Raw genomic sequence first — 56,170 nt, 5'->3', positions numbered from 1 at the left:
CCAGCCCAGTGCTTCGCGGGCCGCCACGAAGGTCTTCTGCGCCAGCTTGATGCCTTCGATCAGCAGCATGCGGGTGTCGGTGACCATGCGGTCCAGGTTGCCGCGGCACAGCTGGTTCCACTCGGTGGCCGAACGGGTCACACCACCGCGGTAACGCGGCGCGTCGGGCACCAGTTCGGTGCGCGCCATGACCATGGCGGCAGCGCCACAGCCCAGGGTCAGGGCGGCCATCTCGTTGCGGAAGTCGTCGGCGGTCACACCCGGCAGGGCCATGCGCTCGAGGGTCTTCTCGTAGACGAGGTTGGCGGTTTCGCCATCGACGATCAGCGCATAGTCGATCTCGCCGCGTTCAAGCATGCGGGCAGCGATATCCATGCCGTTGATGAAGGCCAGGCAGGCATTGGCGACGTCGAAGGTCATGCACTGGTCGCTGACGCCCAGGTTGCCCGAGACGATGCTGGCCGTGGACGGCTCCAGGTAGTCGCGGCTGACCGAGGTGTTGACCAGCAGGCCGATCTTGTCAGCGCCGATGCCGGCGTCGTCCAGCGCCTTGCGGGCAGCCAGGGTCGCGGCGTCGGAGGCGAGCATGTCCGCGTCCCACAGGCGGCGGGCGTGGATGCCGGCGATATCGCCCAGCACGTCGGTACGGATGCCCAGGCGATCCAGCGTCGGCTGCAGACGTTCGTTGATTTCCTTGGACGTCAGCGTGTGCGGCGCGTCGATGTGCGCCAGGCCGGCGATCGATACATTCTTGAAGAGCATCAGTTAGCGCCAAGGCTCAGGCAAAGGGGGCGCTATTGTAAGCCCCCTGCGCCTTCACCGCACCTTTACCAATTCACGTTCGGGCGTATGGTTCCGGCCCGGACCTGACGGGTTCAGCGTGGCGGGCACTGGAAGGCGGCAAAGCGCTGGCTGCCATCCGCCGGCAGGCCCGACGCCTGGACCGCATTTGCGCCGGCGCTGGGCGCCTCGTTGCGGGCCAGGGTTTCCAGTTCTTCCTGCACCCGCAGCGGGTTGCGGTTGTAGAAGCCGACCTTGTCCTTCACGGTGACCACCACCTCGCCCTTGGTGACGCAGCCGGTGGGAACCGGCCCGTTCGGCAGCACCCGCACGGCCTTGCCCACCGGTTCGATCGGCACCCAGGTGCAGGCGGTGGCGCTGAGGGTAAGAAGGGAGAGCAGCAGAATGCGCATGGCGGAGGGCTCGTGAAGATGAGAAAGGCAGTGTGCCTGAACGGGCTGAATCGCGGGTAGATGGACCCCGAGGGCCGGCCAACGGCCGGCGCTACCGGGAACTGCCGTTGGTTGATTGATCCAGATCCCAACCGCCACGTAGCAATTCGTAGGTCCGGCCGTTGGCCGGACACCGCGCGCAGCGCGGCCAAAGCGTCCGACGCGGGAAAAACGCCGGTCGAATCAACCCGACCGGCGTTTACACCCACCGAAGCCACCCGGTCGCCCGTTACGGAACCGGCTTGCCATCGGCATCGATGATGGTCACCTCGCCCAGGTTCAGCGCACGCACCGGGGCTTCGGTCTGCTTCAGGTCGCCCACCACCACCCAGGTCAGGGTCTTGGGATCCAGCGTGGCGGCGGCCTGCTGCACCTGGGCCGGGGTCATCGCTTCGATCTCGGCCTTGCGCTTGAACACGTAGTCGTCCGGGCGCTGGTAGCGGACGATGCCGCTGATGGTGCCCAGCACCGCGCTGGCGGTCTCATAGGCGCCCGGCAGGCTCAGGTTCTGGATGTTGCGGATGCGGGTGACCTCGGCCGGCGTGATGGTTTCGGCACCGGAGGCGAAGTCGGCGATTTCCTTCTGCATCTCCTTCATTGCCTCGGCGGTCTTGTCGATCTGGACCGGGGCCACGGCCATCCACGGGCGCTGGCCCAGGGTGCTGCTGGCCATGGTGCGGGCGCCGTAGGACCAGTGCTTCTCCTCGCGCAGGTTCATGTTCAGGCGCGAGGTGAAGTCGCCGCCGAGCACGCCGTTGGCGATGTCAAAGCGCGTGGCACCGGCGTCCATGGTGGAGGGCACCACCTGGCCGGCGAACAGGTTGGCCTGCACCGCGCCGGGCTGGTCGATCAGGTACACGCGGGCCTTGGCCGGGCGCGCGACATCCACCGGCGCCTTGGCCTGCGGCGCCGGGGTGCTGCTCTTCCAGTCGCCAAGCTGGCGCTCCAGCAGCGGCACGATTTCCTTCAGGGTGGTGTCACCAACCACGATCAGGGTGCCCTGCTCCGGGCGCAGCCAATCGCGGTGGAAGTCGACCAGGTCGGCGCGGGTCAGCGACTGGATGTCGGCTTCGTTGCCGCTGCCGGTGAACGGAATGGCGTACGGATGGCCAGCCCCATACAGCAGGGTGGGCAGCACCCGCATGGCCGAGGCGTTCGGGTTGACCTTCTCCTGCTGGATGCCGGCGATCCAGGTGGCCTTGACCCGGTCGATCTCGGCCTGGTCAAAGCGCGGCTGGCGCAGCATGTCCGCGTACAGGGCCAGCGACGGGGCCAGGTTTTCCTTCAGCGCCGACAGGTACACGGCGGCGCTGTCCAGGGTGGCCGATGCACCCAGGCTGGCGCCCAGTGCGTCGGCCGCATCGGCGAACGGCAGTGCGCCCAGCTTGCCGGCGCCCTCGCCCATCAGGTCCATGGTGAAGTTGGCGGTGCCGGACTTGCGGCCCTGGTCGGCAGTGAAACCGCCGGGGAATTCATAGCTGAACTGCACCACCGGAATGTCATGGCGCTCGGCCAGGATCACCTGGGTGCCGTTCTTCAGCGTGGCGCGGTGCAGCTGCGGGAACTTCAGTTCCGGGAAGGTCTTGGTCTGCGGCACGCCGGTGCTGCGGTCCACCACGGTCGGGCTGGTGCTGAACCTGGGGTCCACGCCCGGCACGGTGAACGGCTTGGGGGTGGCCGACGGCAGTTCCGGCAGCGCCACGCGCGCGCCCGGTTCCACCACCAGGGTGTGGTCGCCCACGCCCAGCCACTTGGCGCCGGCCGCGCGCACGTCGGCGGCGCTGGCGGCGTCGATGTTGGCCAGCGAACGGCGGAAGCAGCCCGGGTCGCCTTCGAACACGGCGCACTCGGCCAGTGCGTCGGCCTTGCCGCCGAACCCGCCGATGCGTTCGATGCCACGGATGAAGCCGGCGCGGAACGCGGTCTTGCCGCGGCTCAGCTCATCGGCGGTGGGGCCGTCCTTGACCAGGCGGCGCACTTCCTCATCGATGATCGCTTCGACCTTGGCCGGGTCCACGCCCTGCTTGACGGTGGCCATGATCACGAAGTTGGACCCCAGCTGCGAGGTGTAGGCACCGGCGCTGATGTTGTCCACCAGCTTGTCCTGGTGCAGCAGGCGCTGGTCCAGGCGCGAGGACTTGGCCCCGCCCAGTACCTGCGCGAACAGCTGCAGCTGGTCGATGTCGGTGGTGCCGGTCTGGGCGACGTTCCAGACACGGTAGATGCGTGCCTGCGGCACCTTGTCGGTCATGGTTTCGCGCGTGGACTTCTCGCGCTTGGCCACGTTGACCGCCGGCTGGGCCATGCTCGGGCCGGCCGGGATGTCGCCGAAGTACCGGGCAACCTTTTCCTTGGCGGTGGCCACGTCGATATCACCGGCCAGCACCAGCACCGCGTTGTTGGGGCCGTACCAGGTGCGGAACCAGTTCTTGACGTCGTCCAGCGAGGCCGCGTTGAGGTCGTTCATCGACCCGATCACGCCGTGGTGGTACGGGTGGCCTTCGGGGTACATGGAGCGGGTGAGCTTGTCCCACACCTGCCCGTAAGGCTGGTTCTCGCCCTGGCGCTTTTCGTTCTGCACCACGCCGCGTTGTTCGTCGAGCGCAGCCTGGTCGATCGCGCCGAGCAGGTGGCCCATGCGGTCCGATTCCATCCACAGCGCCATGTCCAGTGCGGTGGTGGGAACGTTCTCGAAGTAGTTGGTGCGGTCGGTGTTGGTGGTGCCGTTCTGGCCGGTGACGCCGACCTGCTTGAAGGGCTCGAAGTATTCGCCGTTGTGGTTTTCGCTGCCTTGGAACATGAGGTGTTCGAACAGGTGCGCGAAGCCGGTGCGGCCGGCCGGTTCGTCCTTGCTGCCCACGTGGTACCAGATGTTCACCGCCACGATCGGCGCCTTGCGGTCGGTATGCACCACCACGCGCAGGCCGTTGGGCAGGGTGAACTCTTCAAACGGAATGTCGACCTTGGCGACCTGCGCCGGCCTTGCCATCACCGGGGCCGGGGCGAAGCTGCCCAGGGCGGCGGAAAGCGCTACAGCCAGCAGCGCGGCACGCGGTCGAAGTCGGGAGGTCATTCCGTTTCCTTGGTCATGAAAGTGAAGGGGGATGCTAGCCCGGGAGTACGGGTAAAGGCATCGGCCAACAGTCACTCCCTTTGTCAGGGAACTTTCCGGGCGCGCCGCTGACCGCCACGGCGCCTTCTGCCGCCACCTGAACCCCTGTCCGGACAGTCGCGCAGCCCTGGATCGGACAGGTGTCCGGACAGCGGACACTCTGCGCATCCGACAAAACCCTTTCAAATCAACAACTAAAAGTTGGCACGGGGCCTGCTTATATCCAAGCGCGGAAAGGACGCGATCAAACCAAAGCTGACTGCTCGCTGAACACAACACGGAATCTGAAAATTTCTCTTGCACTCCCAGATTCGGTGTACTACCTTACTACCACACCACTGCTCACCAACACTAAACAGGCCCCGTCATGAACACCAAGACCATCGCAATTGCCATCGCCCTCGCTGCCGGCTCCGCGTTTGTTTCGAACGTGCATGCCGCTTCCGCCATCACCACCCTGCCGACCGTGCAGGTCCGCCCCGCCGCCGACCAGCTGGCCCAGGCCGAAGTCGAACGCACCAGCAGCATCCCGACCCTGGCGCTGGTGGAAGTCCGTCCGACCGCCGGCCAGATCGCCGAATACCGTGCCGAACTGGCCAGCAGCCAGCGCGTCACCACCCTGGCCGCCGTTGAGGTCCGCCCGACCGCCGAACAGCGCGAAGCCCTGGCTGCCGAGCAGGACACCCGCAGCACCGATTACATGGGTGCCCTGGCCTCGGCCGCCGGCACGATCGCCCGCGATGTGATCATCAACCTGCCGACCCTGCAGGTGCGCCCGTCGCCGAACGACCTGCAGGCCTTCGCGGTTGAAACCGCATCGGTCCTGGTTCGTCCGTAACCGCAGGTATCGACCGACGGTCGATACCTGCCAGGGGGTCGCGGCGTAAAATGCACGAATGACCGCCAACCCTACGTTCCATGTTGTGTTGTTCCAGCCGGAAATTCCACCGAATACCGGCAATGTGATCCGGCTCTGCGCCAACACCGGCGCGCGACTGCACCTGATCGAGCCGCTCGGTTTCGACCTGAGCGACAAGCAGCTCAAGCGCGCCGGCCTGGATTACCACGAATACGCTCGACTGCAGGTGCATCCGGACCTGGATACCGCCCTGCAGGCCATCGCGCCCAAGCGCCTGTTCGCCCTGAGTACCCGCGGCAGCGTGCGCTATGACACCCAGCAGTTCGAAGACGGCGATGCGTTCCTGTTCGGCCCGGAAACCCGTGGCCTGCCGCAGGACGTGCTGGATGCGTTGCCGCACGGCCGCCGCCTGCGTTTGCCGATGCAGCCGGACAACCGCAGCCTCAACCTGTCCAACACGGTCGCCGTGGTGATGTACGAAGCGTGGCGCCAGAGCGGATTCGCCGGCGGCGCTTAAAACGCGTTGATCCCCGTCAACTCGCGCCCGATCACCAGCTGGTGCACGGTTTCGGTGCCCTCGTAGGTGATCACCGATTCCAGGTTCAGCGCATGCCGGATCGCCACGTGTTCGGTGGTGATGCCAGCGCCGCCGAGCAGGTCGCGGCACTCCCGGGCGATGTCGATCGCCATGCGGCAGTTGTTCCACTTGGCCAGGCTGACCTGCTGCGGCTGCAGCTGGCCGGCATCCTTCAACCGCCCCAGCTGCAGTGACAGCAGCTGCGCGGTGGTGATGCGCCGGGCCATGTCGGCCAGCTTGATCTGCGCGCTCTGGGTGGCCGCCACGGGGCGCCCGAACAGCACGCGTTCCTTGGTGTAGTTCAACGCCTCGTCCAGGCAGGCCACGGCCGCGCCGATCGGGCCCCAGCTGATGCCGTAGCGGGCCTGGTTGAGGCAGCCCAGCGGGCCTTTCAGGCCCTGCACGTTGGGCAGCCGGTTGCGCTCGGGCACGCGCACGTTGTCGAAGAACAGCGCGCCGGTGAGCGAGGCGCGCAGGCTCATCTTGTGCTTGATTTCCTGGGTGGTGAACCCGGCCATGCCCTTTTCCAGCACGAACCCCTGGATGCCGTCTTCGGTATGCGCCCAGACGATGGCGATATCGGCCACCGGGCCGCTGGTGATCCACATCTTGCTGCCGTTGATCACCCAGTCGCCGCCGTCGCGCACCGCGCGGGTCTTCATCGCGGCCGGGTCGGAACCGCCGTGGGCTTCGGTCAGGCCGAAACAGCCGATCACCCGGCCGGCCGCCATGTCCGGCAACCAGCGCAGCCGCTGTTCTTCGCTGCCGTAGGCGAAGATCGGGTACATGCACAGCGAGCTCTGCACCGAAACGAAACTGCGCAGGCCCGAGTCACCGCGTTCCAGTTCCTGGCAGATCAGGCCGTAGCTGACCGCGTTGAGGCCGCCCCCGCCGTATTGTTCCGGCAGGCTGGAGCCCAGCAGGCCAAGGGAGGCGATTTCGGGAATGAGTTCATCCGGGAAGCGGCCCTCGTCAAACGCGTCGCCGATGATCGGCAGCACGCGTTCGTCGGTGAAACGCGCCACCGTGGCCTGCACTGCGCGCTCCTCTTCGGTGAGCAGCGAGCGGACATCGAACAGATCGTACGGATTGAGGGCCATGGGCGGCGACATCGGGGGCAGCAGCAGGACCTCCATTGTGATGCCTGGCCATCAGGGCGGCCAAGGCCGGGCGCAGCACGCTGCCGCCAAGCCACGCAGGGCGTGGCTCTACCGTCTTTGGTGCGGCGCAGCATGAAGTAGCCAACGTCGGCGAACTAGGCGGAAACGGCGTCTACCGGTACCCTGATGCACTGATCCAGCCGTTGCGCAGTGACACGTCGCGCGCGATTCCCAGGCAACCGCCGCCGGCTCCGGCCGGGACGGCACTACCCACGAGTTACGCACCCCCATGAGCGAAGAGACCACTGCCCTGCCCCCGCGTGAAGCCATGGAATTCGACGTGGTGATCGTCGGCGCCGGCCCTGCCGGCCTGGCCACCGCGATCCGCCTGCGCCAGCGCGCCATCGAGGCCGGCCGCGAGCTGTCGGTGTGCGTGCTGGAAAAGGGCTCCGAACCCGGCGCGCACATCCTGTCCGGCGCGATCATGGATACCCGCGCGCTGACCGAACTGTTCCCGGACTGGGCCGAACGCGGCGCGCCGCTGAAGCAGAAGGTCACCCGCGACGAATTCCTGTTCCTCAGCCCGGAAGGCGCGCGCAGCACGCCGCACGCGCTGCTGCCGGAATGCTTCCACAACGAAGGCAACTACATCATCAGCCTGGGCGAGGTCACCCGCTGGCTGGCACAGCAGGCCGAAGCGCTGGAAGTGGCGATCTTCCCCGGCTTTGCCGCCGCCGAAGTGCTGTACGACGAGAACGGCGCGGTGATGGGCGTGGCCACCGGCGACATGGGCATCCGCAAGGATGGCTCGCACGGGCCCAACTTCGAACGCGGCATGGAACTGCATGCCAAGTACACGATCTTCGCCGAAGGCTCGCGCGGCCACCTGGGCCGCCAGCTGATCGCCCGCTTCCAGCTCGACGCCGGCAAGGACCCGCAGGCGTATGGGATCGGCATCAAGGAGTTGTGGCAGATCGACCCGGCCAAGCATGAGCCGGGCCTGGTGGTGCACACCGCCGGCTGGCCGCTGGACAGCGATACCTACGGTGGTTCGTTCCTGTATCACGCCGACGGCGGCAAGGTCGCGGTGGGCTTCGTGGTCGGGCTGGATTACCGCAACCCGTGGATGAGCCCGTTCGAGGAATTCCAGCGCTTCAAGACCCACCCGTCGATCCGCAAGCACCTGGAAGGCGGCAAGCGCATCGCCTACGGCGCGCGCGCGATCACCGCCGGCGGCCTGTTGTCGCTGCCCAAGACCGTGTTCCCCGGCGGCGCGCTGGTCGGCTGCGAAGCCGGCTACCTCAATGCCAGCCGGATCAAGGGCAGCCACGCGGCGATCAAGACCGGCATGCTGGCCGCCGATGCCGCCTTCGACGCGCTGGCGGCCGATCGCCAGCGCGACGAGCTCAGCGCCTACCCGGCCGCGTTCGAAAGCAGCTGGCTGCACGATGAGCTGAAGCAGTCCAAGAACTTCAAGCAGTGGTTCAAGAAGGGCCGCAGCGTGGCCACGCTGATGACCGGTATCGAGCAGTGGCTGCTGCCCAAGCTGGGCATCCGCAACCCGCCGTGGACGCTGCGCCACAGCAAGGCTGACCACGAGTGCCTGGAACCGGCATCGCAGCACACCAGGATCGTGTACCCCAAGCCGGACAACGTGCTCACCTTCGACCGGCTCAGCTCGGTGTTCCTGAGCAGCACCAACCACGAAGAAGACCAGCCTTCGCACCTGACCCTCAAGGACGCGAGCGTGCCGGTGCGGGTCAACCTGGCCGAGTACGCCGGGCCGGAAGCGCGCTACTGCCCGGCCGGGGTGTACGAATTCGTCGGCAGCGAAGGCCACGAGCAGCTGCAGATCAACGCGCAGAACTGCGTGCACTGCAAGACCTGCGACATCAAGGACCCCACCCAGAACATCGTGTGGGTCACTCCGCAAGGTGGCGGCGGGCCGAACTACCCGGCGATGTGATGCGGTTACCGCGCCGGTTGCTGGTGCTGCTGTGCTGCCTGCTGCTGGGCGCGTGCGCACGTACGCCGCAGACGCCCGAGCAGGCGCGGCAGCAGGAACGCCAGCGTGCGTTCGCGATCTGCGGCGGCTGCCACACGGTCACCGCCGGCGGTGTGCACCGCTTCGGTCCCAACCTGCACGGCGTGCTGGGGCGCCGCGCGGGCAGCGTGGCCGGCTATCCCTACTCCCCTGCGATGCAGCGCGCCGACCTGGTCTGGACCGAGCAGACCCTGGATGCGTTCCTTCGCTCTCCGGCCACCGTGGTGCCGGGCTCCAGGATGGTCAATGCAACGGCGGATCCGGAGCGCCGGCGGCTGGTCATCGAATACCTGAAGGAACAGCCGTAGCGACACCCCATGGGTGTCTGCGCTTTGATCAGGTATCGCGCGGACACCCATGGGGTGTCTCTACGATTCGTCCAGGCTGGCCAGGTATACCTGCAAGGCGTCCTCGAACGCGCGGATGTCGTCGGCGCTGGCCGCCAGGCCGTGTTCTGGAATCCGCTGCATCAGGTCGCGCGCCTGGGTGGCCAGTGCTTCGGCGCCCAGCGTGCCCAGCCCACCGACAATACGATGCAGCACCTCCACCGCGGTGTTGCTGTCGCCCATGTCGCGCGCTTCCCAGCCGCGCTGCAGGTCGTCGGCGGTGGCCTGGCGCATGCTGTCGATCAGCACCGTGGCCACGTGTTCGGAACCGAAGCGGCGCACGATCGCCGCGCGCGTGGGCGCCGCCGCAGGCGCGGCTTCCACCGGCGGCGTGGCGTCACGCACAGCGTCGTCCGCATCGTCCGAGGGCAGCCAGCGGCGCAGCGCCTGGCGCAGCGTGGCCAGCGCCACCGGCTTGGCCAGCAGGTCATCCATGCCGGCTTCGCGGCAGCGCTGCACGTCTTCGGCCAGCGCGCTGGCGGTGAGCGCCAGCACCGGCATGCGCTGGCCCCTGCCACGTTCGCGCTCGCGGATGCGCCGGGTCAGGGTGTAGCCGTCCATCACCGGCATGCGGCAATCGGTGATGACCAGGTCGAAATGCGAGGATGCCAGCAACGCCAGCGCGGCTTCGCCATCCACCGCCAGCTCATGCTGCAGCCCCAGCTGCTGCAGCCGCCAGCGCATCAGGGCCTGGTTGGTGGGATGGTCTTCCACCACCAGCACACGGCGCCGTGCCTGGCCCGGTGGCAGCGGGTCGACGTCGCCGCCGGGGCGCTGCTCGTCACGCACGGTTTCCTCGCCGGGCACCAGCGGCAGGCTCAACAGCACCTCCACGCGCGTGCCCTCGCCCGGCACGCTGTGCATCTCCAGTCGCCCGCGCATCAACCCCACCAGGCGCTGGCAGATGCTCAGGCCCAACCCGGTCCCCCCGTAGTGGCGGGTGATCGCCACATCGGCCTGAGCAAACGGCTTGAACAGCCGCTCGCGCTGCTCGGGTGAAATGCCGATACCGGTGTCGGCCACCGTCAGCCGCAAGGCCTGCGCCATCTCATCATCGCGCTCCACGCTCAATGCGATGGTCACCGCGCCTTCGTTGGTGAATTTGATGGCGTTGCTGAGCAGGTTGAACACGATCTGGCGCAGCCGCATGCCATCGACCAGGTGCTGGTGGGCGACGGCGGGATCGACCTCCAGGCTGAGCGAAAGGTTCTTGCTGGAGGCCTGTGGCGACAGCAGCTGCTGCACGTTGTCGAGCAGGCTGCGCAGCATGACCGGCTGCGGCTCCAGCGGCAACGCGCCGGCTTCGATGCGCGAGTAGTCGAGGATGTCATCCAGGATCTGCCGCAGCATCTGCGCCGAATCCTCGATGACCGCGATGATGCGCCGCTGCTCGCCATCCAGGTCGGTGTGCGACAGCGCTTCGACCATGCCCAGCACGCCACTCATCGGCGTGCGGATTTCGTGGCTCATGGTGGCCAGGAAGTTGGATTTGGCCGCGGTGGCCCGTTCGGCGTCGGACTTGGCGGCGGCCAAGGCATCGGCCTGTGCGCGCGCTTCGGTCACGTCCACCCAGTAACCGCTCCACAGCACCACGCCGTGTTCGGCGGCATACGGCAATGCGCGGGTACGCACCCAGCGCACCGCGCCGTGCGGGCTGGTGCGGAACTCCATGTCCAGCGCGGAGAAATCGCGCGCGGCGTCGTGCAGCGCGCGGTTGACCGCCTCGCGGTCGCGCGGGTCGATCTGGTCGACCAGGCGGGTTTCATCAGCGACCACTTCGGCGGTGCTGACCCCGAACATCGACTGCAGGTCGCCGGTGATGTACGGGAACGTCACCCGGCCATCGCTGTCACGGCGCGCCTGGTAGACGATCGCCGGCAGGTTGTCGGTCACTTCCACCAGCCGCTGTTCCAGCCGGCGCCGCATGCCGACCTCGCGGCGCAGCCGCCAGTAGCCCCATCCATGCACGATGATGCCGGTGAGCAGCACCAGCGACAGCGGCACCGCCCAGCGCGCGACCGAGCGCCAGTCCAGCCCGGTGCGGTATTCGGCCAGCAGCCAGTCGCCCCGGATGGCGGCGTGCTCGCGTGGGGTGAGGTTGGCCAGTACCCGGTCGAAGGTGGTGGCCAGCGGTGCGTACTGGCGTTTGACGGCCAGCGACAGCTGGTCGCTGAAGCCCGCCGGCGCGGCCACGTGCAGCTTGGCCGGATACACCTCGCGAACCACGCGGTCGACCATCGCCAGGTTGCCCACGTAGGCATCGGCGTCGCCATTGGCCAGTCGCGACAGTGCCTGCTCCACGCCGCGCGCCGGCACGATGCGCGCCTTGGGCGCGTACTGGAGGATGTAGCCGCGCAGGCGCTCGGGGTCGGAGAGCAGGATGCTGCGCCCGTCCAGGTCGCCCAGCCCCAGTACCGAACGGCTGTTGTTCGGGGTGACGATCACGTTGGGCACGCTGATGAAGGGCTGGCTGAAGACCCAGTCATCGCCCAGGTAATGCGCATCGTTCGGCATGCCCATCACCACATCGACATCGCCGCGGCGCATCTGCTCGCGCACCTCGAACCAGTCGTGCGCGGGCACGCGGTTCAACTGTGCCCCAACCATGCGCAGCTGGCGCAGGTAATCGCCGGCCACCCCGCTGGGTTCGCCGGCCGCATCGATGAACGACAGCGGCGCCCCGTTCGGCGCATAGCCCATGCGCAACGGGGTGGCCAGGATGCGGCGTTCGGCCTCGCCCAGGATCAGCCGCGACTGCGCCGACCACTGCAGTGGCGGCAGCCAGCGCTTGTACAGCGCCTCGCGCTGCGCGGCGGTCACGGTGGACAGCGCGCTGTCGAGCGCTTCGGCCAGCGGCTGGCGGGCGTTGGGCACGCCGAAGTGGAGGCGCTCGGGCGGCAGGTCGCTGGGCCGCAGCAGGGCGATACCGTCAATGTCCTGCTCGCGGATCAGGGTGCTGGCGACGTGCGCATTGCCGATGTACACATCGGCCTTGCCCTGGGCCACCATCGCCAGCGCGGCCCGGGTATTGGGCGCAGTCACCTGGCGGGCGGCGGGGAAGCGTGAACGCACCTGGTTGCTGGTGAGGAATTCCTGCTCGGTGACCACGCGCAGCCCGGCCAGGTCCGGGTCGCTTGAGGTCCGGGTATCGCCCACCCGGCCCACCAGGGCCAACGGCGCGTCGGCGTAGGAGCCGGTATAGACCATGCAGCGGGTGCGGTCCGGGGTGAGGGTGATGTTCATCACCACGTCGACCTCGCCCCGGCATGCCGCATCCAGCACGTCTGCCCAATCGCGATACACCCGCACCTTCACCCGCACGCCGAGCTGCCGGGTCAACAACATCAGGTAGTCGTAGCCGAGTCCGTCGGGGCGGCCGTTGTGCATGAATTCGAATGGTGGCCAGCCGCTGTCGTACAGCCCCAGTAAGATGGTAGGGTTCCGGTCGATCCATTCAGCCTGGCGCGGTGACAGCGACGGTGCAGGCGCCGGAGCCGCGATGGCGCCCAGCGCGATCACCAGGCCCAGCACGACCAGCCAGCGGACAACCGAGGTACGCATGCTGTCAGTTCTCCCAGGAGTGATCCGCCCACCGCGACGTGCCCCGAGGGGCCGCTGCCTTAACGGCCATACTATTCCATGAGCTTGCGCATAATCATCGCCGACGACCACCCGGTGGTCCGCATCGGCACCAAATCCGTGATCGAATCCAGTGGCGTGGGCCACGTGGTGGCCGAAGCCAGCAGCGTGGATGAGCTCTTGGCCGTGCTCAAGGTCAAGGAGTGCGACGTGCTGGTCACCGATTACTCCATGCCCGGCGGCGGCCAGCCTGACGGTTTTGCCATGATCGGCCAGGTCCGCCGTCACTATCCGGACCTGCCGGTGCTGATGCTGAGCGTCTCCAACAACCTGGCGATCCTGCGCATGGTGGTTGGAACCGGCGTGCTCGGGCTGGTCGACAAGACCTCGTCGATGGAAGAACTGCCGGTGGCGATCCAGACCGTGCACCGCGGCCAGCCGTATGTCAGCCGCACCCTGAAAAAACGCATCGACAAGATCGGCACGGAGGGCATGGGCGACGATCGCGCACGCGCGCTGTCGCCCCGTGAGGTGGAAGTCCTGCGCCTGCTGGGCAGCGGCCTGATCGTCAAGGAAATCGCCGCGAAACTGCACAAGAGCGTGAGCACCATCAGCCGGCAGAAAGGCGATGCCATGCTCAAGCTTGGCCTGGACAATGACGCCGATCTGTTCGATTACATCAAGATCCACCGCTTCTGAAAGTGTGTCACCGATCCATGCCCTGTTTGCCGACACTACCGTTTCAATGACGAACCCCGATCACCGCGTGCAGGGCCTGGACAACGATGACGTCGCCGCAGATTGGCCTGCAATCGACGACGCCGAACTTGCCTGGCTGCGCGGGCAGCATCCGGCGCTTGAGGGCGACTGCCACGTGGTGTGGCACAGCCCGCGACCGTTTTCAGCGGCCGCGCTGGTGGAGTGCGGATCACGGCGCTGCTTCATCAAACGCCACCATCGCCGCGTGCGCACGGCCGACGTGCTGGCCGAAGAGCACCGTTTCATCGCGCACCTGGCCGCTGCCGGACTCCCGGTCGTGCAGGTGCTGCAGGCCTGCGATGGCGCCACCGCGATCGCCCATGGCGACTGGACCTACGAACTGCACGCGCAGGGTGACGGCCATGACCTGTACCGCGACAGCCCCTCCTGGACACCGCTCGGCGATGCCGCGCAGGCGCGCACAGCCGGTGCGATGCTGGCCCGCCTGCACCTTGCATCGGCCAGCTACGCCGCGCCCCAGCGCAGCACGCACCTGCTGGTGGCGCGCGATGACCTGATCCGCGCCCCTGATCCGCTTTCACTGCTGAAGCGTGAGCTGCTCGACCGACCGGGGCTGGCCAGTTACCTGTCGCGCCAGCAGTGGGAACACGACCTGCAGCGCGCGGTGCTGCCCTGGCACGCGGCCCTGGGCGAGCGCCTGGCCGCCGAGCCGGTGCTGTGGGGGCACAACGACTGGCACGTCTCCAACCTGCTCTGGCACGGCCACGGCGCCACGGCGTCGATCGCCACCGTGTTCGATTTCGGCTTGGCCTCGCCGACCAGTGCCCTGTTCGACCTGGCCACCGCGATCGAGCGCAATGCCATCGCCTGGCTGGATGCAGACGGCGATGGCCCGGTGGCGCATGCCGATATCGCGCTGGCGCTGCTGACCGGCTACCGCCAGGTACGGCCGCTGGGGGCCGCCCAGGTGCACCTGCTGGCCGACCTGCTGCCGGTGGTGCACCTGGACTTCGCCCTTTCGGAAGTGGAGTACTTCCAAGGGGTTACCGGCTCCCCGGCCAACGCCGACGTGGCGTACCGCACGTTCCTGCTGGGCCATGCCGACTGGTTCGCCAGCCGCCCGGGCCGGGCCCTGCTGGATGCCCTGCACGCCGCTGCCTGAGCCACCGGGGTCGCAACGGCGGCCGATTGGTGTGAAACTAGCCACTGAAGCGGGGGTGCCTGGCGTTGCCAGGCTGAGAGAGTCCCTTGGAACCTGATCCGGTTTGCACCGGCGTAGGGAGCTTGAGCAGCGAGCGCATCCCCCATTGCGGGCCGGTGCGCCTGCGCGCCGTCGCTTCGTCTCCTCTGGCTGATGACGAATCGAATGAACCGCTGCTACCGCCTCACGCTGTTGACCGCCGCCCTCTGCGCCGCCCTGCCGCTGTACGCCAGTGACGCCGACAGCGCCGCAGGCGAGCGCTCGCCCACCGACCTGGCCGGCATCCGCGTGCAGGCGCGCAAGCCCGCCGCGCCGCTGGCACCGTCGAGCAGCTTCGGCAGCGCGGACTGGAAGAACACCCCGGCCTCGGTCAACGTGCTCGACAGCGCCTTGCTGGACCGCCTGCAGGTACGCACGCTGTCCGAGCTGGCCCGGCACGACGCGTCGCTGGGCGACAGCTACGCACCGGTGGGCTATTACCAGAACATCGCCATCCGCGGTTTCGCGCTGGACCCGGCCACCGGCTACCGCTTCAACGGGCTGTCCATCGCCGGCGAACAGCGGCTGGCGCTGGAAAACGTGCAGCAGGTGGAAATCCTCAAGGGTGAGGCCGGGCTGGCCGCGGGCGTGATGGCCCCGGGCGGGATCATCAACTACGTCGGCAAGCGCCCCGCCGATGTGCGCACCGTCACCCTGGCCACCGATTCGGAGGGCTCGCGCTACGCGGCGGTGGACCTGGGCGGCTGGCTTACCCCGCGCTTCGGGCTGCGCTTCAACGCGGCCTGGGATGACACCTCGTCCTATATCGAGCATGCCGACGGCCGCCGCAACTTCTATTCGCTGGCCGCCGACTGGCTGATCGGCGAACGCGGCAAGCTGGAAGTGGATGCCAACTACCAGACCAGCGCGCAGCGTTCGGCGTCCGGTTACCAGCTGCTGGGCGGCAGCGAACTGCCGCGCGGCGTGGACCGCAGCCGCATGCTGGGCCACCAGCCGTGGCAGCAGCCGGTGGGCATCGACAGCACCAACCTCACCGCGCTGCATACCTACGATTTCAGCCCGGCCTGGCAGTCGCGCGTGTCGGTGGGCCACAGCCGCTCGGTGATCCAGGACAACGTCGCCTTTGCGTACGGCTGCTACTACGCTGCTGGCTGCGCCGATGGCAGCGTACCGGGCAACTACTTCGCGCCCAACGGCGACTACGACATCTACGATTACCGCAGCCCCGACGACGTGCGCCGCAATGACGAGGCACGCGGCGAACTGCGCGGCCGCTTCAGCACCGGCGCGGTGGAACACGAACTGTCGGTGGGGCTGAGCGCGTTCCACCGCACCGTGGACAAGCGCCAGAACGTCAACGAGTACGTGGGCACGGCCAACATCGGCGATGCGCAGGTACCCGTGTTCGATCCCTCGCCGCTGCAGCCGGGCCCGTCCGCGCGGCGCCTGGACAGCTGGCAGCGCGCGGTGTTCGCGCTGGACCGCATGCACGTCGGCGATGACTGGCAGTGGCTGGCTGGCGGCCGCTACGTGCGCCTGGATGAGCGCGCCTACGACAAGCGCGGCACCCCGGAACGGCACAGCCGGCTGTCGCAGTTCCTGCCGCAGACCGCACTGGTGTGGCAGGCCACCGAACAGCTGAACGTGTACGCCAGCTACGTGGAAGGCCTGTCGCTGGGCCAGGAAGCGCCGTTCTGGACCTCCAACGGCAGCACCTTCCTGCCGGCCATGCAGTCGCGCCAGCGCGAGCTGGGGGTCAAGTACGCCGCCACCGACGGCCTGATGCTGGGCGCGGCGGTGTTCCGCACCACCCAGCCGTTCCAGTACGCCAAGCCGGACGCCAGCGATGCCGGCTTCACCTTCGTGCAGGAAGGTACCCAGGCCCACACCGGGCTGGAGCTGACCGCCAATGGCCAGGTCACCGAGCGGCTGGCGCTGAACGCCAGCGCCAGCGTGCTGCAGGCGCGCGCGCGCGATGCCGGTACCGCGTTCTACGACGGCCAGCAGCTGGTCAACGTGCCCAAGGTGCGTGCGGCCGTGCACGTGGACTATGCCCTGCCGTTCGTGGCCGGCCTGGCGGTAAGTGGCGGCTGGCGCTATGCCTCGTCCAATGCGGCCACGGTGGATGGCAGCGTCAAGGCACCCTCGTATTCGGTGTTCGATGCCGGTGTGCGCTTCCAGCACGCGCTGCGCGAGCATCCGGTGACCTGGACGCTGTCGGTGGACAACGTATTCGACCGCTTCTACTGGCGTGACACCGGCAGCAGCTATGGCGATTACTACCTGTTCGCCGGTGCGCCGCGCCAGGCGCGCCTGTCGGTCACCTTCGGCCTGTGAGCGCGCTCCTGCTCGAATGGAGCGCCGTCGCCGCCAGCCTGCTGGGGGTGTGGCTGATGGCCAAGCGCCGCGTGCTGGCGTGGCCGGTGGGACTGCTGGCGGTGGGCCTGTATGCGGTGGTGTTCATCGAAGCACGGCTGTATTCGGACACCCTGCTGCAGGTCGCTTTCGGCGGTTTCCTGCTGTACGGCTGGCTCAGCTGGCACCGGCATGCCGAGCAGGATGGCGCGATCGTGATCGTGCCGCTGCCGCGACGGCGATTGCTGCGCGACCTCGGCGTGGGCATCGCCTTCGGCATCGCGTTGGGCGCGGCCATGCACACCTGGACCGATGCCGCGCTGCCGTGGCTGGACGCGATGCTGGCCGCCCTCAGCCTGGTGGCGCAGTGGTGGCAGGCACGCCGGCACGTGGCTACTTGGTGGCTGTGGATCGTGGTGGACGTGGTCTACGTGGGCATGTACCTGGCCAAATCGCTGGACATCACCGCCGGGCTGTACCTGGTGTTCGTCGGCCTGGCCGTGATGGGCCTGCGCGCGTGGTCGGCCGCGGGCCATGCCGGGGCGGCACTGAAAGCGCGCTAGGCGCGTAATGCCTCAGTCGAGCAGAAAACGCATCGCCCCGGTGCCCAGCGCCGGGTCGGTGCTGCCCGGCCGGCCATCTTCGATGCGCCCGGCCAGGCGCTGCATCACGCCGGGCTGCTGGATCTCCAGGTCGTACCAGCCTGCCGTGGGAGCGGCGTTCCAGCGGATCTCCATGGCCTGCCCCGGCGCCAGCTGCAGCTCACGTTCCGGCATGCGGCCGGCGTGGACGGCGGCGCGTACGCTGACGGCCTGCGCGGTGGCCGTGGTGTTGTGCAGCTGAAGCGTCAACTGCCCGCCCTCCCCGCGCAGTGACGCCTGCACCGGTACAGCGGCGCTGGCAGCGCCACGGAACTGCCGGTGGAAGCCGTTCGGGCCCAGCAGCCACAGGTCGTAGCCTTCCCCTGCGTGCAGCGGCCAGTGGTCCTGCAGCGGCGCACCGGGCGCTACGGTGTAGCGGCGCGGAATCGCCTCCAGCCGCAGCCGGTCGTAGACATGCAGCACCGCGGCGGCGCCTTCGCACCCCAGGGTCAGCTGCACCTTGGTGTTGCCCGCATCCAGCGCGATCTCCGCCTGCGGGCGGTACGGCAACGCGCGCGCCGGGCGCACACCCGGTTCCTGCCTTGCCGGTTCAAGGCCTGCCGGCAGCGCCGGCACCGTGCGCCCGGGCAGGGCCGCCGCCCGCGCGGCGATGGCAGCGGTCGCCGGCAGCGACGCCACGAAGGGCCGCGTATCGGCTGCGGTGAAATCGAAGGCACCGGTGAGGTCGCCGCACACCGCGCGGCGCCACGGCGACAGTTCGGGTGCAGCCACCCCGAAGCGGCGCTCGATCAGGCGGATCACCGAGGTGTGGTCGTACACCTGCGAATCGACCCAACCACCGCGGCTCCACGGCGAAACCACGTACAGCGGCACGCGTGGGCCCAGCCCGTAGGGCCGGCCACGCAGGTCGAGCGGGTCGGCCTTCTCGTTGCCCGGCGACGGATGCAGGTGATACTCGCCGTCGGTGGACACTGCGGAAGCACCTGCCCAACCCCCTGTGGCGGTGGGATCTCGCGACGGCGGTGCAGGCGGCGGCATGTGGTCGAAGAAGCCATCGTTCTCGTCGAACATCAGCAGCAGCGCGGTGCGGCTCCAGACGTCCGGGTCCGCTGTCAGCGCATCCAGCACGCGCGCGGTATAGGCCGCGCCCTGGGCAGGGCTGGACGGACCGGGATGTTCGCTGCCGGCGGCATCGGCAATGATGAAACTTACCTGCGGCAGCTGCCCTTTCAGCACGTCCTCGCGCAGCTGCGCCAGGCCACGGGTGCTGACCCCGCGCTCGCGCAGCGCTGCGTCATGCCCGGGCGCGCCGCGCCACGCCTGGCGGAACGGCTCGAAGCCGGCCAGCGGGTTGTCGGTGAAGTTGTCGGCCATGTCCTGGTAGATCCGCCAGTCGATGCCCGACCGTTGCAGGCGCTCGACGTAGGTGGTCCAAGTGTAGGAATCGGGGTTGCCGCCCAGTTCCGGGAAGTTGTCGTGCGAGTTGGCCACGGCCGGCCCGCCGCCGCGTGCGTGCGGATCGTTGTGGCCGGTCCACAGGAACAGCCTGTTCGGATTGGTGCCGGCCTGCATTGCGCAGTGGTAGGCATCGCACACGGTGAAGGCCTCGGCCAGCGCGAACTGGAACGGCATGTCATCGCGGCGGTAGTAGCCCATCGCATGGTCCTGCTTGGCCGCCGGCCAATGCGCCATGCGCCCGTGGTCCCACGCACGCTGCGCATCGGGCCAGGTGTGCGGGGTGCCTTCCACGCGCATGTAGCCGAAGTGCGCGGCGGTATCCAGCGGGAACGGGGCGATGCCGTGGGTGCCGGCCGCGTTCGGCTGCAACCAGATGTTGCGGCGTGGCTGCCCGGCGGCCAGCGGGGCGGCCGGCACCACGAACCGGTCGCCGAAGCCGCGCACGCCGGGCAGCGTGCCGAAGTAGTGGTCGAAGGAGCGGTTCTCCTGCATGAACACCACGATGTGCTGCACATCCTCAAGGCTGCGGCTGCGCGCATGCGGCGCGATCGCCGCCGCGCGCGTGATGCTGGGCATCAGCGCGCCGATGCCGGCGGCCAGCCCGGCCTGCAGCAGCCGTCGCCGGCCGCCATCAGGCAAGGACGGGCGCGCAGGGCTCACAGGTCGACCCGGACCGAGAAGCCCACGGTGCGCGGCGCACCGATGAAGGCCGAATCGCTGCCGTCCACGCCGGCCAGGTAGCGGCGGTCGGTGAGGTTGCTGACCACCAGGTTGGCGCCCACGCCCTTCAGCTTCGGCGACAGGCCCTGCAGGTCGAAGCCGATGTTGGCGTTGAACACCGTGGCCGACGGCAGGCGGTTGTCGTTGGCCGCATCCAGGTAACGCTCACCGAGGTAGCGCCCGGACAGGCCGACGTTCCAGCTGTCGCCCTGCCAGTCGGCCGAGACCACCAGCACGTGCTTGGGCTGGCCGATCACCTGTGCACCGTCGACGATGCCCAGTTCGGTGTCGCGCGCCACGTTGCCGCTGCCCAGGTACTTGGAACGGTTGTAGGTGTAGGCACCATTGATGCGCCAGCCGTTGTCCCAGCCATAGCCGAGCGCGGCTTCCAGGCCGGTGCTTTCCACGCCACCAAAGTTCTCGTAGACGCCATCGGTCTCGTCCAGGTAATCGATGCCGTCGGCCAGCCGCGCGGGCAGGTAGACGATGCGGTTGTCGAACTTGATGTTGTACAGGGTCAGCGAGCCGGTCAAGGGCCAACGGCTCACGCGCAGGCCGAGCTCGATGTTGTCGGCGGTCTCCGGCTCCACCCGCGAGAAGCGCTGCGCGTCGGTTTCGCCAAGCACGCCGGAGGGAATGGCGGCGAAGTTCTGCGAGAAGCCACCGAACAGTTCCAGCCCTTCCACCGGCAGGGTCCAGGTGCCGCCGACGGAAATCAGCGGGTCGGACTTCGAATCCGAACGCACGTTCTCGGCGCTGCCTATCACGCGGTTGCGCTTCTGGTCGACGAAGAACTGCTTGACGCCCACGCGTGCGCTGAACGGACCGAAGCGCGCCACGTCCTCCACGTAATACATCTGCTCATCGGTCTTGTAGCGGTCTTCGAACTGCACCCAGTACGGCTGGTGGTCGAAGCTGATGTCGGTGCCGACGTTGAGCAGGCGGTGCCAGTCGCGGCGCACGCTGCGATCAAACTGCTCCAGCCACACACCAGCGCGCACGGTGTTGTCGACCGTGCCCAGGGTCTGCTTCCATTCCACGTCGGCGGTGAAGCCGGCGCGGTCGTTGTCGTAGTGCGAATGGCGGTAGGACTGCACGCCCTGCACGCCCGGTGCGTAGCAGTTGGGGTCGTACTCGGCGCTGAAACCAGCGCGCGGCACGCAGCCGGCGCGCATCTGCGCGGCGCTGCCATCGGGATTGACGAAGTAGAACTGGCCCAGCGCGCTGCCGCCGTACACGGTGCTGCCGCCGAGGTATTCCGATTCCGGCGCGCCCGCGCCATCGTTGCGCGCCTGCACCAGGTAGGGCGGCAGCCAGTCGCCACGGCCTTCCATTTTGTGCGCGTAGCCGGTGAGCGAGAGCTTGAAGCCATTGCCGCTGTCGAACGCACCGCGCAGGTAGCCGAAGGTGTTCTCGCGCAGCGCGCGCGAGCCGGAACGGAAGTTCTGGTCCAGGTAGGGAATGCCGGTGAGCGTGCCGGTGAGCCCGTCGCGATCCGGGTTGGTCGCGAACGCTTCCGGGGTGACACTGGTGTATTCGGGCTCGTCGGCATCGTTGTACGAGGCGTAGCCGCTCAGCGTCCAACGGCCGAGCTCGGAGATGAACTTGGCAGCCAGGTGATCGTTGCTGACGTGGCCGCTGCCGTCGATCCAGTCGTTGACGCGGGCCGAGGAGGCGCTGACCCACGCGCGGGTGTTGCCACCGAGCACGCCGGTGTCATAGCGCACGTAGTACTTGCGCGCGTCGTTGTCGCCGCCACCGACGACCATGCGCAGGCGCGCGTCCTGCAGCGGGTCGCTGGTAAGGAAGTTCAGCGTGCCGCCGAGCGCTTCGTTGGAGCGCGAGGAGATGTCCGCCGTGCCCTGGCTGACTTCAATGGTCTCCAGGTCCAGCGTGTCAATGTAGCGGTTGGCCAGCGAACCGCCGCCGTAGCCGGAGCCACCATTGGGCAGGCCATCGATGGTGGTGCCTATCTGCTGCGTGTCGCGGTTGGTCACGAAGCCGCGCATGCTGATCTGGGTACCCCAGACCGAGGAGCCGGTAACGTCGGCTTCGCTCACCACCACGCCGGGCAGTTCATTGAGCGCGTTGTTGACGCTGCCCAGGATCTGCTGGCGCTGCAGGGTTTCCTGGCTCACGGTGGTCTTGGCGAAGCTGGTGGCCTGCCCGATGACCTGTACCTGGTCGAGCGTGCGCGCGTCATCGGCGGGTGCCGGTTCGGCGGCGATGGCCTGGACGGAAGCAGAAAGCAACAGGGCGAGCAGCGAGACACGGGGATAACGGCCAGCAGTGGGCATCGGTCATGGGCGCGGCAGTGGGGTCGGCCGGCAGTATTGGCAGCTGGAGTTACGTGCCCATGACATGCGCGCGACGGGCGTTCCGTCGCGCGCACGTGTCATTCCCTCAATGCGCGCCGTGCGTGGAGCGATGGCGGAACCTGCGCGACATCCATTCGCCGAGGTCATCCATCACGGTGAATGCCGCCGGGATCACGATCAGGCTGAGCAGCGTGGAAGTGATCAGGCCGCCGATCACGGCAATCGCCATCGGTGCGCGGAAGCTGGAATCACCCGCGAAACCCAGCGCGATCGGCATCATGCCGGCGCCCATCGCCAGGGTGGTCATGATGATCGGCTGCGCACGCTTGCGGCACGCATCGATGAGCGCGTCATGCTGGCTCATGCCCTGTTCGTCTTCGGCCATCACCGCGTAATCCACCAGCAGGATGGAGTTCTTGGTGGCGATACCGATCAACATCAGCAACCCGATCAGCGCCGGCAGCGAGAGCATGTTCTGGGTGATCAGCAGCGCACCGAACGCACCGCCGGCACACAGCGGCACCGCCGCCAGGATGGTCACCGGCATCAGCGCGTGGTTGAACAGCAGCAACAGCACCATGTAGATGCAGATCAGGCCGGCGGCCATCGCCAGCATGAAGCCGATGAACAGCTCCACGAACACTTCGGCATCGCCGGTGTTGAGGAAGGTCACGCCCGGCGGCAGCTGCTTGACGCTGGGCAAGGCCTGCACTTCGGTCATCACATCGCCCAGCGGGCGGCCGTTGAGTTCGGCGGTGAGGGTCACGTTGCGCTGGCGCTGGTAGCGCGAAATCTGCGACGGGCCACTTCCCTGGCGGATCTCGGCAACGGCGGCCAGCGGCACCGGGCCATCCCGACCGGGCACGCGCAGCTGACCGATCAGCGCCGGATTGGCCAGCGTGGCCTCGGCGAAGCCGACCCGGATCGGCACCTGGCGATCAGGCAGGTTGAGCTTGGCCAAGCGCTGCTCGTAGTCGCCGGCGGTGGCAATGCGCGCGGCTTCGGCGATGTCCTGCGTGGCTACGCCCAGGTCGGCCGCACGTGCGGCGTTGGGCACGATCTGCAGCTCCGGGCGCAGCAGCGATGCGGTGGAGGTCACGCTGCCCAGCCCCTGGATGCCGCGCAGGTCGCGTTCCAGGGCGGTGCTGGCGTCCTGCAGGCGCTGCGGGTCGTCACCGGACAACACCAGCTGCAGCAGGTTGCCGGGCTCGGAGCTGACATAGCTCACGCGGACGCCGGGCAGGTTGGCCAGGCGTGCGCGCGCGTCGCGTTCCAGCGCACGCTGGTCGCGGTCGCGGTCATCGGCCACGCCCCAATCCAGGATCAGCGTGGCCTTGCGCGGTTCGCCCACGCCGGTGGCGCTGGGGTCACCCAGGTCGAGCACGGCGCCCACGGCGGTGTAGACCTGCTTCAGCTCGGGCATGTCCTTGAGCAGCGCACGCGCACGTTCGGCCACGGCCACGGTTTCCTGCAGGCGGGTGCCGGGTGGCAGCTCCAGATTGAGGTTGCTGCGGCCCAGGTCGGACTGCGGAATGAAGGTGGCCGGGATCAACGGGACCAGCGCCAGCGAGCCTACGAACATGGCGAACGCCAGCCACAGGGTCCAGCCGCGGTGGCGCAGTGCCTTGTCCACCCAGCCCAGGTACCAGCCCATCAATTTCGATTCGGGCTTCTCCTCACCGTGAGGCTTGAGCAGGTAGGCGGCCATCATCGGGGTGAGCAGGCGCGCCACCAGCAGCGAGAACAACACGGCGGTTGCGGCGGTCCAGCCGAATTCGCGGAAGAACTTGCCGGCGATGCCGGGCATGAATGCCACCGGCACGAATACGGCGGCCAGGGTCAGCGAGGTCGCGATCACCGCATTGCCGATTTCGCCGGCGGCTTCGCGCGCGGCCTCAAGCGGGGGCTTGCCCATGCGCAGGTGGCGCACGATGTTCTCGATTTCCACGATCGCATCGTCCACCAGGATGCCGACCACCACCGACAGGGCCAGCAGGGTGATGATGTTGAGCGTGAAGCCGAAGAAGTACATCACCGCGAAGGTGGGAATGATCGACAGCGGCAGCGCAAGCGCCGACACCCAGGTCGCGCGCCAGTCGCGCAGGAACAGCCACACCACCAGCAGGGCCAGCAGCGCGCCCTCCCACAGCATGGTCATCGACGAATCGTAGGAGCGGTGGGTTTCGTCGATGGCGGTGGTGACCAGGCGGAAGTCGATGCCCGGGTGCTCGGCCTTTATCTTGTCCAGCGCGTCATGCACGCCGGCTTCCACCTTCACTTCGCTGGAACCGCGGGTGCGCGACATCGAGAACGCCACGACCTTCTCGCCGTCCAGCAACGCCGCTTCCGTGGGGTCGGCCGCAGCGTCGGTCACCGTGGCCAGGGTGGACAGCCGGACCGCGCGGCCGTCCGGCAGCGCGATGGAGTAGTCGCGCAGCGCCTGCGCGTCACCGACCGTACCCAAGGTGCGGATGGTCTGTTGCGCGCCTTCGATCTCCGCCTTGCCGCCGGCGCGCTCGACCTGGATGCGCGCCAGTTGCTGCGAGACATCACCGGCGGTGATGCCCATGGCGATCAGGGCGTTGGGGTCCAAGTCCACGCGCACCTGGCGCTGCACGCCGCCCACGCGGGTGACCCGGGCCACGCCCGGCACGCCGTACATCGCGCGCGAGATGTCGCGGTCCACGAACCAGCTGGCCTCGTCCGGGGTCATGTGCGGGGCGACCAGCGCGTAGGTCATCAGCGAACCGCCGATATCGACCTTGGAAATCACCGGTTCCTGGATGTCCTGCGGCAGGTCGGTGCGGATGCGGGTGACCGCATCGCGGGTATCGTCGAGCGCGGTGGCCAGGTCGGCCTCGAGCTGGAATTCGATGGTGGTGGTGCTGACGCCTTCGCTGACCGAGGAGATCACGCGCTTGACGTTGTTGACCGTGGCCACCGAGTCCTCGACCTTGCGGGTAACCTCCGCCTCCAGCTGGCTGGGCGAGGCGCCCGGCTGGGTCACGGTGACCGTGGTCATCGGGAAGGCGATGTCGGGGAAGCGGGCGACCGGAAGCTGGTAGAAGCCCCACAGGCCGGCCACGCACAGCACGAAGAAGATCAGCAGCGCGGGTAACGGGCGCTTGATTGCCCAGGCGGAGACATTCATTTCGCGGCCGCCTTGGCATCGGCCACCACGCGCACGCGATCGCCTTCGCCCAGGAAGCCGGCACCGTCCACCACCACGCGGTCCCCGGCCTTGACGCCCTCGAGGATGGCGGTGCGGCCCTGCACCGCCTGGCCGGTGCGCACGCGCAGGCGCGCGGCCTGCTGCTTGTCGTTCACCGTGAACACATAGCTGTGGCCATCGCGCTGCACGATCGCGGCGGTCGGCAGGGTCAGCACCGGGCCCTCGCCGGTGACGATGCGGCCTTCGACGTACACCCCCGGCTTGAGCGTGCCCGGCTCGGGCAGGTCGGCATACAGCGTTCCGGTGCGGGTCTGCGCGTCCACGCCCGGGGTCACCGCACGGATGCGCCCGGTGACCACGGCGCCGGCATACGGCAGCTCCACCGTGTTGCCCACGGCCACACCGGTAAGCTGGTCTTCGGGCAACTCGGCGCGCCATTCCAGGCGGCCGTCGCGGATCAGGCGCAGCAACTCGGTGCCGCCCGACACGACCTGGCCGGGCTGCACAAGACGCTTGGAGATCAGACCATCGGCGGGCGCGCGCAGGTCGGCGAAGTCGCGGCGCAGCTTGGCCGCGTCACGTGCCGCACGGGCGGTGGCGGTCTGCGCTTCGGCATTGATGCGGTTGGCGCGCAGTTCGTCCAGGCTGCTTTCGCTGATCAGCTGCTGCGCGGCCAGCTTGGCGCTGCGCTCGTAATTCATCCGCGCCAGGTCCTGCGCCGCCTGCGCCTGCTTCAGCGAGGCGTCGGCCTGGGCCAGTTCGCTGTCCAGCGTGCGGTGGTCCAGCTGCAGCAGCACCTGGCCCTGCTTGACCCACTGGCCGACGTCCACCGGCAGCGCGGTCACGCGCTGGCCGCTGATTTCGACGCCCAGCTGCATTTCCTCGTAAGCGGAGACCGGGCCGGAGACCAGCACCGTGCGCGCCATGGTCTGCTGCTGCACGGTGGCCAGCGAAACCGGCAGCGCGGAGCTGGCGGCCGCTGCCTCCGCTTCGGCTTTTTCGTCCTTGCCGCCGCATGCGGTGACCAGGGCGAGGGTGAGCAGGAGCAGTGAACTGCGGAAAAGAGGTGCACGCATGGAGGAGCTTCCGTGTCGAAACCGCGGGAACAGGGGAAAGGGAAAACGAATCAGGGTGTTCGGGCCAGGCGCAGCTCGATGCCGTCGAGCATCAGGCCGAGGCCTTGTTCGAAGCGCGTGTCGAAATCGACCTCGCTCCAGACCTCACGGGCGTCCCAGCAGTGCGGGAAACGCGCTTCGGCCAGGGCCATGAAGGCCTCGCCCAGCGCTTCCATGCTGCCGTCGCCGGGCCAGGACTGTTCTTCGATGACAAAGCCCATCGCGTAATACACCAGGTCCATCGAGGCAGTCGCGGCGAACCGCACCGACGCACCGGCGCCGACCAGCGCGGCGATGCTGGCCTCGCCCACCCGCAGCACGTTCTCGGTGGCGAGGAAGGTGCCGGCATACACCCGGGCACCATCGCGGCGGGCCTTGAACGCAACCCGGAACTCGCGGGCGATCTGCAGCAGGGTCTGCCGCCAGGGCTGGCCCTCGGGGATGTCGCGGGCCACGTCGACAATCATGGCGTCGGCCATGGCATCGACCAGCGCCTGCTTGCTCTTGAAGTGCCAGTACAGCGACGGCGCGCGGATGCCCAATGTGCAGGCCACCTTGCGCAGGGTCACGCCCTCCATGCCGGCCTCGTCGAGGATCTTGAAGGCAGCCTCGACGATGTTGTCCCGGGCGATGGGTTGACGCACTGGGGGCTTCTACCTAACGTTGTTAGGGGGCGAATCTAACAGTGTTAGGTTTGGCGATCAAGCGGTGGAGATCCGCGCCCGCCAGACGCGTTTCGCGTTGCCGGGCACGTGGCATACTCCGCCAGCGCCGCATCCTGCTCTGGCTGCCAAGGCGCGCCCCCTTGCCCACACTGGCCTGCCACCGATGCATTGGCTTCCGGTTCGTCCTGCTCCTGTGCACGTCACGAACCGGCACGCTGGCGCTAGGTGCTGGCGGCTGTTGTTCTGTCTGGTGCTTGCGGTACTCGGGCTGCCTTCGGCCCATGCGTTGTCGCCCGACCGCGCGCTTTCGCAGCTTCGGCATGACCGCTGGACAGCCGACGACGGCGCGCCGGCGCAGATCTTCTCCATTGCGCAGACGCCTGACGGCCTGCTCTGGCTCGGCTCGCGACAAGGCCTCTACCGCTTCGATGGCGTGCGCTTCGAGCGCATTACCACGGCCGGTGGGAAGCCGCTGATCGACGACGATGTGCTGAGCCTGAAGGCCGAGCCCGACGGCTCGCTGTGGGTCGGCTACTTCAATGGCGGCATGAGCCGGGTCGGCGGTCCTGCACCGGGCCAGTACGACTACCAGCGCGATGACGTGCCGCTCGGGTCGGTGATGGGCTTTGCGCGTGACGCACGCAAGCGGTTATGGGCGATCACCCCGGTGGCCGTGGTCTGGCTTGATCCTGCCACCGATACCTGGACATCCGCACAGGACATGGGCATCGACCCCGGCTGGCGGCCAGAGCGCCTGTACGCCGACCGCCAGGGCGGCATCTGGGTGGCGTATTCGGAGAACCAGGCCTTCGGCATCGTGCACCTGGCACCGGGCGCGACGCGCTTCCAGCCCTATCCCAAGCCGGTGCAGATCCCCTACTTCGATGAGGCCGCCGACGGCACGCTGTGGGCGGCCGACTACTGGGGCGTGCGCCCGCTGGCGCGCGCCGATGCCGATCCGCGCCATGCCCGTGCCACGGTGAGCTGGCTGGAGCCGGCGTTCAAGGGTGCCGGCCTGCGCTTCGACCGTGATGGCGGCATGTGGCTGAGCACCTCCGGCGGCATTGCACGGGTGCGCGACGCGTCCACGCTGCGGGCGCCGGGCCGCGGGGTGGTGCTGCCGTCACCGGAGTACTTCGGGCCGGCCCAAGGGCTCACCTCGGAAGTGGTCTGGACGATCTTCGAAGACCGGGAAGGCAACATCTGGACCGCTACCGCTAACGGGCTGGACCGCTTCCGCGACAACGCGATGGCGCCGATCGCGCTGCCCCGGCGCGACCAGTCCTTTGCCATGGCGGTGGCCACCGATGGCCGCCTGCTGGTCGGCAATGCGGATCGGGGCCCGATGTGGGTCAGCCCCGATCCCAGCCAGGCCAGCGGCTCCCGCATCGACGAGCTGGGCGGACCGGACATGGAAGGGGTGACCGCGCTGTATCGCGATGGCAACGGCACGCTGTGGGTGGGCGGTGCGCGCGGCACGCTGTCGCGGCTGGGCGCCACCGGACTGGAAAAGGTAGCGCTGCCGCCGGAACTGGAAGGCGACGGCATGATCGGCATGATCAGCAGCGACCGCGCCGGTGGGCTGTGGGTGAGCCGCCTCAACGGCGGCCTGCTGCGCCTGTACAACGGCCAGTGGGAAATGCAGAACGCGAAGTACGGCATGCAGGCAGGCGTGACCCCGCGTGCGTTGGCCGAAGACGCGCAGGGGCGGATCTGGACCGATGCCGGGCAGACCATTGGGGTGTTCGAGAACGGGCGGCGCCGCGACATCAAGCAGGATGGCCCGGACATCGGCCGCATCGGCGTGCTGCGCGCCCATGGCGACGAACTGTGGGCCGGTGCGGCGCGCGGCGTGTCGATGCGCGCGAACGAGCGCTTCCAGCGGCTGCTGGGCCGCGGCGGTGAACGCTTTGAGCACACCACCGGGATCCTGCTGCGGCCCAACGGCGAGCTGTGGCTGGGCGGGCGTGGCGGCCTCACCCGGGTGCCGGCCGCCGAGCTGGCGCGCTGGCGCGCCGACCCGGCCCATGCGGTGGCCTTCGAGCGCTTCGGCGTGCTCGATGGCCTGCGCGGCAGCACCGAAAAGACCGGTGGCGTGTCGTCGGTGCAGAGCGATGCGCAGGGCCGGATCTGGTTCGCGACCGATCGTGGCGTGCACTGGATCGACCCCGACCATATTCCGCGCAATACGGCCGCAGCGCCGCCCGCGCCGACGCTGCTGGGCGTGCAGGTGGACGACAAGGCGCTGCCACTGTCCCCGCACCTGCGCCTGCCCGCCGGCAGCCGCGACCTGCGCGTGGACTACACCGCGCCGGCACTGCGCATTCCCGAACGCGTGCGTTTCCGCTACCGGCTGGATGGGGTGGACGACGCCTGGCATGAGGCGGGAACGCGCCGGCAGGCGCTGTACAGCCGGCTGGAACCGGGCAGCTACCGCTTCCGGGTGATCGCCAGCGATGACGCCGGCACCTGGTCACCGCAGGAGGCATCGTTCAACGTCACCGTGTTGCCCGCGTTCTGGCAGACCGGTTGGTTCGCGCTGGCGATGCTGGCGTTGGCCGGCGCGCTGGTGTGGCTGTTCGTGCGTTGGCGGGTGGCGATCGCGCGGCTGCGGGTGCAGCGCCTGTACCGGGCGCGGGTGGGTGAACGCGAGCGGATTGCCCGCGACCTGCATGACACCCTGCTGCAGTCGGTACAGGCACTGATGCTGCGCATCGAGTCCTCGCGCCGCCGGCTGGCGTTGGGCGATGCCGCCGGCGCCGAGGCCGGGCTGGTGCATGCGCTGGAAGAGGCCGAGTCCAGCATGGTCGAAGGGCGCGACCGCATCCGGGCGCTGCGCCGCGATGAGGCCGGCGTCGACGATCTGGAAACGGCAGTGCGCGCATTGCCGGCCCAGCTCGAGCTACCCGCCGGGATCGCGTTCGCGCTCGAGGTACGCGGCCGGCCGCGTCGCTGGCGCCAACCCGAGCTGGGCGAGGTGTACCGGATCGTGCGCGAGGCATTCGCCAATGCCACCCGCCACGCCCATGCATCGGGCATCACCGTCCGCATCACCTATGCACTGCTGCACACCCTCGTCGAGATCGAGGACGATGGCTGTGGCATCCAGGACGAGGTGGTGGTCCACGGCGGCAGCGAAGGACATTGGGGCCTGCCTGGCATGCGCGAACGCGCGGCACTGTGCGGCGGCACGCTGTCGGTGCAGGCACTGGCCACCGGCGGCACCCGGGTAGCGGTGCGCCTGCCACGCTGGCGGGGCTTCCGGCGCTGAGGAAAGCGCTTGCGTTGGGCAGCGCCACGATGCACGGTGCACTCCTCACCAGGACCTTGCCATGACCCTCCGCATCCTGACCATCGATGACCATCCCCTGATCCGCCAGGGCATCGCATCCATGCTGGAGGTGGAACCGGGCCTGGAACTGGTCGGCGAGGCCGCCGACGCACTGGACGGCATCGAACAGTACCGGCGCCTGCGGCCGGACATCGCGCTGGTCGACCTGCAGATGCCCGGTATGGATGGGATCGAACTGACCCGCCGCCTGCGCGCGGAGTTTCCGCAGGCCCGCGTGGTCATCCTGACCACCTACCGGGGCGATGCGAATGCGCGCGATGCACTGGCAGCGGGTGCCTGCGGCTACCTGCTGAAGAATTCGCTGCGCCGCGAACTGGTGGAGGCGCTGCACCGCGTGGCACAGGGCAAGCGCTGCCTGTCGGCGGAGATCTCCGAAGAGATCGCCCAGCACATCGGCGAGGAACCGCTGACCGCGCGCGAGCAGTCCATCCTGGCCGCGCTGGCGCAGGGGTGGGAGAACAAGCGCATTGCCAACGACCTGGGCATCTCATCGGAAACGGTGAAGTCACACCTGGCGCGCATCTTCGAGAAGATCGGTGCACGCACCCGTACCGAAGCCATCCATATCGCCCTGCGTCGTGGGCTGGTGCGGCTGGACGACTAGCGCTTCATCATCGGCAGCGGCCGCAGCGGATGGCGCAGCCCATGCCGCAGCGAGAACTGGACCAGGCGCAGGTGGAAGCCCAGGCGCGGGAATCGCTCTACGGCGCGGGTGAAGTCATCCGGATGCAGGTCGAAGCGGAGCAGCCCCAGCGAAACATCGATCCAGTCGGCGCGGCGGAACGCCTCGATGCGGCGGTCCTGGTCCGGTGGGACGCGCGAGATCCGGTGGTGCTCGCTGATCATCGCCACCACCACCGGCACCAGTTCCGGCCGGTCCTGCTCGAGCAGGTACTGCCGGGCCAGCGCTTCGGAAGGCGCCAGGTAATCAAAGGTGCCAGCAGTCCAGATCCCAAGATCATGAAACGCAACGGCCACCGACAGGACGTACAGATCGTGCACCGTGCCCGGCAGCATGCACCAGTGGAAATTGGCCACGCGGTAGGTGTGGTTGCGATAGGGATGGAAGTCCCGGCCCAGCACCTCGGCGTGGCGCTCCAGGATCTCATCCAGCACAGCCAGGCGGTCGAGCATGGCGTTCTCCCGATGCACGGCGCGACGTCGTGCTGCTGGCAAGGGTAGCGCCGACGCGGGCCGGTGGCCGCCGCCGGCCGGGTTATCCGTAAATCCCCCATGTGGGGGCGACGGCGCCGCAGCCCCCGGATGGGGGAGCACCTGCGCGCCCGAACGACCGATGCCCCGTCCTGCGCGCGCGTGGGAGGCTGCGCACGTCCCTTCTGCCGAGGCTGCCATGAGCTACTTCACCACCTCCGACGGTACCTCCCTCTACTACAAGGACTGGGGCAGCGGCCCCGTGGTGTCCTTCAGCCATGGCTGGCCGCTCAATGCCGATGCGTGGGAAGCGCAGATGTTCTTCCTGGCCGGCAAGGGCTACCGCTGCATCGCCCACGACCGGCGCGGGCACGGGCGTTCCAGCCAGCCGTGGAACGGCAACGACATGGATACCTATGCCGATGACCTGGCCGAGCTGTTCGAACACCTTGGCGTAACCGACGTCACCCTGGTCGGCCATTCCACCGGCGGCGGCGAAGTGGCGCGCTACATCGGCCGGCATGGCACCAGCCGGGTGGCCAAGGCGGTGCTGATGGGCGCGGTGCCGCCGATCATGCTCAAGACCGCCGACAACCCCGACGGCCTGCCGATCGAGGTGTTCGACGGCTTCCGCAGCGCCTACCTCGCCGACCGCGCGCAGTTCTTCCTGGATGTGGCGACAGGTCCGTTCTTCGGTTTCAACCGCCCGGGCGCGAAGGTGTCCGAAGGATTGATCCGCTCGTGGTGGACGCAGGGCATGCAGTCGGGCCACAAGAACGCCTACGACTGCATCAAGGCGTTTTCCGAAACCGACTTCACCGCCGACCTGGCGAAGTTCGATGTTCCCACCCTGATCATCCACGGCGACGACGACCAGATCGTGCCGATCAAGGCCGCAGCCCTGCGTTCGGTCACGCTGATCAAGGGCGCGCAGCTGAAGATCTATCCCGGCGGTGGCCACAGCCTGGGCGATACCGCCAAGGAGCAGCTCAACCAGGACCTGCTCGCGTTCCTCAGCACCTGAGCGCCTTCCCCTGCGCACCCCTTACGCGCCGGCCATGCAGGCGCGCAGCTTCGTCACCGAGGACCTGCCATGAATACTGTTCCCCCCGCAGCCCTGCATGCCGTGCCGTCCGACGTCCGCGGCCCCTCCCGCAGCGAAGAATTCATCAGCGGCGGCGAGCGCGAGCTGTTCATCCGCAGCTGGCGCCCGACCGGGAAGGTGCGCGCGGTGCTGGCCATCGTGCCCGGCTTCAACTCCCATAGCGGGCACTACCAGTGGGCCGCCGCGCAGTTCACCGCGATGGGCCTGGCCGTGTATGCCGTGGATCTGCGCGGCCGCGGCAAATCCACTGGCGAACGTTTCCATGTCGAGCACTTCGACGATTACCTGGCCGACGTGCAGTCGCTGCTGGATGTCGCGCGCTCGCGCGAACCCGGACTGCCGGTATTCCTGCTCGGGCACAGTGCCGGCGGGGTGATCGCCTCGGCGTACACGCTGGCGCACCAGGACGAACTGGCCGGCCTGATCTGCGAAAGCTACGCCTTCCAGGTGCCGGCACCGGCGCCGGTACTGGCACTGGTGCGCTGGCTCAGTGGCCCGTTCCCGAAGCTGCGGGTGCTCAAGCTGCCCAACAAGGAATTCTCGCGGCTGCCCGAGGTGGTAGCGGCGCTCAATGCCGATCCCCTCATCGCCAACGAGAAGCAGACGGCGCTCACCGTGGCGCAGATGCTGGTCGGCATCGACCGGCTCAGGCGCGGTTTCCCGAGCCTGCGCCTGCCGGTACTGATCGCGCATGGCACCGCCGACAAGGTCACCGTCCCCGCCGGCAGCCAGGTGTTCGACGACAACGCCGGTTCCGCCGACAAGACGCTGCTGCTGTACAAGGACCACGCCCATGACCTGCTCAACGATGCAGGGCGCGAAGGCGTGGTGCGCGACTTCAAGCAATGGATCGAGCGGCACCTGCCCAGCGGCGTCGCCGTGGACGCGGAGCGCAGCGCGTGATCACGCCAGCGCGATGCCCGTCACCAGGCGCGAGGCGAGGCGTTCGTGTTTGAGCTGTGCCAGCCACCACTCCAGCGCCCTGCCCTGGTGATCGCCGCGCCAGGCCACGTACAGCAGGTTGGGTTCGCGCGGGTCGGCCATGCGTTTTTCCACCAGCGTCCCGCGCGCAAGCAGGCCGGCCACCCGCTCGCGCGGCAGCCAGCCCACGCCCAGGCCTTCGCACTGCGCGCGGATCTTGGCATGCATGCTCGGCACCGCCAGCGACGGCTGGCCACCGAGCACGCCATAGCCGCGCACCTCGAGCCTGCGGGAGGTATCGGCCACCACCACCGCGCGGTGCTGCAGCAATGCTGACGCGTCGACCGGCTCCGGCGCCCTGGCCAGCGGATGGTGGGGCGCCACGGCAAAGACCCACTCCATCACCCCCAGCTCGAACCAGCGCAGGCCCGGAATGACCGGCGGTTCGTTGGTGGCGCCCACCACCAGGTCGGCACGCCCGTCGCGCAGCGCGTCCCAGGTGCCGGTAAGGACTTCGTGGGTAATCCGCAGGGTGACGCCGGAGGCGAGCGCGTCGAAGGCATGGATGACCGGCAGCAGCGTTTCGAATTCCAGGATTTCGTCGGTAACGATCCACAGCCGGTCTTCCCAGCCACCGGCCACCTGTTTGACCCGGCGGGTGAGCCGGGACACATCGAGCATCAGGCGCGCCGCTTCCTGGGCCAGCAGATGGCCGGCCGGGGTGAGCTGCAGGCGGTAGCGGCGGCGGTCGAACAGCAGGGCGTCGAAGCGCGCCTCCAGCTGGCGGGCGGCGTGCGACACCGTGGACGGCGCCTTGCCCAAGCGGGCTGCAGCACGCGACAGGCTGCCGCTCTCGCGGATGGCTTCCAGCAGGGCCAGTTCGTCGGCAGACAACATGTTCGATCCCTTCGAACGAGTTCGTCGCGATTGTGGCACGGAAACAGGAGAACGCCCGCGCAACATGGGCTCACGGCACAACGCCACCATCGAAGGAGATCAGCATGAACCGTTTCATCAACAAGACCGTCCTTGTCACCGGCGGCAGCAGCGGCATCGGCCTGGCTGCGGCCAAGGCCTTCGCCGCCGAAGGCGCCCGTGTGGTCATCACCGGCCGCGATGCCGCCGCATTGGAGCAGGCTGCAGCGGCGGTGGGCAGCACTGCGCTGGTGGTGGTGAACGATGCCGGCGACATCGCCGCCGCGCGCGCCCTGGCCGAGACCCTGGCCGCCGCCGAGGTGCGCCTGGACGCCGTGTTCGTCAACGCCGGCGCAGCGAAGTTCGCCGCCTACCCGGACGTGGACGAAGCGCTGTGGGACCAGATCTTCAACACCAACATCAAGGGCCCCTACTTCCAGCTGCAGGCACTGCTGCCGCTGCTCAACCCGGGCGCGTCGGTGGTGATCAACGGCTCGATCAACGCCCGCATCGGCATGCCCAACACCTCGGTGTACGCGGCCAGTAAAGCCGCCGTGATCTCGCTCGCAAAAACGCTCTCGGCCGAACTGCTGCCGCGCGGCGTGCGCGTCAACGTGCTCAGCCCGGGTCCGGTTTCCACCCCGATCTACACCAAGCTCGGCCTGGATGCCGCCGCGCTGGACGCCACCGCCGCACAGATCCAGAGCCAGATTCCGCTGGGCCGCTTCGGCACCCCGGAAGAAATTGCCGCCACCGTGCTGCACCTGTCCTCACCCGAATCGGCCTACATCGTTGGCACCGAAATCATCGCCGACGGTGGCATGAGCCAGCTCTGACGCCCCGCCCTTTTCCAGGAGAATCGTCATGAAACTGCTTTCCCGTTCGTTCCGCCGCGCCGCCACCGCGCTGGTGCTGATGCTGGCCGTGCATGCCACTGCGCAGGCGGCCGGCAGCGCGGCCATCCAGAGCCACAACGCCAACGTCAACGGCGTCACCCTGCATTACCTGCAGGCCGGCCAAGGCGATGCATCGCCGGTGGTGCTGCTGCACGGCTATGCCGAAACCAGCCACATGTGGCGCCCGTTGATGCCGCAGCTGGCCGGCCGCCATGTGGTCATCGCGCCCGACCTGCGCGGTGCCGGGCAGTCGTCCAAACCGGACGGCGGCTACGACAAGAAAACGCTGGCGCAGGATATCCACGCGCTGGTGAAGTCGTTGGGCTACCCCAAGGTCAAGATCGTCGGCCATGACATCGGCCTGATGGTGGCTTATGCGTACGCCGCCCAGTACCAGGACGAAGTGGACAGCATCGTGTTGATGGATGCATTCCTGCCCGGCGTGGGCGACTGGACCCACGTGTGGCTGCTGCGCGATCTGTGGCACTTCCACTTCTACGGCGAAACCCCGTTGAAGCTGGTGGATGGCCGCGAGCGCACCTACTTCGAGCACTTCTGGAACGACTTCGCCGCCGACCGCACCCACTCCGTGCCCGAGGCCGACAGGCAGTTCTATGCGTCCGAGTACGCACGCCCCGGCGGCATGCGCGCGGGCTTTGAGTACTTCAAGAACTTCGAGCAGGATGCCAAGGACTTTGCGGGCTTCGCGAAGACGCCGCTGCACATGCCGATGCTGGTGCTGTCCGGTGAGAAGGCCGGCGGCCAGTTCCTGATCGACCAGGCCAAGCTGGTGGACACCAATGTGGAAGGCGTGATCGTCAAAGGCTCCGGCCATTGGCTGATGGAAGAAGCCCCGGAGCAGACGATCCCCGCGCTGGTCGCGTTCCTGGACAAGTAACTGCCTGCCTACCCACCCTCGCCGTGCGCGTTCAACCACTCGCGCGGCGAGGCGCCGGTGCGCCGGCGGAAGGCGCGCGAAAAGGTGGGCGCGTCGGCGAAGCCGAGCTCCAGCGCCACCTGCTTGACCGCACGACCGGCCCGCAGCAGCGAGGTGGCCACGTTGAGTTTCCAGTCCAGCGAATACGCCGCCGGCGTGGTGCCGGTGGCGGTCTTGAAGGCAGCGGCGAATGCGCTGCGCGACATGCCTGCGCGTTCGGCCATGCGTTCGAGGGTCCAGTCGGCATCGGGTTCGGCGTGCACCGCCATCAGTGCCTTGGCCAAGCGGGGGTCGGACAGGCCCATCATCATGCCGGGCGACACCTGCGCCTTGCCGGGGTGGTCGATGATCCAGCGCAGCACCTGGATCAACACGACCTCGAACAGGCGGTTGGCGAGCAGGCGCGACCCGCAGCGCAACTGGTCCGATTCGGCGAACAGCAGGTCCAGCGTCGCCTGCAGGCCGTCAATGGCGCCCAGTGGCAACACGATCGCTTCCGGCAGCGACTGCACGATCGGGTTGCGGGCGCCACCATCGAAATCGAGCGTGGCGCAGGTGAAGTCCGAGCCGTCCACCGGCGGGTTGATGAACTCGTGGTGCACCGCGCGCGGAAACAGCAGCAGCGTGGGCTCGCTCAGATGGGTGCGCGCCAGGCGCGAGCCGTCGCGATACAGCAGGTCCATTTCGCCCCGGCGCAGCACGTGCAGGAAGCCGCGGCCAGGCTGCGCGTCGAAGTGCTGGTGCCCGCACAGCGGGCCGGCATGGAACAGCGTGGCCTGGACCCGGAACCGCTCCAGGACCGGGGTCAGACGGTCGATGGAAGGGCTGGACGAATTGACATCTATGAGCGACATACAGACACCAAACGTCCCGACCGGGTTCCTATTATGCCCATCAACCGGCCACCCCGCGCCGGCATTCAAAGGAATCCACACCATGTCCCGTATCCCGCTGATCAACGCCGCCGACACCACCGGCGAACGCCAGGCCCTGCTCGGCCAGATCCATTCCGCCTTCGGTGCCACCCCCAACATGTTCCGTGCCGTTGCCAATTCCACCGCTGCCCTGAAGAGCATGTGGGGATCGTTCGGCGCGCTGGGCGGCGGCATCATTCCGGCCGCGCTGGGCGAGAAGATCGCCGTGGCCATCGCCAACCGCAACGCCTGCGAGTACTGCCTGGCCGCGCACACCGCACTGGGCCGCAAGGCCGGTGCCAGCAGCCAGGAAATGAGCGCCGCGCAGGGCGGTGAGTCCGATGATCCCAAGACAGCTGCCGCGCTGCACTTCGCGCTGCGCGTGGTGGAAGGCCGTGGCCAGATCGACGATGCCGATGTCGCCCAGCTGCGGAACGTGGGCTTCAATGATGAAGCGATCGTCGAAATCCTCGCCCACGTCGCGTTGAATCTGTTCACCAACTACGTCAACGTCGCCTTTGCGGTGCCGGTCGATTTCCCCGGCGTCAAACTGCGTTGATTCCAGCGGTCCGTGCTGGCCGGGTTCCGGCCAGCCAACCCAGGTGTTCCCTCCGTCCTGTTGCGTGAGACTACGGCAATGACCACAACCTACCGCCCGATCAACTGCGAGTTCCACGATGTGCTGGAAGCCACCGCCACCAGCCAACGCCGCGTGACCATCGTGTACGTGGACGCGGCGGGAGAGGAATGCACGGCGCTGGCACGGATCACGGACCTGCGTGCGAAGGAGGGCGCCGAGTACATGCACCTGGACGACGGAAGCGTCGTGCGCCTGGATGCCATTGCGAGCGTGGACGGCGTGCGGCTGGCCGCGTTCTAAAACCTTGGTATGCAGCCTGGTGTCCGCGCCGGTCCAACCGTGCATACCAAGAGATGGCTGTGCGCAACCGGTGCCGGATCGATAGTGGGGCCTCACCCAAGGAGTCCACCATGTCCGACATCATCATCACCGACAAGCTGCTGTCCGCCTCCGCCTACACCGCGATCATCAACGCGCCGATCGAGAAGGTGGACATCGCGGACTGGCTGTTCAACCTGCCCGAAGCGGAGTATCAGCGCTGCTGCCCGCCCGACCATATCTCCGCTGGCTCGACCCGCACCGACGATGGCACGCGCATGTCCATCAATGTCGAGATGATCGGCAAGACGCTGATGGTCCAGCACTACGTGGCCGAAATTGCCAGGCCAAGCCTGTGCCGCATGGTATCCACGTCGGACGCGTTCACGCCCAACGGTCGCACGCGGGTGCAGGTGATCTGGACGCTCAGCGTGAAAAAGATCGACGAGAACACCTGCGAATACACCAACAGCGTCGTGGCCCACCCCACGCAGGAATTCTTGGACTTCATCGCCGAACACGGCACGCCGTTCGAAGACGCGGCCGACGCCCGCCAGCGCGATGGCGGCAACCACAACAGCCGCGAGACCCCGTTGTTCGCCGCCAGCATCGAGAGACATGCGCTGGCTTCGGCTGCAAGCCGGCTGCTTTGACGTTGGTCAGCTTCTGACGAAGGCGAGCAAAGAAGCAATGTCTCCGCAGTCCGCCTTCCTGATGGCCGCCAGGTATTCCTGGCGGACCATTGGGCCGTGGGGAGCAGGCCCCCACGAAAACTGCTCGCCCCCATGCCTGAGCAGGAACATGTCAGCCATCACACGCGAGCAGCGGCCATTCCCATTTGGGAAAGGATGAATGAAGGTCAGCTGGTGGTGGAGGCGCACGGCCTGCTCATCAAGGGGGTAGGTTCCAAACTCCTGCCAGGCGTGTGCATTGTCGAACAGCTGCCGCAGTTGCGTTGCAATCTGATAGGGGCAACGCCGATGTTTCGTTCGGTCTGGCGGAAGGTCCCTGCCCAGTCCCACACTTGGTTGAACATGCGTTCGTGGAGCTGGCGCAGGAATGCCTCGCTGTTTACGACGACGTCCTTCCTCCTGATCTGGGCACGGGCCCAGCGCATTCCCTGGAGAATGTTTTCGCCCTCTGCATCATTGAGGTCGGTACGTGTTGCTACCCATCCAAGCTTCAGGCCACGCGCTTCATCGGGATCGAGCGGCGTCTGCCCCTCGTCCAGTGCATCGTGGAAGTACGGGTCAGCCAACGGGTAGCTCCCGCCACAACATACTGTCCGGGATTGCCGCCTCGGCCTGCAGTAACAAGTGTCGGCGCAGCGTCTCGGATACGGCCTGGTCCTCCAGGTTCATGTGTACGGAGGCCCGATCGATTTCCGTGCTGTAGAGCTGCAGGCGACGCTGGTCCACCGCAGCCTGCAGCGGTTGACGAGGCACGACCAGTACCACCAGCTCGCAATCGAGCGCGGTTGCCGCGCGTCGAAGCGTGTCGATCTGGACCGTGCCCGCCCGCTCATTGCTTTCCAGCTTTGCCACCGCAGCCGGAGACACTCCCAGCCGCCTTGCAAGATCTGACTTGGACATTCCCAACGCTTCGCGCGTTCCCGCGATCCACCCACCGCCGGGCGTGCGCGGTAGCTTGGGAAGCATGTCGCGAAGGCGGCTGCCAACTTCATCCAGCCGTGCCCGGGCAAGTCTGCGCATCTGCGAACCATCTCTGGATGACATGGGGCCACCTGTGGCGTTGAGGCTTCATCCTACAATGTAACCTATAGTTATCTTTTTGCGGCGTCTTTTGTAACCTATAAGTTACGTTATTAGCTATCTAGCATTACCTATAGGTGCGCCCTATCGCTTGCCGGAGCGGTTAAGAGGACGCTTCCACCAAGTTCCCTGAACGCGCCCTTCATTCATGTACCGGTCAGTTCAATATTCAGGGTTGATTAGATCGCCTAACGGATAATTCACACCTGTCGACCGTCCTTCTCTCTCCCCTCCCCAAGGGGGACGGTCGGCAAAACCAAATAATAAAAAGGTGTGTTCCCGATGATGAAGACCTCCCTGCTTGCCTTGGGCCTGATTGCTGCCCTGCCGTTCGCTGCTTCGGCTGCCGATGGCCTGTCGTACAACTACGTGGAAGGCGGCTACGTGAACACCGATACCAAGGGCGGCTCCGCCGACGGTTGGGCGGTGAAGGGCTCGGCCGCGATTGCGCCGAACTTCCATGTCTTTGGCGATTACAACTCGCAGGAAACCGACCGCGGCAACGTTGATGTTGACCAGTGGCGCGTGGGCCTGGGCTACAACTACGGCATCGCGCCGACCACCGACCTGGTGGCCCGCGTCGCCTACCAGAAGTTCGATCCGAAGGAAGGCCTGGATTTCAACGGTTACGCCACCGAAGTGGGCGTGCGCACCGCGTTCACCCCGATGATCGAAGGCTACGCGATGGCCGGCTACGAAGACTTCAGCAAGAAGCACGGCATCAACCCGGACGGCGAGTTCTACGGCCTGGTCGGCGCGCAGGCCAAGTTCAACCAGAACTGGGGCCTGAGCGGCCAAGTGAAGCTGGCCAAGGGTGGCGACAAGGAATGGTTCGTCGGCCCGCGCTTCACCTGGTAAGCCTGTAGCTGCACGGTACGTTGTTGGATGGCGTGATCTCTCTCTCCCTCACGCCATGAAGCCCGGCTTAGTAGGCCGGGCTTCACTTATATGGTGCCTACCTCGTCGGGGTGCCACGCAGAAACCCAGCGGAAGCTGGGTTTTCGCGTTCTGGGCATCCGGGCGGGGTTAAAAAAAACCCCGGCAATGCCGGGGTTTTTCCTGATCATTTGAACAGCGTGTCCGGATACTCCGGCTTCTGTTCGCGCGCCAACAGCGCGCGCAGGCCTTCTTCCGGGGTCTGTTCGCCGTGCAGCACGGCGCGGACCCGGTCGGAGATCGGCAGGTCGATGCCGTGGCGACGGGCCTGGCGCATGACTTCGTCGGCGGTCTGCACCGATTCCACCACTTGGCCGATTTCGCGGATCGCGTCCTGCAGTGACTGCCCACGCCCCAGCGCCAAGCCCAGGCGACGGTTGCGCGAGAGATCGCCGGTGCAGGTCAGCACCAGGTCACCCAAGCCTGCCAGGCCCATCAGGGTCTCCGGCTTGGCGCCAATCGCAGCGGCCAGGCGCAGCATCTCGTTGAGGCCGCGGGTAATCAGACCGGCACGGGCGTTGAGGCCCAGCTGCATGCCATCGGCCACACCGGTGGCCACGGCCAGCACGTTCTTCATGGCGCCACCGAGTTCGGCACCGACCATGTCGTCGCCGGTATAGGCGCGGAACGCCGGGCCATGCATGGCTTCGGCCACCTGCTGGGCGAACTCGGCATCGTCGCCGTGCACGGTAATCGCGGTGGGCAGGCCCAGCGTGACTTCCTTGGCGAACGACGGGCCGGTAACCACCGCCAGCGGCACTTCCGGCCCGAGGACCTCGCGCGCCACTTCATGCAGGAAACGCCCGGAGCCGGGTTCGAAGCCCTTGGTGGCCCAGGCCACGCCGGCAGCCGCCGGGCGCAGCGGCGCCAGCGCGCGCACGGTTTCACCGAACGCGTGCGACGGCACCACCACCAGGATCCAGGTGGCATCCTTGACGGCCGCAGTCAGGTCCGTGGTGGCGCGCAGGGATTCCGGCAACGGAATACCCGGCAGGTAGCGGGTGTTCTCGTGGCGCTGGTCGATGGCCTCGACCATCGCCGCGTCGCGGCCCCACAGCACGGTCTGGCGACCGTGCCGTGCAAGCAGGCTGGCCAGGGCGGTGCCCCAGGAGCCGGCGCCGAGAACGGCGACCTTGTCTGCGTTGTTGCTCATTGCTGCAGCGCCGATCAGGCGTTGCCGGCCGGCTCGGAATCGGCGAGCGAGGTTTCGCCCTGTTCCTGGCGCTGGCGCAGGGTTTCGGCGTACAGGCCTTCGAAGTTGATCGGCTGCAGGAAGAACGGCGGGAAGCCGCCGGCCTGGATCAGCTCGCTCACCAGCGAACGCACGTACGGGAACAGGATGTTCGGGCACTGGGTGCCCAGCAGCACGTCGATCGACTGCGGGTCCAGGCCGACCAGGCCGAACACGCCGGCCTGCTGCACTTCGGCCACGTAGGCGGTCTTGTCGCCGGCCTTGCAGGTCAGGGTCACGGCCAGCACCACTTCGAAGGCGCTCTCACCCAGGCGCTGCACGCGCTGGTTCAGGTTGAGCTGCAGCTCCGGCTGCACGGCTTCGTTGAACACGGCCGGGGCGTTGGGCGATTCAAAGGAAACGTCCTTGACGTAGATCTTTTCGACGGTGAACGCGGGGCCGGTGGCGGCGTCGGCCGGCGCGATGGCGCCGTTGGTGTTCGCTTCGGACATTTCCTGTTGCTCCAGAATGAATGCTGTAAAAACGGATTGTTACATGCCCTGCGATGGGGGCGTGTGGCGGCGCGCACAAGGCATGCCGCGCAATCCGGGCAAAATCAGTTGCGGCCCTTGACCAGCGGCAGCTCGGCCTGCTGCCAGGCGGGCAGGCCGCCGTCGAGCACGTGCACCTGCTCGAAACCGGCCTTCTTCAAGGCCTTGGCTGCGGTTTCAGAGGCGGTGCCGGTACGGCACACCAGCACCACCGGGCGCTGTTTGGCGTTGGCCACCAGCTTGTGCTCCGGCCCGAACTGGGCAGGCTGCACGTTGCGGCTGCCGGCAATGTGGCCCTTCTCGAAATCGGTGCTCGCCGACAGGTCGACCACGACCGCGCCGCCAGCATTGATCAGCTGGGTCAGCTCGGCCGGCTTGATCGACTTGTAGCCGCGCAGCAGGCGGCGCACCTCGGTGACGAGGATGGCGACGGTCAGGCCCACGAAGGCCATCGACAACATCGGGTTTCGGCCGGCAAAGGCCAGCAACTCTTCGTAATTCACTTAGATCACGGGTCGATTAGCGGGCGCCGATTGTCGCACATGCGGGCGAACCGGCGTCCAGCCCTGGGCCAGCTCAGGATTCCTGCCACAGGTCCGGCAGCCCACTGGCCTGCAGCCAGCGCTTGCCCTCGGCATCCCAGCGCCAGATTTCCTTGACCCGCACCGAACGTTCGGACTGGGTGTTGATATTGATCACCCGGACCTCGGCATTGCGGCCGATCCGGCCGTCGGGCAGCGGCACGTTGTCGCCGGCGCGGTAGCTGGAGATCTTCACCTGCTCGAACCTGCGCAGTTCCAGGTCGGTCAGCGGGTGCTCCTTGGCGTAGGCCGGGTCCAGGTACGGCAGCATGTCTTCCACGGTGCCCCAGCGCATGGTCGAGTCGTACTTGACCTGGGTTTCCTCGAGCTGCTTGCGCTGCTTCTTGGTGGTTTTCTGCTCGCCGGCGAATGCCGACACGGAAGTCAGGGCCAGCAAGGCCAGCAGCAGGATCTGGAAGGTGCGACGCATGCGAATTCCCCAATCGGCAAGGCGCCCATCCTACCGCCTTGCGAAGGCAACGAAACGTCCGGTCAGTTCAGCTGCGGGCTTGCCGGCCTCGCCGGGCTGGCGGGCCACCACCTCGATGCGGGCCTTGCCGCGCTGGGCGAAGGTGGCCAGGAAGGTGTCCCAGTCCGCATCGTCGGCCGCCTGCGCCTGGGCCAGCAGGTCCTCGTAGACCGGGGCCAGGTAGCGCACGTGGCTGTCGGCCACGTAGACATCGGCATCGAAGCCGGCCAGACGCAGGCGCAGGGTGACCAGCGCCCAGCCGGACAGGGTCAGCGCGGAAGACAGGCTGCCGCCGAAGGCGTTGCCCTTGTCATTGACGTTGGCGGCCAGCGGCGCGCGCAGGGCCAGCACGCCATCGGCATAGGCGTCCACGCGGATCTGCATGGCCGCTACCGGTGGCATGCGCTCCAGCACCTGCTGCAGTGCGGCCAGATGCGCAGGGAGGGAATCTTGTTCAGACATCAGTACGGCGACGTTGCAACGAAGGCCTCGCATAATGCCCGCAATGAACAGCCACGCACATGTGCCGGATTGGACCCTGGTGTCGCTGCGCCCGCGCGGCCAGCACGCACCGCTGCGGCGCGCGGCCGAAGCGCTGGGCGCGCAGGTGATCGGCTTGTCGCCGTGGGCCCTGGTGGCGCGCCACGATGCGGGCACCCGCGCGGCCCTGGCCCAGGCGCTGGGCGCGGACCGCGTGGTGTTCAGCAGCCCGGCGGCGGTGCATGCCGCCGCGCGGCTGCAGCCGCTGCAGGCCCCGCACGCCGGCACCTGGCTGGCGGTAGGCGCCGGCACTGCCGCTGCGCTGCGCGGGCATGGCGTTGACAACGTGGTGGCTCCCACCCGGATGGACAGCGAAGGCCTGCTCGACCTGCCGGCGCTGGCCCAGCTGCAGGGCCTGCGCGCGGCGCTGGTTACCGCCCCCGGCGGGCGCGGCATCATCGCCAGTACGCTGCAGGAACGTGGCGCGACGTTGCAGCGGGTGGATGTTTACCAGCGCAGAGCGCTGCGCCTGCCGCCCCGGCAACTGCAGCGGCTGCGCCACCAGGCCGGGCCGTGGGTGCTGGCGCTGAGCAGTGCCGAGGCCCTGGCGCTGCTCAGCCAACAGCTGCCGGCGGACCTGCTGGCGCAGCTTCGCCAGGCGCATGTGGTGGCCGCCAGCGAGCGCTTGGCCGCTCTGGCGACGGACGCCGGATTCACCCGGGTCACCCTCGCCGCCGGCCCGCTGCCGGCACAGCTGGCGCAGGCCGCACACGCGGCTGTCACCACCGCAGCAACTTCCTGAACAGGGGTCGTTTGCGGCCTTGCAGGGCCTGCGGGCGGCGAGCGATGCTGTGCACTTCGTCGATCGCCAGCTCGTGAATGCACCGGCGCGGTCGACAAGGATGCCTGCATGAACGACATGGTTCCGCCCCCGCCCCACCGACCGCTGCGCTGGATCGTGCCGCTTGCCGCGCTTGCGGTGGTGGCCGGTGGCGCCGCGTGGGGCTGGACCCAATGGCAGGCGCAGCAGGCGCGTGTCGCGCAGCGCGAGGCCGATGCCGCCGTGCTGGTGCAGGGCCTGGCCGGAAGCGTGGAAGCGCTGCGCCGCGACCAGCGCTCCACCTCGCAGCGGGTGCAGGATGCGGCCGCCACCAACCGGGTGCTGCGCGATGAAATGCTGGGCCTGAGCCAGCGCAACGCCCTGCTGGAAGAGAACCTGGCACGGCTGGCCGACAGCACCCGCCACAACGCGCAGGCGCTGCAGCTGGAGGAGGCCGAACTGCTGCTCAGCCAGGCCGGCCAACGCCTGGCCTTCGCCGATGACGTGGAGGGCGCCAAGCGGCTGTATGCACTGGCCGCCACGGCGCTGGAAGACGTCCAGGGCACCGAATTCCTCAACCTGCGCCAAGCGCTGATGCAGGAACGCAATGCGGTCGATGCCCTCGGCCCGGGCGTGCGCGCCGGCATCAACCAGCGCCTTGGCAGCTTCTCGCAGTCGCTGCTGGCGTTGCCGGAACAGATCGCTCCGGCGACGGACACCGCTGCGCCGCCGTGGTGGCACCACGTGCTGGCCCCGTTCGTGACCATCACCCCCACCGCAGTGCAGGGCCCCCTGACCCGCGCCGAGCGCACCGCCGCGTGGGATTCGCTGCAGTTGGAGCTGACCCTGGCCCGTGCCGCGGTTGAACGCGGCGACCAGGCCGGTTTCGAACAGGCATTGGACCGGGTGGTGCTGTGGATGCCGCGGCTGTGGCCGGATTCACCCGGCCTGCGCGAGCGTCGTGGTGAACTGCAGCAGTTGCGCACCCAAGTGCTACGCCCGCCGCTGCCCGAACTGGGCAGCACCCTGCAGCAACTGCGCGCCATGCGCGATGGGAGTTGATACATGAAGCCGATTCAATCCGTGGTGGTGCTGTTGCTGGCCGTGGTACTGGGCGTGGTGGCCGCGCAATGGCTGGGCACCGAATCGCTGCGCCAGTACGGCGAGGTGATCTACCGCGCCGGCGGCAACGATTACCGCTCCACCGTGCCGCAGGTGGCACTGATGGTGCTGGTGGGCCTGCTGGTGCTGTGGCTGCTGTGGAGCCTGGTGGCCTCGCCGTTCCGTGCCTGGGGCCGCTACCGCCGCAAGCAGGGCCGCGCCCGCCTGATCGAAGGCATGCAGGCGCACGAGTACGGCCACTGGCAGCGCGCCGAGAGGCTGCTGGGCACCGCCGCCGAAGACGAAGAAGTGAGCGCGGTGGCCTACGTGACCGCCATCCGCAGCGCCGAAGCGCGCGGGGACCAGGCCGCGGTGGACCAGTACCTGCAGCGCCTGTCCACCACTGATGCCACCGCCTATGCGCTGATGCAGGCCGAACGCCTGCTGCAGCAGGAGCGCCCGGTTGATGCGATCAACGCGCTGGATGCCCCGGGCATCCAGCCGCTGCCGCCACGCGGCCTGTGGCTGCGCACCGAAGCGTTGGCACGTGCCGACCGCGCGCACGAGGCCTACGGCCAGCTGGGCGCGCTGCGCAAGCAGAAGGTGCTGCCCGATGAGGCCGTGGCCGAACTGGAAGTGCGCCTGGCCGCGCAGTCGCTGCTGGAGGCGGGCGATGTGAATGCGCTGGCCGCGCAGTGGGAAGCCACCCCGAAGGCCCTGCGCAGCGACCCCGATGTGGTGTCGGCCTACGCGCTGCGCGCCGTGGCGCTGGATTGGGATGAACCGGCCCTGCTCAACCTGGAACAGGCGCTGGATACGCGCTGGGACGAATCGCTGGTGACGCTGTACGGTCAGATGCCGGTGGAGAAGCTGGCCACCCGCCAGGCCAATCTGCAGCGCTGGCTGGGCCAGCAGCCGTCCAGCCCGGCCCTGCTGCTGGCGCTCGGCCGCATCGCCGCGCGCCAGGGCGAGCACGTCCAGGCCGAGGATTACCTGCACCGTGCCATCGCCGCCGGCGCCGGCTCCCCCGCCTGGGAAGCGCTGGGTGAGGTTTTCACCGCACGCGGCGAACCCGCGCTGGCCGCGCAGTGCTACATCAACGCCCTGCGCCAGCAGCGCGGCGAAGACAGCGTGGTGCTCGCCCGCCCGGTCGCCCCACTGGCGGCCGTAGTGCCCGAACGCGCCACGGTCGAAGAACAATCCTTGATGAGCGAACCGCTGCCGGTGCGTGACATCCATCGCGACGAGCGCGATGAATACGGCAACCCAATCCGCTGACGCCGTCCCCAACAAAAAGGCCGCCCAACCGGGCGGCCTTTTTTTTGCGCGATGCGAACGACTCAGCGTTCGACGATCGCCACCACGCCCATGCCGCCGGCGGTGCAGATCGACACCAGCGCGCGGCCACCGCCGCGTTCGGCCAGCTGCTTGGCCGCCGTGGCGATCACGCGCGCCCCGGTAGCCGCAAACGGATGGCCGGTGGCCAGCGACGACCCCAGCGGATTGATCTTGGCCGGGTCGATCCTGCCCAGCGGCGCATCCAGGCCCAGGCGGTTGCGGCAGTAGTCTTCGCTTTCCCACGCCCGCAGGGTGCACAGCACCTGCGCGGCGAAGGCTTCATGGATTTCGTAGATGTCGAAATCCTGCAGCGTCAGGCCATTGCGCTTGAGCATTTCCGGAACCGCGATGGTCGGCGCCATCAGCAGGCCTTCGCCGTGCACGAAATCAACGGCGGCCACCTGCGAATCACGCAGGTAGGCCAGCGGCTCGTGGCCATGCGCGCGCGCCCATTCCTCGCTGGCCAGCAGCACCGCCGACGCACCATCGGTGAGCGGGGTGGAGTTGGCGGCGGTGAGCGTGCCACGCCCGGAGACCTTGTCGAAGGCCGGCTTCAGCGTGGCCAGCTTTTCCAGCGAGGTGTCCGCGCGCAGGATGTTGTCGCGCTCCACGCCACGGAACGGCGCGATCAGGTCATTGAAGAAACCACGTTCATAGGCCGCGGCCAGCTTCTTGTGCGAGGACACCGCCCACTCGTCCTGCGAATCGCGGGAGATGTTCCACTCCTTGGCCATGTCTTCGCAGTGGTCGCCCATGCTCTTGCCGGTGCGCGGTTCGGCCACGCCCGGGAATTCCGGCTTCAGTTCGCCCAGCTTGAAGCCGCGCACGATCGCCTTGATCTTGTCGCCGGTGGTCTTGGCGCGGTTGGCGGCCAGCAGGCGCGCGCGCAGCTTCTTGCCGTACACGATCGGCACGTCGGAGGTGGTGTCCGAACCGCCGCCGATGCCCGATTCGATCTGGCCCAGCGCGATCTTGTTGGCCACCGCGATGATCGTGTCCAGCGAGGTGCCGCAGGCGCGCTGCATGGTGATGCCCGGGGTGAGCGGGGACAGGCCCGAAGACAGCGTGGCTTCGCGGCCCAGGTTCCAGTCGCTGGAATGCTTGATCACCGCGCCCATCGCCACTTCGCCCAGCTGTTGCCCGTGCAGGCCGAACCGTTCCACCAGCGCGCCGAGCGTACGTACCGACATGCCCAGGTTGCCAACGTCCGAATAGGCGGTGTTCTGGCGGCAGAACGGAATGCGGACGCCACCGAGAATGGCGACGGGACGAGCGTTGGGCATGGAGATACCTGGCATGGGAGGGGTGTCTGCAACATGGCCTGCACGAAGGAGCAGGCATAATGGGGCCAAGTGTAGCTGCCGCCCTGTGATGGGCCAACTGTGAACCCATGAGCAAACCCGACCCCGGCATGAATGCCCTTGGCGTACTGGCATTGGAACTGGCCGGAGGAGACGCCCCCCGCCACGCGGCCCTGACATCCGCGCAGGCGGGCGAACTGGCCGACCGCGTTGGCCGCGACCTCGCCAAGCTGGTGCCCGGCGTGAGCGGACTCGATTTCGTGTTCGCCGGCGCCCATTTCGACCCCGCCGAAGTTCTGCGCCCCGGCTGGCCGATCCACCGCCGCCTGGAAGAACTGCAGATGCGTGCGCCCGGCCGCAACGAAGGCCCGCGCCTGCTGGCGTTCGGCGCCGGTGCCGACGGCGAAGTGCCGCTGCCGTTCCAGGCCGATGCGAGCCTCACCGGCGGTGGCCTGCGCGTGGTGCCGTTCCTGCTGACGGGCACCGACGTGGCCCAGACCACGGCCGTAGCCGAAGCACTGGAAGAGGTGCTGCTGGCCCAGGGCATGGCCCAGGCCGATACCGCCCTGCAGGCGCAGAACGCCTTCGGCGCGCAGATCGAGCACGCCCGGTATTTCACGGTGAACGACCTGGCCGCGATGATGTCGATGCAATACGACAACCAGGGCCTGGCCGAGTTGTGGCCGCTGATAGAAACGGCGCTGATGGCGCCGCAGTCTGAGCAGTGGCTGGACAGAGCGCCGGAACCGCTGCTTCGATACGCTGACGGCGAAGTGCGTATGGCACTGTTCGATCCGGCCGGCTGGTGCAGCTACTACAGCCACGACAAGGGCAACTGCGATCGCCTGCAGGGCATTTACGAGCAGTACCTGATGCGCCAGCGGCAGATGGCTGCCGTGCTGGAAGCGCACGGGCTGCCGGTGCTGTTCGTGCATTGCGAAGCGGGCCAGGATGCGCGGGAATTGTTGACCCGCTGACGGTGACGCCGCGCCGCCACGCAGGGCGTGGCGCTACCGTTCAAGAAAAACGCCGGCGATGCCGGCGTTCTTCGTTTCACGGGGCCGGCCAACGGCCGGCGCTACCGGTTACGGTGCGGCTTTGATGACCGCACACGCCAGGCGCGCACCGGCGTTGCCGGTCGGCTGGGTCTTGTAGTCGTCCGGGTCGGCATGCACGATCAGGCCACGACCGATGATGTCGCTGTCGTTGCCTTCGCCGATGTTGACGTTGGTCGACACGGCTGCATCCACCACCGCGTTGCCCTGGGCGTCGGCCTTGATGTTGGGGATGTCGCCACCGTGGTGCGGGGTGGTGGCCACGTTGCCGTGGTCTTCCTTGCTCGGGTTGAAGTGGCCGCCAGCGCTGTCGCCGTTCGGCGCGCTGCAGTCGCCCTTCTCATGGATGTGGAAGCCGTGTTCGCTGTTCGGCTTCAGGCCGCTGACCTGGCCCTTCACGTGGACCTTGCCGTCGACCACGCTGAAGGTCACGTTGCCCTTGACGTCATTGCCCTGGGTCGGCGCAAGGTCGGCCACGGCGGTGTGGTTGGCGTGGGCTTCGCTGGTCATGGCCGGCGGCGCTTCGGTGGTGCGCGCGGTTTCGGCGATCGGCGGGGTGGCGGTGGCGGGATCGGCGGCGGGCGCATCAGCCGGCTTGTTGCAGGCGGTCAGGCCGATGGCGGCAATGGCGGCGAACAGTGAGGTATGGATCAGGCGCATGTGGATCTCCTTGCGGGTAACGAGGGAAAAAGCGACGTCATTGGACAGCGCGTTCAGCGCGTGACCCGGATGACGCCGCAGGCGATTCGGGCGCCGGCGTTACCTGCCGGCTGGCTGCGGTAATCGTCGGCGTTGGCATGAACCACCAGCGCACGGCCAACGATGTCGGTGGCTGCACCGCCGCCGAGGGTAACCGCTGGCAGGCGTACATCGACGCTGACCCGGCCCTGCGCGTCGGCGCGCAGGTTGTCCATGTCGCCAATGTGATGTGCCCCAGCGCTGTTGCGGCCATGCGGCTGGTTGAACGGGTTGAAATGCGCCCCCGCGCTGCTGGCGTCAACGGCACTGCAGTCACCGCGCTCATGCACGTGGAACGCGGCGGTCTGCAACGGCTGCAGCCCACCGATGGTGCCGGTGATATGCACGCCCTGCGCATCGGGCACCAGCACCAGACGGCCGCTGACAATACTTGCCGAGGCAGGCGCCAGGTTGGCTTCGGCCAGCTTGGCGGTGCTCACCACCGGTACGGCCGGCACCGGCGCGCTGCGCTGCTCGGGCGCGGAACCACAGGCGGCCAACACCAGCAGTGACGGGATCAGCAGGGCGAGGTGGGAACGACGCATGTGGAACTCCTTCTGTGCAAACTAACGTCATGGTCGTCCACGGACCATGAAAGGCACCGCGACGCGGTGCTTACATGCCATGAACAGGGATTCATCCGCCGCGCCGGCGCCCGGCGCCGAGCTTGCGGGTCAGCGTGTTGCGGCCCATGCCCAGGCGCGCGGCGGCTTCGGCACGGCGGCCGTGGGTGATCTGCAGGGCCGCCTCCAGCAACGCCTGGTCCACCCGGTCGCGCACCTGCGCATGCAGGCCTTCGGCGCCCTCGGCCAGGCGCTGACGCGCCCATGCAGACAGCATGGCTTCCCACTGGCTGGGATCGCCCTGCGCGCGGGTGCGCGGCCCGGCACCGCGGTGCAGCGCGCTGTCCACATCGGCCACGCCGATGGTGTCGGATGCGGCCAGTGCGGCCATGCGCCAGCACACGTTTTCCAGCTCGCGCACGTTGCCCGGCCAGTCGTGCTCGCGCAGCGCCTGCAGCGCAGCGGCGGTGAGCCGTTTGGGCGGCGTATCCAGCTTGCGCGCGGCGGCGGCCAGGAAGGTGTCGGCCAGCTGGGCGACGTCATCGCGGCGCTCGCGCAGCGGCGGCAGGCGCAGCCGCACCACGTCCAGCCGGTGCAGCAGGTCGGCGCGGAAGCGGCCCTGCGCCACCAGCGTTTCCAGGTCCTGGTGGGTGGCGGCGATCACGCGCACATCCACCCGGATCAATTCGCGGCCACCCACACGGAAGAACTCGCCTTCGGCCAGCACGCGCAGCAGGCGGGTCTGCAACGGCAGCGGCATGTCCCCGATTTCATCCAGGAACAGCGTGCCGCCATTGGCCTGCTCGAAGCGGCCTACATGGCGGCGCTGCGCGCCGGTGAATGCGCCGGCTTCATGGCCGAACAGCTCGCTTTCCAGCAGTTCGGACGGAATGGCGGCGGTGTTGAGCGCCACGAACGGGCCCTGCACGCGCGGCGATTCGTGGTGCAGCGCATGCGCCACCAGTTCCTTGCCGGTGCCGGTTTCGCCGTTGATCAACACCGACAGCGGCGCCTGCGCGAGGCGGCCGATGGCGCGGAACAGCGCGCGCATGGCCGGCGTGTCGCCGACCAGCTGCGGGCGCTGGTCAGGCGCGGGCTCCACTGACGGGAGGCTGGGCTCGACCAGGGTGGTGTCCGGCTCCGGCAGCACGCGCTGGGCCAGGGCCACCGCATCGTCCAGATCGAACGGCTTGGACAGGAATTCCTGCGCGCCGCCACGGAACGCACCGGCGGTGCTGGCCACATCGGTATAGGCCGACATCACGATCACCGGCAGTTGCGGGTGCGCGGCCTTGAGCTTGTCCAGCAGCACCAAGCCATCATCGCCCGGCATGCGCACATCGGTGAACAACAGGTCCGGGGCGGGTTGGCCGGAGAGCATCTCCAAGGCCGCCGCCGCGCCATCGAAGCCTTCCACCGCATAGCCCGCATCGCGCAGCGCGGTGCACAGCACGAAACGTACCGCGCGGTCGTCATCCACCACCCAGACACGCTGGGCGGTGGCCTGGCTGTCATCCGCCATGCGCGGTCTCCTCGGCAGCGGGGGTGCCCTGCCCGATCGGCAGATGCACGGTGAATACGGTATGCCCCGGGCGCGAGCGGTAGGTCAGCGTGCCGCGGTGTTCCCGTGCCACCTGCTGGGCCAGCGCCAGGCCCAGCCCGGTGCCTTCGGCGCGGCCGCTGACCAACGGCAGGAACAGGTGCTCGGCCAGCGTTTCGGGCACGCCACGGCCGTCATCGGCGATCTCCAGGCGCAGCGCCATCGGCTGCAGCTGGTCGCCGATGCGCACGCCATGTTCCACCCGGGTGCGCAGGGTGACGGTACCCGCCCCGGCCTGGATCGCATTGCGCACCAGGTTCCATATCGCTTGGGTGAGACGGTCGGCGTCGCCGTCGAATTCGGGAATGCTGGGGTCGTAATCGCGCTGCAGGCGCACCGCCCAGCCGCCTTCGCTCTCGGCCAAGCGCAGCACGCGCTCCAGAGAGGCGTGGATGTTGAGGGGCGCATGCGGCGCGGCCGGAGCCGGCGACAACAACTGTTCCAGCAGCCCGTTCAGCCGTTCGATCTCCGAGCCGATCAGCTCGATCAGCTCGCGCTCTTCCGGGTCGCGCTGGGCGCTGCGACGGGCCAGCAGCTGGGCCGCGCCCTTGAGGCCGGCCAGCGGGTTGCGCAGCTCGTGGGCCAGGCCTTTGAGGGCGGCACTGAGGGCGCTGGGCAGGGCCTGGGTCGGGTCCAGCCCGGGGAATTCATCCACCGGGTGCGCTTCCAGCAGCCAGCCATCTTCCTCATGCCGGCTCAGCCAGCCTTCGGCAAAGCGCGGGGCCTCGCCGGGCAGGGCCAGCGCCAACCGGTGCAGGCGCAGGGTGTCGCGCTCGCCGCGCGCCAGGAAGTGCGCCAGCGCCTCGCCCTGCACCTCCAGCGAGGCCAGCGGCTGGCCGAGCAGGCGCCGCACGCTTACCCCCAGCCAGCGCGCAAAGGCCGGGTTGCAGCCGGCGACGCGGCCTTCGGCATCGGCCCAGGCGACCGGGGTGCCAAGGACTTCGAGGGACGGAGACGGTGGTGCGGGGGTCATTGCACCAATGTAGTGCAAAACGAGGGTCTATTTCCCCTTCCGTCCGGCACCACGCAGCCACGCAGCCCGCCGCTAATCCACGAACACCTTCGCCCAGTCCTCCCGGACACTGACCAGCGGCCACCCGCGCTCCTTCGCCAGCGCCACCGACTTCTGGGCGCCCGAGGTATACGCAATTTCCCGCTCGTCATCATCGTGGGTAACCAGCAACGCCAGCGAGGCGCCCTTTCCCTGCGTGGCGAACTGCAGCATCTGGATGTCGCCATTGGAGTTGCCGGCAGCGAAGATCGGGCGCGCGCCAATCCGGCTCCAGATCCGTACCACTTTGTTGGGGCCATCATCGAACACCTCCAGTTTCGAGGTGTGGACCACCTTGCCGATGCCGTCTTCTTCGCGGTACTGCAGCGCGACGGTGGTGCCGACCACGCGCTCGGGCGGAACGCCGTACAGCTCGCGGGTGATCGGCCGCATGAAATCGCGTCCGCCACCGGACACGATGTAGTTGGTGAATTGATTGGCTTCCAGGTACTGCAGCAGCTCGCGCATGGGCGCGTAGGCGGTTTTCAGGTAGGGGCGTTTCAGCACCGGGTTCTCCGCGCTGCGCAGGAACTGGTCGGCCTTGCTGGCGAACGACTCCACGTCATCTTCGGCATAGGCCGAAAGCAGGCCGGCCGCCATTTCCTTGAGCGTGGTGTCATCGCCTTCGTAATGCTTGGTGATGACATCGCCCAGCCACTCCTGGTCCATTTCATGAAGGGCTTTCCAGGGTTGCCGGTCGCGTAGCGACGGGTCTGCTTCAGCCTGTTCGGCAATGCGGCGCAACAGGAAGTCGGCCTGGATCGGCATGGGCTTCTCGCACCACAGGCAGCCGTCGTTGTCGAACACAGCGATCCGTGCGGCCGGCGGCACGTAGTCGGGGCCGTCCTCCAGGGTTACCCGTGCGACGAAGGCGATGATGGCCTGGCGCGTGGCGCCGGCGTTCCAGCTTTTGAGCAGTCCTTCGTGCATGGATATGACTCGAGGGGGCTTGAAGCTGGAATGCTAGCCCTCGCGCGCGGCGGCTACCTGCGCAGAATCACTGCGCCGGGCGCAGTAGTTCTACTGGGTGCGGCGCCTCAACGCCATGATCGCTTCCGGCAGCTCGATACGCATCTGTTCGCGCAGGGCCTCGGCAACCGCGTGGTAGCGGCGGCGCTGGATGAAGTAGCAGTACACGAACAACCCCAGCATCATCAGCATCGGCCAGGTGGAGGCGGCCACCATCGGCATGGCCACGCACAGCACCGCAATGGCCAAGGTCATCCAGTTGCAGATACCTTCCACCCGTACCTGGTTGCGCCTGGCGTCCACCACCACCAGGCCGCGCATTACCGGGTAGTAGCGCCCGGTGAAGCTGGTGAAGAAGCTTTCGCGGAATGCCATGCGGCCATCCGGCAGTGGACGGAATACCATCGGCATCCAGTCCGACGTGGCCACGTCGCGCTCCAGGCAGTTCAGCACCAGTCGGTGGCGCATCTCCGCGGTGGCGGGAATCCGCTCGTTGAACAGGCGGATGCCCGTTCGGAAGTAGAACGGGCTCCAAGCCAGTTGCAGCACGATCTCCAGGACCATCACGCCGACCACCAGGTACCAAAGTGCCATGTGGGTGTCCTCAGCGGCCGACGGGAGTGTGGGGCAGTGCTGCACCCTTCGGCCACAGCAGCCACAGGTTGCCCTTCTGCTTCATGTCCCCCGCCAGCTTGCCGGCGGCGTCGCCCGTGCCCCAGTACAGGTCGGCGCGGACTTCGCCGGCGATTGCGCCGCCGGTGTCCTGCGCGGCCACCGGGCGCACCACCGGGCGGCCATCCGGGCGCGTGGTGGACAGCCACAGCAGGCTGCCCAGTGGCACCACGGTGCGGTCCACCGCCACGCTGTAGCCGGCGGTAAGTGGCACGTTCAACGAGCCGCGTGGACCTTCGTCGCCGTCCGGCCCCTTGGTGAAAAACACATAGCTGGGGTTGCTGGCCAGCAGCTCGGTCACGCGCTGCGGGTGCGCATCGGCCCAGGCGCGGATCGCGTCCATGGTGACGTCTTCCTTCTTCAGCTCACCCTGCTCCACCAGCCAGCGGCCGATCGGGCGGTAGGGATGGCCGTTCTGGTCGGCGTACGCGATGCGCAGCTGGCGGCCGTCGTCCAGGCGGATCCGGCCCGAACCCTGTATCTGCAGGAACTGCAGGTCCATCGGGTTGGACAGCCAGGCCAGCACGGGCGCGTTGACGCCCTTGGCGAAGATCTTTGCTGCGTCGTCGTAGGGGCGAAGCACGCGGCCTTCCACGCGGCCGCGCAGGCGCTTGCCTTTGAGTTCCGGGTACAGGTCATCGAGCTGCACGCTGACCATGTCGGTCGGCACGCCGTAGACCGGTACGGACGTCCTGGC

General features: G+C 67.9%; 51 protein-coding genes and 1 riboswitch (2 of these 52 cut by a window edge). Of the genes, 22 read left to right on the top strand and 29 right to left on the bottom strand.

Annotation, left to right across the window (positions count from 1 at the left end; genetic code table 11):
* The 3 genes from BAY15_RS01530 to BAY15_RS01520 all read right to left on the bottom strand — a co-directional run.
* Positions 1-762: the 5' portion of a 3-oxoacyl-ACP synthase III gene (locus tag BAY15_RS01530; RefSeq protein ID WP_068848332.1), read on the bottom strand. 255 nt of this gene lie to the left of the window's left edge; only the first 762 of its 1,017 coding nucleotides appear in the window; its start codon is at positions 760-762; its stop codon lies off the left edge, out of view.
* 113 nt (positions 763-875) lie between these two features.
* Positions 876-1,193: a DUF4156 domain-containing protein gene (locus BAY15_RS01525; protein ID WP_068848330.1), complete on the bottom strand. Its 318-nt coding sequence runs from the start codon at positions 1,191-1,193 to the stop codon at positions 876-878.
* Between the two features lie 268 nt (positions 1,194-1,461).
* Complete coding sequence (locus BAY15_RS01520; protein ID WP_068848328.1) at positions 1,462-4,305, bottom strand: M16 family metallopeptidase; 2,844 nt, start codon at positions 4,303-4,305, stop codon at positions 1,462-1,464.
* 406 nt (positions 4,306-4,711) lie between these two features.
* Here BAY15_RS01520 and BAY15_RS01515 point away from each other — a divergent pair, with 406 nt between their 5' ends.
* Complete coding sequence (locus BAY15_RS01515; RefSeq protein WP_068848326.1) at positions 4,712-5,182, top strand: hypothetical protein; 471 nt, start codon at positions 4,712-4,714, stop codon at positions 5,180-5,182.
* 58 nt (positions 5,183-5,240) lie between these two features.
* Entirely contained in the window at positions 5,241-5,720 is a 480-nt protein-coding gene (trmL, locus tag BAY15_RS01510) for a tRNA (uridine(34)/cytosine(34)/5-carboxymethylaminomethyluridine(34)-2'-O)-methyltransferase TrmL (RefSeq protein ID WP_068848324.1), read from the top strand.
* Here trmL and BAY15_RS01505 read toward each other — a convergent pair.
* The gene (locus BAY15_RS01505) at positions 5,717-6,880 is read right to left on the bottom strand and encodes an acyl-CoA dehydrogenase family protein (RefSeq protein ID WP_068854495.1); all 1,164 of its coding nucleotides are present in this window, start codon (positions 6,878-6,880) and stop codon (positions 5,717-5,719) included. The genes trmL and BAY15_RS01505 overlap by 4 nt on opposite strands.
* Positions 6,881-7,169: 289 nt before the next feature.
* Here BAY15_RS01505 and BAY15_RS01500 point away from each other — a divergent pair, with 289 nt between their 5' ends.
* Both BAY15_RS01500 and BAY15_RS01495 read left to right on the top strand, forming a co-directional pair.
* Complete coding sequence (locus BAY15_RS01500) at positions 7,170-8,846, top strand: electron transfer flavoprotein-ubiquinone oxidoreductase (RefSeq protein ID WP_068848322.1); 1,677 nt, start codon at positions 7,170-7,172, stop codon at positions 8,844-8,846.
* A complete protein-coding gene (locus tag BAY15_RS01495; protein ID WP_068848320.1) occupies positions 8,846-9,232 on the top strand; it encodes a c-type cytochrome in 387 nt (128 codons plus the stop codon). The genes BAY15_RS01500 and BAY15_RS01495 overlap by 1 nt, the downstream gene beginning before the upstream one ends.
* Before the next feature lie 60 nt (positions 9,233-9,292).
* On the opposite strand, the gene BAY15_RS01490 is transcribed toward BAY15_RS01495, so the two are convergent.
* On the bottom strand, positions 9,293-12,871 hold the full coding sequence (locus BAY15_RS01490; protein WP_068848319.1) for an ATP-binding protein: 3,579 nt from the start codon (positions 12,869-12,871) through the stop codon (positions 9,293-9,295).
* Between the two features lie 78 nt (positions 12,872-12,949).
* Between BAY15_RS01490 and BAY15_RS01485 the strand changes: the two genes are divergently transcribed.
* From BAY15_RS01485 to pnuC, 4 genes are all read left to right on the top strand, one after another.
* Positions 12,950-13,588 carry a response regulator gene (locus tag BAY15_RS01485; protein ID WP_068848316.1) on the top strand — a complete coding sequence of 213 codons (639 nt, stop codon included), beginning with the start codon at positions 12,950-12,952 and terminating at the stop codon, positions 13,586-13,588.
* Positions 13,589-13,634: 46 nt separating this feature from the next.
* Positions 13,635-14,771: a phosphotransferase enzyme family protein gene (locus tag BAY15_RS01480; protein ID WP_068848314.1), complete on the top strand. Its 1,137-nt coding sequence runs from the start codon at positions 13,635-13,637 to the stop codon at positions 14,769-14,771.
* A 41-nt stretch (positions 14,772-14,812) separates the two neighbouring features.
* Positions 14,813-14,908: riboswitch (TPP riboswitch) on the top strand.
* 67 nt (positions 14,909-14,975) lie between these two features.
* Entirely contained in the window at positions 14,976-17,147 is a 2,172-nt protein-coding gene (locus BAY15_RS01475; protein WP_068848312.1) for a TonB-dependent receptor, read from the top strand.
* Positions 17,148-17,155: 8 nt separating this feature from the next.
* Complete coding sequence (pnuC, locus tag BAY15_RS01470) at positions 17,156-17,728, top strand: nicotinamide riboside transporter PnuC (RefSeq protein WP_068854494.1); 573 nt, start codon at positions 17,156-17,158, stop codon at positions 17,726-17,728.
* Positions 17,729-17,740: 12 nt separating this feature from the next.
* Here the strand turns inward: pnuC and BAY15_RS01465 are convergent, their stop codons facing one another.
* The 5 genes from BAY15_RS01465 to BAY15_RS01445 form a co-directional block, all read right to left on the bottom strand.
* The gene (locus BAY15_RS01465) at positions 17,741-19,864 is read right to left on the bottom strand and encodes a phosphocholine-specific phospholipase C (RefSeq protein WP_068854493.1); all 2,124 of its coding nucleotides are present in this window, start codon (positions 19,862-19,864) and stop codon (positions 17,741-17,743) included.
* Between the two features lie 17 nt (positions 19,865-19,881).
* Positions 19,882-22,242 (bottom strand): TonB-dependent receptor, encoded by a 2,361-nt coding sequence (locus BAY15_RS01460; RefSeq protein ID WP_068848310.1) that lies wholly within the window; start codon positions 22,240-22,242, stop codon positions 19,882-19,884.
* 106 nt (positions 22,243-22,348) lie between these two features.
* Positions 22,349-25,414: an efflux RND transporter permease subunit gene (locus tag BAY15_RS01455; protein WP_068848308.1), complete on the bottom strand. Its 3,066-nt coding sequence runs from the start codon at positions 25,412-25,414 to the stop codon at positions 22,349-22,351.
* The gene (locus BAY15_RS01450) at positions 25,411-26,511 is read right to left on the bottom strand and encodes an efflux RND transporter periplasmic adaptor subunit (protein WP_068848306.1); all 1,101 of its coding nucleotides are present in this window, start codon (positions 26,509-26,511) and stop codon (positions 25,411-25,413) included. The genes BAY15_RS01455 and BAY15_RS01450 overlap by 4 nt, the downstream gene beginning before the upstream one ends.
* 50 nt (positions 26,512-26,561) lie before the next feature.
* Positions 26,562-27,194 (bottom strand): TetR/AcrR family transcriptional regulator C-terminal domain-containing protein, encoded by a 633-nt coding sequence (locus BAY15_RS01445; RefSeq protein ID WP_083214029.1) that lies wholly within the window; start codon positions 27,192-27,194, stop codon positions 26,562-26,564.
* Positions 27,195-27,465: 271 nt separating this feature from the next.
* On the opposite strand from BAY15_RS01445, the gene BAY15_RS01440 reads away from it, so the two are divergent.
* Both BAY15_RS01440 and BAY15_RS01435 read left to right on the top strand, forming a co-directional pair.
* Positions 27,466-30,486 (top strand): sensor histidine kinase, encoded by a 3,021-nt coding sequence (locus BAY15_RS01440; protein ID WP_157771661.1) that lies wholly within the window; start codon positions 27,466-27,468, stop codon positions 30,484-30,486.
* A 61-nt stretch (positions 30,487-30,547) separates the two neighbouring features.
* Positions 30,548-31,171: a response regulator gene (locus BAY15_RS01435; RefSeq protein ID WP_068848302.1), complete on the top strand. Its 624-nt coding sequence runs from the start codon at positions 30,548-30,550 to the stop codon at positions 31,169-31,171.
* On the opposite strand, the gene BAY15_RS01430 is transcribed toward BAY15_RS01435, so the two are convergent.
* Complete coding sequence (locus BAY15_RS01430) at positions 31,168-31,701, bottom strand: hypothetical protein (RefSeq protein ID WP_068854491.1); 534 nt, start codon at positions 31,699-31,701, stop codon at positions 31,168-31,170. The genes BAY15_RS01435 and BAY15_RS01430 overlap by 4 nt on opposite strands.
* Positions 31,702-31,918: 217 nt before the next feature.
* Between BAY15_RS01430 and BAY15_RS01425 the strand changes: the two genes are divergently transcribed.
* Together BAY15_RS01425 and BAY15_RS01420 are read left to right on the top strand one after the other, a co-directional pair.
* A complete protein-coding gene (locus BAY15_RS01425; RefSeq protein WP_068848300.1) occupies positions 31,919-32,743 on the top strand; it encodes an alpha/beta fold hydrolase in 825 nt (274 codons plus the stop codon).
* A gap of 69 nt (positions 32,744-32,812) precedes the next feature.
* Positions 32,813-33,727, top strand: a complete 915-nt coding sequence (locus BAY15_RS01420; protein WP_083214027.1) for an alpha/beta hydrolase — start codon at positions 32,813-32,815, stop codon at positions 33,725-33,727.
* Here the strand turns inward: BAY15_RS01420 and BAY15_RS01415 are convergent, their stop codons facing one another.
* Positions 33,728-34,642, bottom strand: a complete 915-nt coding sequence (locus BAY15_RS01415; protein ID WP_068848296.1) for a LysR family transcriptional regulator — start codon at positions 34,640-34,642, stop codon at positions 33,728-33,730. It lies immediately after the preceding gene.
* Between the two features lie 104 nt (positions 34,643-34,746).
* Here BAY15_RS01415 and BAY15_RS01410 point away from each other — a divergent pair, with 104 nt between their 5' ends.
* Together BAY15_RS01410 and BAY15_RS01405 are read left to right on the top strand one after the other, a co-directional pair.
* Positions 34,747-35,496: an SDR family oxidoreductase gene (locus tag BAY15_RS01410; protein ID WP_068848294.1), complete on the top strand. Its 750-nt coding sequence runs from the start codon at positions 34,747-34,749 to the stop codon at positions 35,494-35,496.
* Positions 35,497-35,524: 28 nt separating this feature from the next.
* Positions 35,525-36,454, top strand: a complete 930-nt coding sequence (locus tag BAY15_RS01405; RefSeq protein ID WP_068848292.1) for an alpha/beta fold hydrolase — start codon at positions 35,525-35,527, stop codon at positions 36,452-36,454.
* A gap of 8 nt (positions 36,455-36,462) precedes the next feature.
* Here BAY15_RS01405 and BAY15_RS01400 read toward each other — a convergent pair whose 3' ends face one another.
* The gene (locus BAY15_RS01400; RefSeq protein ID WP_068848290.1) at positions 36,463-37,347 is read right to left on the bottom strand and encodes an AraC family transcriptional regulator; all 885 of its coding nucleotides are present in this window, start codon (positions 37,345-37,347) and stop codon (positions 36,463-36,465) included.
* A gap of 82 nt (positions 37,348-37,429) precedes the next feature.
* Between BAY15_RS01400 and BAY15_RS01395 the strand changes: the two genes are divergently transcribed.
* The 3 genes from BAY15_RS01395 to BAY15_RS01385 all read left to right on the top strand — a co-directional run bounded on the left by BAY15_RS01395 (position 37,430) and on the right by BAY15_RS01385 (position 38,958).
* On the top strand, positions 37,430-37,966 hold the full coding sequence (locus BAY15_RS01395; RefSeq protein WP_068848288.1) for a carboxymuconolactone decarboxylase family protein: 537 nt from the start codon (positions 37,430-37,432) through the stop codon (positions 37,964-37,966).
* A 78-nt stretch (positions 37,967-38,044) separates the two neighbouring features.
* Positions 38,045-38,287 (top strand): hypothetical protein, encoded by a 243-nt coding sequence (locus BAY15_RS01390; RefSeq protein ID WP_068848286.1) that lies wholly within the window; start codon positions 38,045-38,047, stop codon positions 38,285-38,287.
* A gap of 110 nt (positions 38,288-38,397) precedes the next feature.
* On the top strand, positions 38,398-38,958 hold the full coding sequence (locus BAY15_RS01385; RefSeq protein ID WP_068848284.1) for a hypothetical protein: 561 nt from the start codon (positions 38,398-38,400) through the stop codon (positions 38,956-38,958).
* 6 nt (positions 38,959-38,964) lie between these two features.
* On the opposite strand, the gene BAY15_RS19685 is transcribed toward BAY15_RS01385, so the two are convergent.
* From BAY15_RS19685 to BAY15_RS01375, 3 genes are read right to left on the bottom strand one after another with little or no spacing between them, the layout of a single operon-like run.
* Positions 38,965-39,246, bottom strand: a complete 282-nt coding sequence (locus BAY15_RS19685; RefSeq protein ID WP_428999292.1) for a Fic family protein — start codon at positions 39,244-39,246, stop codon at positions 38,965-38,967.
* Positions 39,165-39,563 carry a hypothetical protein gene (locus BAY15_RS19475; RefSeq protein ID WP_237334300.1) on the bottom strand — a complete coding sequence of 133 codons (399 nt, stop codon included), beginning with the start codon at positions 39,561-39,563 and terminating at the stop codon, positions 39,165-39,167. The genes BAY15_RS19685 and BAY15_RS19475 overlap by 82 nt, the downstream gene beginning before the upstream one ends.
* Entirely contained in the window at positions 39,556-40,041 is a 486-nt protein-coding gene (locus BAY15_RS01375) for a helix-turn-helix domain-containing protein (protein WP_068848282.1), read from the bottom strand. Before BAY15_RS01375 ends, BAY15_RS19475 begins: the two co-directional genes overlap by 8 nt.
* 321 nt (positions 40,042-40,362) lie before the next feature.
* Here BAY15_RS01375 and BAY15_RS01370 point away from each other — a divergent pair, with 321 nt between their 5' ends.
* The gene (locus tag BAY15_RS01370; protein ID WP_068854490.1) at positions 40,363-40,935 is read left to right on the top strand and encodes an Ax21 family protein; all 573 of its coding nucleotides are present in this window, start codon (positions 40,363-40,365) and stop codon (positions 40,933-40,935) included.
* A gap of 205 nt (positions 40,936-41,140) precedes the next feature.
* Here BAY15_RS01370 and BAY15_RS01365 read toward each other — a convergent pair whose 3' ends face one another.
* The 5 genes from BAY15_RS01365 to BAY15_RS01345 all read right to left on the bottom strand — a co-directional run bounded on the left by BAY15_RS01365 (position 41,141) and on the right by BAY15_RS01345 (position 44,247).
* Positions 41,141-42,166 carry an NAD(P)H-dependent glycerol-3-phosphate dehydrogenase gene (locus BAY15_RS01365; protein WP_068848280.1) on the bottom strand — a complete coding sequence of 342 codons (1,026 nt, stop codon included), beginning with the start codon at positions 42,164-42,166 and terminating at the stop codon, positions 41,141-41,143.
* Positions 42,167-42,180: 14 nt separating this feature from the next.
* Entirely contained in the window at positions 42,181-42,696 is a 516-nt protein-coding gene (gene secB / locus BAY15_RS01360; RefSeq protein WP_068848278.1) for a protein-export chaperone SecB, read from the bottom strand.
* Between the two features lie 104 nt (positions 42,697-42,800).
* Positions 42,801-43,238 carry a rhodanese-like domain-containing protein gene (locus tag BAY15_RS01355; protein ID WP_068848276.1) on the bottom strand — a complete coding sequence of 146 codons (438 nt, stop codon included), beginning with the start codon at positions 43,236-43,238 and terminating at the stop codon, positions 42,801-42,803.
* 73 nt (positions 43,239-43,311) lie between these two features.
* Positions 43,312-43,746: a hypothetical protein gene (locus BAY15_RS01350; protein WP_068848274.1), complete on the bottom strand. Its 435-nt coding sequence runs from the start codon at positions 43,744-43,746 to the stop codon at positions 43,312-43,314.
* Between the two features lie 30 nt (positions 43,747-43,776).
* On the bottom strand, positions 43,777-44,247 hold the full coding sequence (locus tag BAY15_RS01345) for a YiiD C-terminal domain-containing protein (RefSeq protein WP_068848272.1): 471 nt from the start codon (positions 44,245-44,247) through the stop codon (positions 43,777-43,779).
* 43 nt (positions 44,248-44,290) lie between these two features.
* Between BAY15_RS01345 and BAY15_RS01340 the strand changes: the two genes are divergently transcribed.
* The 3 genes from BAY15_RS01340 to BAY15_RS01330 all read left to right on the top strand — a co-directional run bounded on the left by BAY15_RS01340 (position 44,291) and on the right by BAY15_RS01330 (position 47,464).
* Entirely contained in the window at positions 44,291-45,067 is a 777-nt protein-coding gene (locus BAY15_RS01340; protein WP_068848270.1) for a uroporphyrinogen-III synthase, read from the top strand.
* Between the two features lie 108 nt (positions 45,068-45,175).
* Positions 45,176-46,147, top strand: coding sequence for a uroporphyrinogen-III C-methyltransferase (locus BAY15_RS01335; RefSeq protein WP_068848268.1), 972 nt, complete (start codon positions 45,176-45,178; stop codon positions 46,145-46,147).
* Between the two features lie 3 nt (positions 46,148-46,150).
* Positions 46,151-47,464, top strand: a complete 1,314-nt coding sequence (locus tag BAY15_RS01330) for a heme biosynthesis protein HemY (RefSeq protein WP_068848266.1) — start codon at positions 46,151-46,153, stop codon at positions 47,462-47,464.
* Positions 47,465-47,526: 62 nt separating this feature from the next.
* Here the strand turns inward: BAY15_RS01330 and BAY15_RS01325 are convergent, their stop codons facing one another.
* Positions 47,527-48,822 (bottom strand): acetyl-CoA C-acetyltransferase, encoded by a 1,296-nt coding sequence (locus BAY15_RS01325; protein ID WP_095362474.1) that lies wholly within the window; start codon positions 48,820-48,822, stop codon positions 47,527-47,529.
* Positions 48,823-48,914: 92 nt separating this feature from the next.
* Here BAY15_RS01325 and BAY15_RS01320 point away from each other — a divergent pair, with 92 nt between their 5' ends.
* Positions 48,915-49,802 (top strand): hypothetical protein, encoded by an 888-nt coding sequence (locus BAY15_RS01320; RefSeq protein WP_068848262.1) that lies wholly within the window; start codon positions 48,915-48,917, stop codon positions 49,800-49,802.
* A 108-nt stretch (positions 49,803-49,910) separates the two neighbouring features.
* Here BAY15_RS01320 and BAY15_RS01315 read toward each other — a convergent pair whose 3' ends face one another.
* From BAY15_RS01315 to mltA, 7 genes are all read right to left on the bottom strand, one after another.
* A complete protein-coding gene (locus BAY15_RS01315) occupies positions 49,911-50,540 on the bottom strand; it encodes a superoxide dismutase family protein (RefSeq protein ID WP_068848260.1) in 630 nt (209 codons plus the stop codon).
* A 53-nt stretch (positions 50,541-50,593) separates the two neighbouring features.
* Positions 50,594-51,163, bottom strand: coding sequence for a superoxide dismutase family protein (locus BAY15_RS01310; protein WP_068848258.1), 570 nt, complete (start codon positions 51,161-51,163; stop codon positions 50,594-50,596).
* A gap of 91 nt (positions 51,164-51,254) precedes the next feature.
* Positions 51,255-52,703, bottom strand: coding sequence for a nitrogen regulation protein NR(I) (ntrC, locus tag BAY15_RS01305; RefSeq protein WP_068848256.1), 1,449 nt, complete (start codon positions 52,701-52,703; stop codon positions 51,255-51,257).
* Positions 52,693-53,754, bottom strand: a complete 1,062-nt coding sequence (locus tag BAY15_RS01300) for a two-component system sensor histidine kinase NtrB (protein WP_068848254.1) — start codon at positions 53,752-53,754, stop codon at positions 52,693-52,695. The genes ntrC and BAY15_RS01300 overlap by 11 nt, the downstream gene beginning before the upstream one ends.
* 72 nt (positions 53,755-53,826) lie before the next feature.
* Positions 53,827-54,762 (bottom strand): HAD family hydrolase, encoded by a 936-nt coding sequence (locus tag BAY15_RS01295; RefSeq protein WP_208856120.1) that lies wholly within the window; start codon positions 54,760-54,762, stop codon positions 53,827-53,829.
* 90 nt (positions 54,763-54,852) lie between these two features.
* Positions 54,853-55,395: a hypothetical protein gene (locus tag BAY15_RS01290; protein WP_068848251.1), complete on the bottom strand. Its 543-nt coding sequence runs from the start codon at positions 55,393-55,395 to the stop codon at positions 54,853-54,855.
* A 10-nt stretch (positions 55,396-55,405) separates the two neighbouring features.
* A protein-coding gene (gene mltA, locus BAY15_RS01285; RefSeq protein ID WP_068848249.1) for a murein transglycosylase A crosses the window boundary here: on the bottom strand, positions 55,406-56,170 show its 3' portion. The gene runs 408 nt beyond the window's last position; the window shows 765 of its 1,173 coding nt (coding positions 409-1,173); the start codon falls outside the window, past its right edge; its stop codon occupies positions 55,406-55,408.

This window comes from Stenotrophomonas rhizophila (assembly GCF_001704155.1).
GTDB classification, from domain to species: Bacteria; Pseudomonadota; Gammaproteobacteria; order Xanthomonadales; family Xanthomonadaceae; genus Stenotrophomonas; species Stenotrophomonas rhizophila_A.
Note: the sequence above shows the minus strand (reverse complement) of the source record. Positions and strands in the feature narration are given on the sequence as shown.

Bases quoted from the DNA above. Each gene is read 5' to 3' on its own strand.
- BAY15_RS01525 (WP_068848330.1), bottom strand. From the start codon at position 1,193: ATGCGCATTCTGCTGCTCTCCCTTCTTACCCTCAGCGCCACCGCCTGC.
- BAY15_RS01520 (WP_068848328.1), bottom strand. From the start codon at position 4,305: ATGACCTCCCGACTTCGACCGCGTGCCGCGCTGCTGGCTGTAGCGCTT.
- BAY15_RS01515 (WP_068848326.1), top strand. From the start codon at position 4,712: ATGAACACCAAGACCATCGCAATTGCCATCGCCCTCGCTGCCGGCTCC.
- trmL (WP_068848324.1), top strand. From the start codon at position 5,241: ATGACCGCCAACCCTACGTTCCATGTTGTGTTGTTCCAGCCGGAAATT.
- BAY15_RS01505 (WP_068854495.1), bottom strand. From the start codon at position 6,880: ATGGCCCTCAATCCGTACGATCTGTTCGATGTCCGCTCGCTGCTCACC.
- BAY15_RS01500 (WP_068848322.1), top strand. From the start codon at position 7,170: ATGAGCGAAGAGACCACTGCCCTGCCCCCGCGTGAAGCCATGGAATTC.
- BAY15_RS01495 (WP_068848320.1), top strand. From the start codon at position 8,846: ATGCGGTTACCGCGCCGGTTGCTGGTGCTGCTGTGCTGCCTGCTGCTG.
- BAY15_RS01490 (WP_068848319.1), bottom strand. From the start codon at position 12,871: ATGCGTACCTCGGTTGTCCGCTGGCTGGTCGTGCTGGGCCTGGTGATC.
- BAY15_RS01485 (WP_068848316.1), top strand. From the start codon at position 12,950: ATGAGCTTGCGCATAATCATCGCCGACGACCACCCGGTGGTCCGCATC.
- BAY15_RS01480 (WP_068848314.1), top strand. From the start codon at position 13,635: ATGACGAACCCCGATCACCGCGTGCAGGGCCTGGACAACGATGACGTC.
- BAY15_RS01475 (WP_068848312.1), top strand. From the start codon at position 14,976: ATGAACCGCTGCTACCGCCTCACGCTGTTGACCGCCGCCCTCTGCGCC.
- BAY15_RS01460 (WP_068848310.1), bottom strand. From the start codon at position 22,242: ATGCCCACTGCTGGCCGTTATCCCCGTGTCTCGCTGCTCGCCCTGTTG.
- BAY15_RS01455 (WP_068848308.1), bottom strand. From the start codon at position 25,414: ATGAATGTCTCCGCCTGGGCAATCAAGCGCCCGTTACCCGCGCTGCTG.
- BAY15_RS01450 (WP_068848306.1), bottom strand. From the start codon at position 26,511: ATGCGTGCACCTCTTTTCCGCAGTTCACTGCTCCTGCTCACCCTCGCC.
- BAY15_RS01435 (WP_068848302.1), top strand. From the start codon at position 30,548: ATGACCCTCCGCATCCTGACCATCGATGACCATCCCCTGATCCGCCAG.
- BAY15_RS01430 (WP_068854491.1), bottom strand. From the start codon at position 31,701: ATGCTCGACCGCCTGGCTGTGCTGGATGAGATCCTGGAGCGCCACGCC.
- BAY15_RS01425 (WP_068848300.1), top strand. From the start codon at position 31,919: ATGAGCTACTTCACCACCTCCGACGGTACCTCCCTCTACTACAAGGAC.
- BAY15_RS01420 (WP_083214027.1), top strand. From the start codon at position 32,813: ATGAATACTGTTCCCCCCGCAGCCCTGCATGCCGTGCCGTCCGACGTC.
- BAY15_RS01415 (WP_068848296.1), bottom strand. From the start codon at position 34,642: ATGTTGTCTGCCGACGAACTGGCCCTGCTGGAAGCCATCCGCGAGAGC.
- BAY15_RS01410 (WP_068848294.1), top strand. From the start codon at position 34,747: ATGAACCGTTTCATCAACAAGACCGTCCTTGTCACCGGCGGCAGCAGC.
- BAY15_RS01405 (WP_068848292.1), top strand. From the start codon at position 35,525: ATGAAACTGCTTTCCCGTTCGTTCCGCCGCGCCGCCACCGCGCTGGTG.
- BAY15_RS01400 (WP_068848290.1), bottom strand. From the start codon at position 37,347: ATGTCGCTCATAGATGTCAATTCGTCCAGCCCTTCCATCGACCGTCTG.
- BAY15_RS01395 (WP_068848288.1), top strand. From the start codon at position 37,430: ATGTCCCGTATCCCGCTGATCAACGCCGCCGACACCACCGGCGAACGC.
- BAY15_RS01390 (WP_068848286.1), top strand. From the start codon at position 38,045: ATGACCACAACCTACCGCCCGATCAACTGCGAGTTCCACGATGTGCTG.
- BAY15_RS01385 (WP_068848284.1), top strand. From the start codon at position 38,398: ATGTCCGACATCATCATCACCGACAAGCTGCTGTCCGCCTCCGCCTAC.
- BAY15_RS01375 (WP_068848282.1), bottom strand. From the start codon at position 40,041: ATGTCATCCAGAGATGGTTCGCAGATGCGCAGACTTGCCCGGGCACGG.
- BAY15_RS01370 (WP_068854490.1), top strand. From the start codon at position 40,363: ATGAAGACCTCCCTGCTTGCCTTGGGCCTGATTGCTGCCCTGCCGTTC.
- BAY15_RS01365 (WP_068848280.1), bottom strand. From the start codon at position 42,166: ATGAGCAACAACGCAGACAAGGTCGCCGTTCTCGGCGCCGGCTCCTGG.
- secB (WP_068848278.1), bottom strand. From the start codon at position 42,696: ATGTCCGAAGCGAACACCAACGGCGCCATCGCGCCGGCCGACGCCGCC.
- BAY15_RS01350 (WP_068848274.1), bottom strand. From the start codon at position 43,746: ATGCGTCGCACCTTCCAGATCCTGCTGCTGGCCTTGCTGGCCCTGACT.
- BAY15_RS01345 (WP_068848272.1), bottom strand. From the start codon at position 44,247: ATGTCTGAACAAGATTCCCTCCCTGCGCATCTGGCCGCACTGCAGCAG.
- BAY15_RS01340 (WP_068848270.1), top strand. From the start codon at position 44,291: ATGAACAGCCACGCACATGTGCCGGATTGGACCCTGGTGTCGCTGCGC.
- BAY15_RS01335 (WP_068848268.1), top strand. From the start codon at position 45,176: ATGAACGACATGGTTCCGCCCCCGCCCCACCGACCGCTGCGCTGGATC.
- BAY15_RS01330 (WP_068848266.1), top strand. From the start codon at position 46,151: ATGAAGCCGATTCAATCCGTGGTGGTGCTGTTGCTGGCCGTGGTACTG.
- BAY15_RS01325 (WP_095362474.1), bottom strand. From the start codon at position 48,822: ATGCCAGGTATCTCCATGCCCAACGCTCGTCCCGTCGCCATTCTCGGT.
- BAY15_RS01320 (WP_068848262.1), top strand. From the start codon at position 48,915: ATGAGCAAACCCGACCCCGGCATGAATGCCCTTGGCGTACTGGCATTG.
- BAY15_RS01315 (WP_068848260.1), bottom strand. From the start codon at position 50,540: ATGCGCCTGATCCATACCTCACTGTTCGCCGCCATTGCCGCCATCGGC.
- BAY15_RS01310 (WP_068848258.1), bottom strand. From the start codon at position 51,163: ATGCGTCGTTCCCACCTCGCCCTGCTGATCCCGTCACTGCTGGTGTTG.
- ntrC (WP_068848256.1), bottom strand. From the start codon at position 52,703: ATGGCGGATGACAGCCAGGCCACCGCCCAGCGTGTCTGGGTGGTGGAT.
- BAY15_RS01300 (WP_068848254.1), bottom strand. From the start codon at position 53,754: ATGACCCCCGCACCACCGTCTCCGTCCCTCGAAGTCCTTGGCACCCCG.
- BAY15_RS01295 (WP_208856120.1), bottom strand. From the start codon at position 54,762: ATGCACGAAGGACTGCTCAAAAGCTGGAACGCCGGCGCCACGCGCCAG.
- BAY15_RS01290 (WP_068848251.1), bottom strand. From the start codon at position 55,395: ATGGCACTTTGGTACCTGGTGGTCGGCGTGATGGTCCTGGAGATCGTG.